Here is a 57,194-nt window from a genome sequence, read left to right as displayed (position 1 = left end):
CTGGCCGCCCTGATGAAGCTGCCCGTCACCTACGTGTGGACACACGACTCGATCGGCCTCGGCGAGGACGGCCCGACCCACCAGCCGGTCGAGCACCTGTGGGCCCTGCGCGCGATCCCCGGCCTCGACATCGTCCGGCCGGCGGACGCCAACGAGACGGCCGTCGCCTGGCGGACCATCCTCGAGAACCCCCACCGTCCGGCGGGCCTGGCGCTCACGCGGCAGAAGGTTCCGACGTTCGACCGCTCGCAGTTCGGCTCGGCCGAGGGCGCCGCCAAGGGCGCGTACGTCCTGGCCGACGCCTCGAACGGGCAACCGGACGTCATCCTGATCGCCACCGGCAGCGAGGTGCAGATCGCGGTGGAGGCCCGTGAGGTCCTCGAGGGCGAGGGCACGCCGACGCGGGTCGTCTCCATGCCGTCGGTGGAGTGGTTCGAGGCGCAGGACGAGGCCTACAAGCAGCAGGTGCTGCCTCCCGCGGTGCGCGCGCGCGTGTCCGTGGAGGCCGGCGTGGCCCTCGGGTGGCGCACCTACGTCGGCGACGCGGGCGAGAGCGTGAGCCTGGAGCACTTCGGCGCGTCGGCCGACTACAAGACGTTGTTCCAGCAGTTCGGCTTCACGGCCGACCGGGTCGTGGCCGCGGCGCGTGCCAGCCTCGCGAAGGTGAACGCGGCCGGCCATGGCTCGACGACCGGGAACTGAGGAGAGAGATGACTGACATCCTGAAGGCGCTCTCCGATGAGGGCGTGTCCATCTGGCTCGACGACATCAGCCGCGAGCGTCTGCAGAGCGGCAACCTCGCCCAGCTGATCAAGGAGAAGTACGTCGTCGGCGTGACGTCCAACCCGACGATCTTCGCCAAGGCGCTCAGCAAGGGCTCGTCCTATGACGAGCAGGTCCGTGACCTGGCGGTCCGCGGTGTCGATGTCGAGGAGGCCGTCCGGGCCATCACGACGTACGACATCCGGTGGGCGGCCGACGTCCTGCGGCCGGTCTACGACCGCAGTGACGGCGTCGACGGGCGCGTGTCCATCGAGGTCGACCCGCGCCTCGCGAACGAGACCGAGAAGACCGTCGCCGAGGCCAAGGCGCTGTGGTGGCTGGTCGACCGGCCGAACACCTTTATCAAGATCCCCGCGACGCTCGCCGGGCTGCCGGCGATCACCGACACGCTGGCGCAGGGCATCAGCGTGAACGTCACGCTGATCTTCTCGCTGGAGCGGTACGGCCAGGTCATCGACGCCTTCTTCGCGGGGCTGGAGAAGGCTCGGGCGAACGGCCACGACCTGTCCAAGATCGAGTCCGTGGCGTCGTTCTTCGTCAGCCGCGTCGACACCGAGATCGACAAGCGCCTGGACAAGCTCGGCGAGACCGAGCTGAAGGGCAAGGCCGGCATCGCCAACGCCCACCTGGCGTACGCGCTGTTCGAGGAGAAGTTCGGCACCGACCGCTGGACGGCGCTCAAGGACGCGGGCGCACGCCCGCAGCGTCCTCTGTGGGCCTCGACCGGCGTGAAGAACCCCGACTACCCCGACACCATGTACGTCGACGAGCTCGTGGCGCCCCAGGAGGTCAACACGATGCCGGAGGCGACACTGGACGCGACCGCCGACCACGGCCGGATCTCCGGCAACACGATCCAGGGCCGGTACGACGAGGCCCGGCAGCACCTGGCCGCGCTCAAGGAGGCCGGCGTCGACTACGACGACGTCGTCCGCGTCCTCGAGGAGGAGGGCGTGGAGAAGTTCGCGGCCTCCTGGAAGGAGCTCCTCGACACGGTCAAGGGTGAACTGGAGGCCAAGGCAGGGTAAGTCTGGCCGGGAACGGGCAGTACCAGCCCGGGTACGGGGTGAACCGGGAGGCACTGTGAGCGAGAGAACCATCCGGCACGGCGTCTTCGTCACGGGGCCGGCGAAGGAGGCCTCGTGACGCTGCGCGTGACCGGTGGCGACGTGTCGGTGACCGTCCGGGGCGACGCGGTCGGGGAGACCGACGGCGTCCTCGGGCGGCTGGCCGCCGACGGCGTTCCGGCCGCCCTCATGGGCGGCAACGCCAGCCTGTGGGGGCCCGAGGCCACGGAGAAGGCGGCCGGACGGCTCGGGTGGGTACACGCGCCCGATCGCTCGCGCCGGCTGCTCCCCCGCCTCGACGAGCTCACCGAGCGTTTCGCCGGCCTGGATCACGTCGTCCTCGCCGGCACGGGCGGCGCCTGCCTGGCCGCCGAGGTGATCGCCCGCGCCCAGGGCCGGAGCCTGACCCTGCTCGACACGGTCGACCCGCACCAGGTCCGGCGCGCGACCCGGGGTCCGCTCGACCGTACGCTGCTGGTCCTGTCCGGCGCGGAGACGGTCGAGACCGACGGGGTCCGGCGCGTGTTCGAACGCGCGTTCCGCGACGCGGGCGTCGACCCGGCCGGACGCATCGTGGCCGTGGGGCCGCCGGGTTCGCCCCTGGAGACCTCCGGCCACACGTTCGTCGCCGCCGACCCGGAGGTGGACGGCTGCTTCGGCGCGCTGAGCGCCTACGGCCTGGTGCCGGCGGCGCTGTGCGGGGCCGACGTACGCCGGCTGCTGGACGAGGCCGAGGCCCTCATCCCCTCGCTGCTGCTCACCTACGACAATCCCGGCCTGGTGCTGGGCGCGACGCTGGGGACCGCGACGGCGAACGGGCGGGACCGGCTGCTGATCGCCGATGACGGCTCGGGCCCGGCGGGCCTGGACCGCTGGGTCGAGCAACTGGTCGCCGAGTCGACCGGCAAGAACGGCAGGGGCGTCGTGCCGGTCGTCGTGGAGGGCCCGGCCGCGCCGGGCTTCGGCACCACCCGTGGCGTGCGGCGGCTGGTGCTCGGCGAGCCCGCCGAAGGCGCCGACCTGGCCGTGTCCGGGCCGCTGGGCGCGCTGTTCCTGCTGTGGGAGTACGCCGCCGCGGTGGCCTGCCGGGTGATCGGCGTCAGCCCGTTCGACCGGCCGGCGGTCCACGAGTCCGAGGAGGCCCTGGCGGGCCTGCTGCGCGGCGCGGAGGACGGCACGCGCCCGGTCGTGATCGGGTGTGAGCCGGTCCTGGTGGACGGCGAGGTGGAGGTGCACGCCACCGGCGACATGCTGGAGGGCGCCAAGGACCTGCGCGACGTGCTCGACGCGTTCACCCACGCCGCCCCGTCCGGCGGTTACATCGCGGTGATGGCCTATCTCGACACGGCCGACGACACGGCCGGGATACGGCCGCCGTTCGCCCGCCGGGCCGCCCACGACCGCGACGCCCAGGTGGCGTTCGGCCTGGCGCCGCGGCTGCTGCACTCGACCGGCCAGGCGTACAAGGACGGGCCGCGTACGGGCCTGTTCCTGCAGATCACCGGGGCGGTCACCACCGACGTCGACGTACCGGGCCGGCCGTACTCCCTCGGCACGCTGCAGCTCGCTCAGGCCTTCGCCGATCTGCGGGCGCTGCGGTCGCGAGAACACACGGTCGTGCGCCTGCACCTGCGGGACCGGGCGGCCGGGCTGGCGAGACTGGAGGCCGCGCTCAACGGTTGAAGCGAGCGCTGCGGGCTCATGCGACATGATCCAGTTTTCCCGGTGTTTACGCCACGTTCGGCCCCACGGACCCCTATCAACTGAAACGATCGGAGAGGACATGCCATGTCGGGTGATATGGCGTGTGCCAGAAAATGGAACAATGCGGAGGGCCGGCGCCCACGGCGGCGTACATTCCTCCGACGGGGGAAGATCGCGCACGACGTGATGGTTCGGGATAGTGGTCATCGGCTCGCCGATGACCGGAGACACACGATCGCCGCGCGGCGAGGCCCGCGGCCAGAGCGCCTGGTCCGCCGGGCGCGTCACTGCCCAGGGAGGACGGGGATGTCGGGCATCAGTCGGCCCACCGGAACAGCAACGCAGGACGGAGATGGCAGATGACGCGGATCGAGAACATCCTCAACCCGCTCCGCGATCCCCGCGACAAGCGTCTGCCACGCGTGGCCGGGCCATGTGTGCTCGTGCTGTTCGGGGTCACCGGGGACCTGGCGCGCAAGAAGCTGCTGCCGGCGATCTACGACCTGGCCAACCGCGGCCTGCTGCCGCCGGGTTTCGCCGTGGTCGGTTTCGCCCGCCGCGACTGGGAGCACCAGGACTTCCGCCAGCTCGCGCACGACGCGGTCAAGGAACACGCGCGAACGCCCTTCCGCGAGGAGGTCTGGAACCAGCTCAGCGAGGGCATCCACTTCGTGCCGGGCACCTTCGACGACGACGCGGCGTTCGAACAGCTGGCGACGGCGGTCAAGGAGCTGGACGTCAAGCGGGGCACAGGCGGCAACTACGCGTTCTACCTGTCGATCCCGCCGAAGTTCTTCCAGGACGTCGTCAAGCAGCTCCAGCGCAGTGGGCTGTCCAAGCCGTCGGAGGGCTCCTGGCGGCGCGTCGTCATCGAGAAGCCGTTCGGCCACGACCTGGCCAGCGCGCGTGAGCTCAACGAGATCCTGCACGAGGTCTTCCCCGAGGAGTCGATCTTCCGCATCGACCACTACCTCGGCAAGGAGACGGTCCAGAACATCCTGGCGCTGCGCTTCGCCAACACGCTCTACGAGCCGATCTGGAACCGCTCCTACGTCGACCACGTGCAGATCACGATGGCCGAGGACATCGGCATCGGCGGCCGGGCCGGCTACTTCGACGGCATCGGCGCCGCCCGCGACGTGATCCAGAACCACCTGCTCCAGCTCCTCGCGCTGACCGCGATGGAGGAACCGGTCTCCTTCGAGGCCGAGTCCGTACGCGCGGAGAAGGCCAAGATCCTGTCCGCGGTACGCCTGCCGGCCGACCTGGACACCTACTCCGTACGCGGCCAGTACGCCGCGGGCTGGCAGGGCGGCGTGAAGGTGCCCGGCTTCCGCGAGGAGGAGGGCATCTCGCCGGGCTCGCGCACCGACACGTACGCCGCGATGCGTCTCGACATCGACACACGCCGCTGGGCGGGCGTGCCGTTCTACCTGCGCACCGGCAAGCGCCTGGCCCGGCGCGCCACCGAGGTGGCGCTGATGTTCCAGCGCGCGCCGCACCTGCCGTTCGCGCAGACCGACACCGAGGAGCTGGGACAGAACGCCCTGGTCATCAGGGTCCAGCCGGACGAGGGCGTGACGCTGCGGTTCGGCTCGAAGGTGCCGGGCACCTCGATGGAGGTCCGCGACGTCAACATGGACTTCGACTACGGCGAGTCCTTCACCGAGTCCTCCCCCGAGGCGTACGAACGGCTGCTGCTGGACGTGCTGATCGGCGATCCGCCGCTGTTCCCCCGCCAGGAGGAGGTCGAGCTGTCGTGGCGGATCCTCGACCCGGTCGAGGAGTACTGGGACAAGCACGGCGCTCCGGAGTCCTACCCCTCGGGTAGCTGGGGGCCCAAGGCGGCCGACGAGATGATGGCCCGCGACGGCCGAGCGTGGAGGCGACTCTAAGGATGATCATCGATCTGGCGAACACCAGCACTCGTAAGATCCAGGACGCGCTGACCGCGACCCGCCACCGGATGGGCGGCCCGGCCACCGGCAAGGTACTGACGTTGATCGTCGTGACCGACGAGGCGGCCCAGTACGACGCGATCCGCGCCGCGACGGAGGTGGCGCGCGAGCATCCCTGCCGCATCCTCGGGGTGATCGCCCGTGGCCGGGAGGCCGAGTCCCGCGTCGACGCCGAGGTCCGCGTCGGTGAGAGCGGTCCGGGCGAGACCGTGCTGCTGCGGATGTACGGGCAGCTCGCCGAGCACGCCGACTCCGTCGTGCTGCCGCTGCTGGTGCCCGACACGCCCGTGGTCACCTGGTGGCCGGGCGAGGCGCCGGTCAAGCCGGGCGCCGAGGCCCTCGGCGCGCTCGCCCAGCGCCGCGTGACCGACTCGACGCGCGGCACCGACCCGCTCGGCACGCTCAAGCGACTGGCCGGCGGCTACCTGCCCGGCGACACCGACTTCGCGTGGGCACGCGTCACGCCGTGGCGTTCACTGCTCGCCGCGGCTCTTGACCAGCCGCACGATGACGTCACGGGGGCCCGCATCGAGGCCGACTCCGGCAGCCCGAGCGCGGCGCTGCTCGGCGGCTGGCTGTCGGTTCGCCTCGGCATCTCGGCGGAGATCTCCGAGTCGCGCGGGCCGGGCATCACGGCGGTGCGCCTCTCCACCAAGAACGGCGAGATCGCGGTCACCCGCCCGGACGGCCGGGTCGCGACGCTCTCGCGGTCCGACCAGCCCGACCGTCAGGTCGCGCTGCACCGGCGCTCGACCTCCGAGCTGCTCGCCGAGGAACTGCGGCGTCTCGACCCCGACGAGGTCTATCACGAGGCGGTCCAGCGGTTCGCCAAGGGCCTGGAGGCGGCGTCCGCGCAGCCCGCTCCTGCGGCCCCCGCCGCCAAGAGCGCCGCGAAGCCGAAGGCGAAGAAGTCGTGACCGTGCCGTCCGTCATCGTCCATCGGGACCAGGACCTGCTCGCCAAGGCCGCCGCCGCGCGGCTGGTGACGCGGCTCGTGGACGTGCAGTCCGCGGGCGGCGGTGCCCACGTCGTCCTCACCGGAGGCGGCGTGGGCACCGCCGTCCTGGCCGCGGTGGCCGCCGCTCCGGCCCGCGACGCCGTCGACTGGCGCAACCTGGACATCTGGTGGGGCGACGAGCGTTACCTGCCCTCGGGGCACGAGGAGCGGAACGAGACCGGGGCGCGCGCGGCCCTGCTCGACCACGTCGACGTGGACGAGCGCCGCGTGCACCCGATGCCCGCCTCCGACTCGGGGCTCAGCCCGGAGGAGGCCGCCGAGCGGTACGCCGAGGAACTGCGCAGGGCGGCGGGGCACGGCGAGGTGCCGTCCTTCGACGTCCTCATGCTCGGCCTGGGCCCCGACGCGCATGTGGCGTCGCTGTTCCCGGCCATGCCCGCGCTGCGGGAGAGCGGCGCGGTCGTGGCCGTTCATGGGGCGCCGAAGCCACCGCCCACCCGTTTGAGCCTGTCTCTCCCGGCACTCCGCACCGCCCAGGAGGTGTGGATCCTCGCCGCAGGCGAGTCGAAGGCCGATGCCGCGCGGCTGGCCCTGTCCGACGCCGACCCGGCTCAGGTGCCGGCCGCCGGCGCCCGGGGCCGCGCCCGGACGCTGTTCGTGTTCGACCGGGCCGCCGCCGGGAAGCTGCGCTAGGGTCCGTTGTGAACGTGCTGGTCACAGCCGTTCGTTGCGGACTGCGACCAGCACGGTTGGCGCTTGAGGCGGTTGCCGCCCCGGGCGCTCGATCGGGATCAGTGGCGAGTTTCGATCGTCAGGTCACCTGCGGTCACATTGCGGATGTGGTCACTGGCGAGCATGTCGTGCGGGAACCCGAGTTCGATCGCGCTGGCCTCGTCGAGGCGGGCCAGTTGCGCGGCGGTGAAGTCGACCTCCAGGGCGCCCAGATTGTCCTCCAGCTGCGCGGGGGTGCGGGCGCCGATGATCGGTGCCGTCACGCCCGGGTTCCGCAGGGTCCAGGCCAGCCCGACCTGGGCGGGTGTGCGGCCCATCTCCGTGGCGACCTCCTTCACGACATCGGCAATGGCCAGATTGCGTTCGGTGACCATGCCCAGAGCGAGGTTGAAGCTCTTGCGGTTGCTGTCGCCGGACACGACGTTCGTCGCGGTCAGGTCATCGCGGCCGTACTTGCCGGTGAGCAGCCCACCGGCCAACGGTGAGTACGGGACCACGCCCAGCCCCATCTCGCGTGCCATGGGGATCAGGTCGCGTTCCCCGGTGCGCTCGATCAGGTTGTACTCGATCTGCAGGGCGACCAGCGGCGACCAGCCGCGCAGGTCGGCGATCGCCTGCATGCGCGACACCTGCCAGGCCGGGGCGTTGCAGATCGCCACGTACAGGAGCTTGCCCTGCCGGACCAGATCGTCCATGCCGCGCAGGATCTCCTCGACCGGTGTCGTGAAATCCCACACGTGCAGATAGAGCAGATCGATGTAGTCCGTATTGAGCTGTCGCAGACTCGCTTCTACCGAGGCGAACAGGCTCTTGCGGTGGCCGCCCCCGGAGTTCGGGTCGCCGGGCCGGCGCAGCGTCGTGTATTTCGTGGCCAGCACCAGGCTTTCGCGCTCGCGGCGGGCGAATTCGCCCAGCAGGCGCTCGGAGCTGCCATTCGTGTAGGTGTTGGCGGTGTCGATGAAGTTTCCGCCTCGCTCGACGTAGGCGTCGAACAGCTTGCGTGCCTCGTCCTGCTCGGCGCCCCAGCCCCAATCGGTGCCGAAGGTCGCCGCGCCCAGCGCCAGCGGCGAGACTCGCAGCCCGGAGCGGCCCAGCAGCCGGTAGGTGTCGAGGGTGAGCGACATCGTGTCCTCCTGTGCCCGTGATCCGTTGTCGAGAACAAGGCTGTGACCGCCACGAGCCGGGGGTAAGGGAAGGAAATTCCTGGGAACACCAGTCCTACCCCGGCTGTTGAGACGCGTGATGACCCACGTCGTGGACACAACACAGGAGCTGGCCGCGTTTCTGCGGACCCGGCGCGAACGGCTCGACCCGCGCGAGCTCGGTCTGCCATCACGTCGGCAGGCCCGGCGGACCCCGGGACTGCGCCGCGAAGAGGTCGCCGAACTGGCCGGGGTCAGCACCGACTACATCGTGCGGCTCGAACAGGGGCGCGGGCTGCGGCCCTCAGCGGACGTGGTCGAGGCGCTGGCCCGGGCGCTGCGCCTGGCCCCCGTCGAACGCGCCTACCTCTTCAACCTGGCCCAGCAGCGCCCCCGCAATGCCGACGAGCCCGCCACCACCGCAGCGCCGGCGCTGGCCCGGCTGGTCGCCGACCTGTCGCCGCTGCCGGCCATGCTGATGAACCACCGCTTCGACATCCTGGCCTGGAACCACGAGATGACGAGGCTGCTACTGGATTTCGACACCCTGCCTCCGTCGCGGCGCAATGCGATGTGGCTGTGCCTGATACATCCGGAGATACGCGATTTCTACGTCGACCGGGAACGCGTCCTGCGGGAGGGGATCGCCCACCTGCGCACCGCGTGGGCCGCGCATCCGGAGGATCGCGCGTTGACCGACCTCATCGCCGAATTCATCACTCGTGACGAGGAATTCGCGCGGCTGTGGGCCGAGCGGGACATCAAGGTCAACGGCCGCGGGCACAAGGTGATGCGGCATCCTGACGTCGGTGAGATCGCGGTGCAGTTCGAAGTGCTTGCGCCGCTTCAAGATCCGGATCAGCGCATGGTGATCTTCCGCGCCGCGGATGACGAGAGCCAGTCGGCACTGGACCGGTTGTGCGCACGGTAATGCAGCCGTCCATCCGGCGGATCGTGGTCGGTCCACGGCTCCCACAGGGCACTTTCGCGACCGGCCCTAGCGGCGCAGGAGAGTGATCATGCGCCAGGCGTCCGGGGAGTCCAGCGACACCCCGGCGTCGAAGTCGCCGTACTGGGCCACGACGGTGAGGCCGCCCGCGAGGCGGATGGCGGCCTGGAGCTCGGTCGCGGTCCAGAAGCGGTAGGGCACGACGCCCTGGATCACCTCACCGCCGTCGATCGCGATGGTCACCCGGTCATTGACGACCTGGGTGATCGGATCCAGCTCGTCGCCGGGCTCGCCCCAGCGAATGTGCGCGCTCACGCCGTCCTTGCCGACCGTCCAGGCGTTGGACACGCGCGGGGTCTCACTGAGCCGGTCGGCCGGGTGGCTCATCTCGATGACCGCCAGCCCGTCGTCGGCCAGGTGCTCGCGGACGTGGGACAGGTACGCCACGAAGGCGTCCAGCGTCATGAGGTGCGCGGTCGAGTCGAGCATGGTGACGACCAGGTCGAACCGGCGGCCGAGCCGGAACCCGGTCATGTCGGCCTCCACCACCTCCAGCGGCAGGCCCTCTCCCCGCGAGCGCGCGTACGCGCACATCGCCGGGCTCAGGTCCAGGGCGGTGGCCGCGACGCCCCGGCGGGCGAACTCCCGCGCGTGCTCGGCCGGGCCCGCGGCCAGCTCCAGCACCGTACGCACCGGACCCGCCCACGCGAGCAGGGCGTCCACCTCGGCACCGACGTCACGGAAGGAACACGCCAGCTCGTACGCCTGGGGATGGTCGTAGATCACGCCTCAATCGTCCCAGAATTGACCGGCCGGGCCGTAACCGGCAGGCTCGGGCGGTGATGAAGCACCGGCCAGAACTCACGGCGGCGCTCGCCGACGTGGCGCGGATCGGTCCGTTCTTCGCCCTCGACACCGACCCCGGCATCGCCGGGCATCCGCTCTGGCGGCCGTTCACCGAGCTGGCGGGGCGCGCCCTGCCGGACCAGATCGCCGCCGCACGCGCGCGGCTGGGCACCGGCGAGGAGCGCGTCGCGGCCTCGCTGCTGTTCCAGGGGATCGCGGGGCGGCTGTGGTCGCCGGTGCTGGCGACGGCGGTGGAGCACGGCGTGGTCCCCGACCTGGACCCGGCCCGCACGTACTGGCGCGCGGCCTCGCCGGGCCCGGTGCTGCTGGCGGCGCCCGAGGTGGCCGGGCTCGCCGCGGACGCCTCCGCCGTGCACCGGGTCGTGATCGACCGCCACCTGGGCCCGCTGGTGGCCGCGCTCCGCGCGGTGACCCCGGTCGCGGAGGGCCTGCTGTGGGGCAACGCCGCGTCGGCGCTGGCGGGAGCGCTCACCGTGCTGGCCGGCGCGCGTCCGGGGAGTTCGGCACCGGGCGCCGGGCTCGTACGGGAACTGCTGGAGACACCGCCGCTGCGCGGCACGGGTGACCTCGGGTCCCAGGGCTTCCGGCGGCGGAGCTGCTGCCTGTACTACCGCGTCCCCGGCGGTGGCCTGTGCGGCGACTGCGCCCTGCTGAAGTCGTGACCTCCTCGTGCCGCTTCGGCCGTGATCAGGGGCGATGGCCGGCGATCGCCTGGATGAGGCCGTACTCCCGCGCCTGCTCGGCGGTGAACATGCGGCCCTCCCGCGCGTCGTCGCGGATCTCGTCCACCTCACGGCCGGTGACCTCGGCGAGCCGGATGTAGTACGCGTCGACCTTCCGCCGGTACTCCTCCTCGTGGATCGCGACGTCGGAGGCCGCGCCGCCGGTCTCGGTGCCCGGCTCGGTCAGCAGGAGGGTCGCGTGCGGCGTCATCTCGCGGCTGCGGCCGGCGGCCAGGATCAGCAGGGCGGGCCCGCCCGCCTGGCCGATCACCACGACGTTCACCGGGCAGGACAGGACGCCCATCGTGTCGGCCACCGCGAACGCGGCCTCCAGGTCGGCGTCCGGGGCGCGCAGGTGCAGGGCGATCGGCCCGTCGCCACTGCCGTCGAGCATGATCAACCGCGCGGACAGGTCGGTCGCGAGGTCACCGTCGATCCGGCCGTTCGCCAGCACGATGCGCCGGTCGAACAGCAGGTCGGCGGCGCTCGGCCCGGTCTGCGGACCTCGCTGGGGCAGGTCGAGGGGATCGCGCCGGGGCTCCGGTCGCGACGGCTCCCAGGGGAACTCGGGCGGAAACGACGGCACTGTCATGGTGACCATCCCTCTCATCCGGCCGGAAGGTTCCGCCCTCGACGATAGTCCGGCCCCCGCCTCCCCCGTCACTGCGCCGTACGCGGATCGGCCGTGCCGCGCCACGATACGGTGCTGTCCGTGATCGACGAGCCGCGCCTTCCCTCCCTGCATCCGGACGATCTGAGCGACGAGCAGCGCGACGTCTACCAGGCGATCGTCGGCGGCCCCCGGCCGGCGAACGTGTTCTCGTTCGTCGACGAGGAGGGGCGGCTGCTCGGCCCGTTCAACGCCATGCTCTACAGCCCGGCCGTCGGCGACCCGCTCCAGGAGCTGGGCGCCGCGCTGCGGTTCCGTACGAGCTTCACCAAGCGCGAACGGGAGATCGCGACGCTCGTCGTCGCGGCGCGGCTCCGCTCGGACTACGAGTGGTACGCACACGAGCGCATCGGCCGCCGGGCGGGACTAACCGAGGACGAGCTGACCGCCCTGCGGACCGGCGCGGACCCGGTCCTGGCCGACGCGCGGGAGCGGATCGTCCACGAGACGGCCCGCGCGCTCGCCGCCGACGGCGACCTGTCCGCCCCGATGTTCGCCGAGGCGACGGCGTCGCTCGGCCGGGCCGCCGTGGTGGAGCTCGTCACCCTCGTCGGCTACTACTCCGCGCTCGCCTTGCAGCTGCGCGTGTTCCGCGTCGGCGTCCCGGACGGCGAGGCGCCGCCCTCCTGGGACCCCGGCCCGGCCTCCTAGGGCGCCGCGGCGATCCCCCCCTGACGCGTCATCGGGCTTCTGGCGGAGCGGCGATGGACCCGTCGGTGTCGAGCCCGTAGCGCGCGAGCCGCCGCGCCTCCTCGTGCCGCCCGCGCCGGACCAGCAGCTCCGGCAGCCACTGGGCGGCGCGCCGGTTGCCGAGGGAGACCTGTTCCAGCAGGATCCGCTGGGCCTCGGCGAGGCGTTCTCGCTGGACGAGCAGCTCGGCCAGGCACTGGGCGGCCAGGTGTTCGCCCGGGTCCCGCGCGACGCGGGCACGCAGTTCGTCGATGTCACCACGGTCGGCGAGGACCTCGGCGAGGACCTCCTGCGCGTACGGGTCGCCGGCGGTGGCGCGGGCACGCAGCCGGTCGATCTCACCGCGGTCAGCCAGGAGCCCGGCCAGCCGATCCCGCAACAGGTAGCCGCCGCCGTCGACGAGCGCCTCCAGCTCGTCGATCTCGCCGCGGTCGGCGAGGACCTTGGCCAGCCGCTCCGCCGCGCGGAGGTCGCGTCCGGCCTCCGCGCGTAGCCGGTCGATGTCGCCGCGAGCGGCGGCCATCCTGCTCAGGCGCTCTCCCGCCATGGCGTCTCCGGCCTCCGCGCGACGGCGCAGCGCGTCCAGGTCACGGCGGTTGACCAGGCATTCGAAGAGCCGCCGGGCCGCCACCGGATCGCCGTCGTCGGCGCGGGCGGCGAGTTCGTCGGTCCGGCCTCGGTGGACCAGGACGTCGGCGAGCCGCTCGGCGGCGTACCGATGGCCTCCGTCGGCCAGGGAACGCAATCCGTCGAGTTCGTCGCGGTCGACGAGGGCGTCGGCGAGGTGGCGGGAGGCGGTCTCGTCGCCGCCGTCGGCACGGTCTCTCAGCCGGTCGAACTCTCCGCGCCGCACCAGGGCGGTCGCCAGCCGGCCGGCGGCCTCGTCGTCGCCGTCGTCGGCCTCGGCGGTGAGCCGGTCGAGGTCGACGGCCAGGTCTTCCCGGGTGATCCGCGCGTCGTACGTGTCGCCGTGGTCCCGCAGAAGGCGCAGCGCCCGGTCGACGTCACCGCGGTCGGCGAACGCGTACGCCAGCCGGCGGGCGGCCGTGGTGTCGCCGGCACGAGCCCTGGACTCCAGTTCGTCGAAGGCACCGCGATGGAGCAGGAAGTCGTGCAGCCGGGGCTCCCCCAGCTCGTCGATGTCCCCGTCGGCGAGCGCGCGGAGCCCGGCCAGGTCACCACGGCATCCGAGCACGGTCGAGAGCGCGAAGACACCCCATACGCTCTCGGCCGCGTACTCCGCGAGCGCGGCCGACTCACCGCGGTCGGCGAGGATGTCGGGCAGCCAGCCCGGGCCGTTCTCGTCGTACGCGGAGAAGGCCCGGAGCTCGTCGATGACGCCGCGGTCCCGCAGCACCATCGCCAGTCCGAGGAGAAACGACCCCGACGCGTTCGCGGCCAGCGACAGCAACCCTTCGCCGTCGTCCCGATGAGCGAGCACCTCGGCCAGTTCCTCCGCGAACCGGCCGCCGTGCTCATCGCAGAGACGCCGCATCCCGGGCACATCACCGCGGGCGCGGAGCACCTTGAACAGCCGCGCGGCGGCGAGCCCATCCGCTCTTCTCGCCACCTCCCCGAGCTCGCCACGGCGTATCAGGTACTCCGTCAGCCGCTCGCGCGCGGCCGTCTGGCGACCATACGACGCCGCGACGGGGTGGACGACGCCGGTCTCGATCCGGGCACGCGCACGCAGCTCGCCGGGGTCGCGCCGCCGGGCGAGGAGGTTCGCGAGCCACCGGGCGGCGGAGTCATCGCCCCGGTCCGCGAGCGCCCGGAGCTCGTCGACGGCGCCGCGGTCGGCCAGCATCTGAGCGAACCGCTCGCCCAGCTCCCAGCCGTGGCCGGATCCCGCGGCCCGGCGGTGCAGCGCACGGAGCCGATCCGGCCTGCCGAGCCGTATGAACGCCTCCGCTAGGTCTGAGGCGGGCCCGGCGGCTCGCCGGAAGTCGTCGAAGGGCGCCTCCTCCGTGTCGACGCGGGCCCGCAGGCGGGCCAGCCCGGCGGGATCGCCGGTGTGGACGGCCCATGCCTCCGCGGCTCGAAGATCACCGGCGTCGGCCGCACGCCGGTACAGGGGTATCGCGTACCGGTACAGCATCCGCGCGCTCGCGCTCCGCGCCACCCGGAACACGTCGCCGGGGTTCTCCAGGTGGGCCAGGGCGGCGTCCCAGACGCCGGCCGGGACGCGCCGCGCGCCGCGTGTCGGCCCCACGTTCTCCCACAGGTAGTCAGCGATCTTGTATCCGGCCGTGTGCCCCATCTCCGGGCCGCCGACGGGCGACAGCGCGGCGGCGGCACCGCCCAGCTCCCGGGTCGCGTACGCGAGGCCGCGTTCGAACCAGTCGGCGGGGGCCTCGGCCCGCTGCCGTTCCGTGCAGTAGCCCGGAGCGGCATCGCGCAGCAGCGCTTCCGGCAGGGGAGACTCCGCTCCCAGCGTCCGTAGGTCGACGGCGGCCGAGAGTATCGCCCAGGCGTACGGGTGCGCCGCCCTGGCGATCTCCCATTGCCGGACGAGCCGCGGCGCCGCCACGAGGTTCTGCGTGACCCCGTGGCCGTCGGTGTAGAGAGCCGTGGCGAGAAGCAGGTCGGTGCCGGCGACGGCCTCGGCACGGCTCCGCTCGGCCGCACTGAACTCGTCTCCGACGTGGACGACCTCGGCCAGGCCGAGAACGTCGCGCTCGTGAGCGTGGCGATCGGAGCCGCCGGCGGCCGGCGGCCTGGTGAACTCCAGGTAGGAGTCCGCCCGGATCGTCCCGATGATCACGACCGGCGACGGCGCGTCCAGCAGCCCGCGTACGACGGCACCCGTCAGCCCCTGCTCGCCGAGGTAGCGCTGGATCTCATCCAGCCACACAACCGTGCGGCGAGGCGGACGGGCGGCCGGCCCGGCGGCCTCCGCCGGGCCGGACGGATGGACCAGGTACCAGTCCGGGCACACGGCGCGGACGGCTTCGTAGGCGCAGCGGGTCTTGCCGGCCGAGGAACCCCCGGCGAGCAGCACGAATCCGCCCTGGCCGGCCGCCTTGGTCACCAGCGCACGGACGCCCTTCTCGCCGTCGTCGACATCGCGCGGGACATAGGACGGCAGGTCGCCGCCGTCGACGCGGATCGAGGCGTGCACGCCGAGCCGCCGCGGGTCGGCCTCGGCCACCAGGACGGCGGCCGGTTCCGCCTCCCGGCCGCCGGCGGCGCCCCGGCCGATCCGGGTGCCGAGGTCGCGGAGGAGCAGACGGCGGTCGACCGTCGCGGCGGCCTGGGCGTAGCCCGCCGACAGCTCGAGAAGCTGCCGCCACAAGGTCGGTGGCCGACGTGGCGTCGCCGGTGACGCGTATGAGGTCGGTGACGACGCGGGAGCGGTCGGCGGGATCGTCGCCTTCGAGGGACAGGTGGATGATCCGGAGTGCGCGGAGCAGCGGCCAGGTCAGCTCTCCGGGGCCTCGGGCGTGGATCCCGGCCTCGGTGGCCGCCGCCGCGACCGCCGCGTCGAGGCCGCGCAGCCGCTGCCGGACCTTGCCCGTCGTCGCACGCGGCGCGGCCACGGCCGCACGGAACCGCTCGTCGGAACGCTGCCGGCGGGCGATCCACGCCAGCGTCGCCACCTCCGCCGACGCGGGGTGCGGTGCGGCGACGGCGAGGCCCAGCCGCCAGCGGTCGGCGTCGATGTCGTCGTACCGGCGCACGAGCAGGCGCAGGTAGTCGGCCAGCAGGCCGACGAACGCGGAGCTGCCGGCGCCGACCGTCGGGGCGCGGCGGACCCCGATCGAAAGCCGTCTGGTCCCGGTGGGGCACTCCCCGACCACGAGAAGGTCGTCGACCGCGTGGTCGGCCCCCTGCTGGAACTCCACGGCGACCGGGGTGACGTCGTCGCCGAGGCCGCGTACCGGACTCCGCTGGAGCAACGCGGCGAGCAGGAGCGCACCGTAGGCGTGCTCCAGCACCGTCCCGCCACCGCCGGTCGCGTACGGACTCGCGTGTCCCTTCGCCGGGGAGGGTGCGGTACGGGCGTCATGTCGGGACACGCCGACATCATCCGTCATCCACCCAGGGACGCGCGGGGTCTTGCCTCATACGGCCTTGAGAGCCCCGGCCGTTCGCGCGGGCGGGACCCGCCGGGCCCGCCCGCGCCGGCGTCGCCGTGTCAGCGGGCGGGCGCCCATCCTGGCATCGGGAAGCCGTTCAGCAGGTCCTGGACCTCGCCCGCGATCTTCTCGAGCGCGGGTCCGTCCTCCGCCGCCGTGACCGCGCGGTCGATCCACTCGGCGACGGAGGTCATGTGCTCCTCGGTGAGGCCACGGGTGGTGATCGCCGCCGTGCCGAGGCGGATGCCCGACGGGCTCCACGGCTTGCGCGGGTCGAAGGGCACCGTGTTGAAGTTGAGCTCGATGCCGGCGAGGTCGAGCGCCTTGGCCGCCGGCTTGCCGGCGATGTTCTTGGCGGTCAGGTCGATGAGGATCAGGTGGTTGTCGGTGCCGCCGGAGACGAGGTCGAAGCCGCGGGCCGTCAGCGCGGCCGCGAGGGCCTTGGCGTTCGCGACGACCTGCTGGGCGTAGGTGCGGAACTCCGGCCGGGCGGCCTCGCCCAGCGCCACGGCGATCGCCGCGGTCGTGTGGTTGTGCGGGCCGCCCTGCAGCCCGGGGAAGATCGCCTTGTCGATCGCGGTGGCGTGCTCCTCGGTCGTCATGATCATCGCGCCGCGCGGGCCGCGCAGGGTCTTGTGGGTCGTCGTGGTGATCACGTCGGCGTGGCCGGCCGGGGACGGGTGCGCTCCCCCGGCGACCAGACCCGCGATGTGCGCGATGTCGGCGACGAGAACGGCTCCGGTCTCCCGGGCGATCTCGGCGAACGCGGGGAAGTCGATCGTGCGCGGGATCGCCGTGCCGCCACAGAAGATGACCTTCGGGCGTTCCTTGCGCGCGAGGTCGCGTACCTCGTCCATGTCGACCCGCCCGGTGGTGCGGCCGACCCCGTAGTGCACGGGACGCAGCCACTTGCCGGAGATCGACACCGGCGACCCGTGGGTCAGGTGACCGCCGTGGGCGAGCTCCAGCGACAGGAAGGTGTCGCCGGGCTCCATGAACGCCAGGTGCACCGCGAGGTTGGCGGGCGAGCCGGAGTACGGCTGGACGTTGGCGTGCGGGACGCCGAACAGCACACGGGCGCGCTCCTGGGCCAGCTCCTCCACCGGGTCGATGACCTGCTGGCCCTCGTAGTAGCGCTTGCCCGGATAGCCCTCGGAGTACTTGTTGGTCAGGACCGAGCCGGTGGCCTCCAGCACGGCGGGCGAGACGTAGTTCTCCGACGCGATCAGCCGGATCTTGTCGTGCTGGCGCGTCGCCTCGGCCTCGATGAGCTCGGCGACGGCCGGATCGGCGTCGGTGAGATGGGACAGACGTGGCTGGTGCATGAAGCCTCCTTGCGGCTCCAGACACCCAGGCGCGCGGTGCCGGACTGCTTCGCTCCCCGGTGGTGAACTCCACCTCGACGCGCCAGTCGCGAGGCCACCCATGGTAGCCGCCCGCGGATCAGTCAGTGGCGGCGTCGAAGGACTCGCCGAGCCAGGCACAGACCTGGTCGTCGACGTCGGCGGGGTCCAGCAACTTCAGGACGTGCATCGTACGGTCGCCGGAGACGGGCAGGCGGCGCGCGATCCGCGGGTGCTCGACCGGGCGCGGCAGGAACAGCCAGAGGTTGAGCGACCGGGCCTTGGGGCGTACCTCGGCGAGCTTGCGGTCGCTCTTGAGGAAGACCCCGACCCCGACCGCGTCGGCGTGGACGGGTCCCAGCGTGGCAAGGTGATCGACCACCCGGTCGTAGATCTCCCGGTAGCTCTCGGGCCACGGGGCGAAGCACTCATCGACCGTGCAGCCGGGCACGCACACGTGCGACTGCCCGGCACGCCCGAACTCGCGGTCGCACTCCGGACAGGTCCACCGGCTCACGCCCCCACACTAGAGGCCGGCGCGGTGCCTGGCGGTGGGACAGGCATCAACGGCGACGGCCCGGTGGACGCACGAGGCGTGCACCGGGCCGTCGCGGCCATGCCTAGTTGCGGGCGCGCTCCATGGCGGCCTGGATGGCGGCCCGCTCGTTGCGGAGCTTGGTGAGGGCCTCCTCGAGGATGGCCTCACCGTCGGCGTCGCTGCGCCGCTCCTTCACGTACGCGAGGTGCGTCTTGTACGGCTCGTTGCGCGGGGGCGCAGGGGGGTTCTGGGGGTCCTTGCCGGCGGGGAAACCGCAGCGGGGGCAGTCCCACTGGTCCGGTACGGCGACGTCGGTCGCGAAGCTCGGCCGGGATTCGTGCCGGTTCGCGCAGTAGAACGTCACCCACACCCGGGGTGCCGCTTCACCGCGCTCGGCCTCTCCCATCGGGCCGGCACCGACGCGGCTGCCCCGAATGGCGTTGCCACTACCCACGGAGTACTCCTCGTTATTCCTGCCGTCGCGACGAGGACGCGACGGCCGTCAACACTGCCTGGCCGGTATGCCTGTGCCGCGGATCAGCCGTGGTGGCCGTGTGCGAACAGCAGGCCCAGGGCGATGATCGACAGGAACCAGATGATGCCCGTGCCGATCGTGAGCCGGTCGAGGTTGCGCTCGACCACGGACGACCCGCCCAGCGATGAGCTGATACCGCCACCGAACAGATCCGACAGGCCACCGCCCTTGCCCTTGTGGAGGAGGACGAGCAACACCATCAGCGCGCTCGTGATGATGAGGACGATGGAAGTTCCGATGATCACAGCAGTTCAGCGCTTTCGTGATTAACCCCGCCGGGCGCGGGGAATAGTCGCGTATTCAGGTCATCCGTTCCGAGGGTACGTCACTACCCCCGCCTGTCTCAGCAGAAACGCCCAGTCCGGTGACGAAGATCAGGCGAGCCGCTCACGGAACCGGCAGATCTTGATGAACTCACCGGCATCGAGGCTCGCGCCTCCGACGAGTGCTCCGTCGATGTCGGACTGCGCCATGATGCCGGCGATGTTGTCACCCTTGACGGAACCGCCGTAGAGGATGCGCACCTGATCGGCGAGATCTCCACTGTACAACTCGGCGAGGCGTGTACGGATCGCGCCGCACACCTCCTGCGCGTCGTCGGGAGTGGCGACCTCACCGGTACCGATGGCCCAGACCGGCTCGTAGGCGATGACAATCTGCCGGGCCTGGTCCGCGGGCACCTTCTCCAACGCGCCGTCGAGCTGGCCGAGCGTGTGCGACAGGTGCTCGGCCGCCTGGCGGATCTCCAGACCCTCCCCGACGCACAGGATCGGCGTCAGCTCGTGCTTGAACGCCGCCTTCACCTTCGCGTTGACGAGCGCGTCGTCCTCGCGGTGGTACTCACGGCGCTCGGAGTGCCCGGCGAGCACATAGGTGCAGCCGAGCTTGGCGAGCATCGCGCCCGACACCTCGCCGGTGTAGGCGCCCTTCTCGTGCGCCGAGATGTCCTGGGCGCCGTACTTGAGCACCAGCCGGTCGGCGTCCACCAGCGTCTGCACGCTGCGGATGTCGGTGAACGGCGGGAGCACCGCGACGTCGGCCGCCTCGTAGTCGGCCTCCTTGAGGCCGAACGCCAGCTTCTGGACGTGCGCGATCGCCTCGAGGTGGTTGAGGTTCATCTTCCAGTTGCCGGCGATGAGGGGCTTGCGGCCCCCCTCGCCGACGGCACTCTTCGGCGCCACGGTCAGTCCTCCAGAGCGGCCAGGCCGGGCAGCGTCTTGCCTTCGAGGTACTCGAGGCTCGCGCCGCCGCCGGTCGAGATGTGCGAGAACCCGTCTTCGGGCAGACCCAGCTTGCGTACGGCCGCCGCCGAGTCGCCGCCGCCGACGACGGTGAACGCGCCCGCGGCGATCAGGGCCTCGGCCACCGCCCGGGTGCCGCCGGAGAAGGCGTCGAACTCGAACACGCCCATCGGGCCGTTCCAGAACACCGTCGCCGCGTCGGCGAGCTTGCTCGCGAACAGCTCGCGCGTGCGGGGGCCGATGTCGAGGCCCTCACGGTCGGCCGGGATCGCGGTCGCGTCGACGGCCTCGTGCGGCGCGTCGGCGGCGAACTCGGTCGCGGCCAGCACGTCGACCGGCAGCACGAGCTCGACACCACGCTGCTCGGCCTCCTTGAGGAAGCCGCTGACCTGGTCGAGCTGGTCCTCCTGCAGGAGGGAGTTGCCGACCTCGTGGCCCTGGGCCTTCAGGAAGGTGTAGGCCATGCCACCGCCGATGAGGAGGCGGTCGACCTTGCCGAGCAGGTTGGCGATCACGCCGAGCTTGTCGGAGACCTTCGCGCCGCCGAGGACCACGGCGTACGGGCGCTTGGGGTCCTCGGTGAGCTGCTTGAGCACCTCGACCTCGGCGGCGACCAGCCCGCCGGCCGCGTGCGGGAGCCGCTGCGGCACGTCGTAGACGCTGGCGTGCTTGCGGTGCACCGCGCCGAAGCCGTCGCCGACGTACAGCTCGGCGAGACCGGCCAGGGCGTCGGCGAACGCGCCGCGCTCGGCGTCGTCCTTGCTGGTCTCCCCCGCGTTGAAGCGGAGGTTCTCCAGCAGGGCGACCTCGCCGTCGGCGAGCGCCTCGGCCGTGGCCTTGGCGGACTCACCCACCGTGTCGTCGGCGAAGCGGACCTCGCGGCCGAGCAGCTCGCCCAGGCGGGCCGCGACCGGCTTCAGCGAGAACTCCGGCTGCGGCTTTCCCTTCGGTCGCCCGAGATGGGCGCACACGATGACGCGTGCGCCCTTCTCCGCGAGCTCGTTGATGGTGGGCACGCTGGCGCGGATGCGGCCGTCGTCGCCGATCACGCCGTCGGCGAGCGGGACGTTCAGGTCCGAGCGGACCAGGACCCGCTTGCCGCGGACGTCACCGAGCTCATCGATCGTTCGCATCGGGGTCAGAGCCTCGCACCCACGAGCTTGACGAGGTCGACGAGGCGGTTGGAGTAGCCCCACTCGTTGTCGTACCAGCCGACGACCTTGATCTGGTCGCCGATCACCTTGGTCAGGCCCGCGTCGAAGATGCAGGACGCCGGGTCGGTGACGATGTCGCTGGAGACGATCGGGTCCTCGGTGTAGGTGAGGATGCCGCGCAGCGGGCCCTCGGCGGCGGCGCGGAGCGCGTTGTTGACCTCCTCGACCGTGGTCTCGCGCGACAGCGTGGCGGTCAGGTCGGTGGCCGAGCCGGTCGGGACCGGGACGCGCAGGGCGTAGCCGTCGAGCTTGCCCTTGAGCTCGGGCAGCACCAGGCCGATCGCCTTGGCGGCGCCGGTGCTGGTCGGCACGACGTTGAGCGCGGCGGCGCGGGCGCGGCGCAGGTCCTTGTGCGGGCCGTCCTGGAGGTTCTGGTCCTGGGTGTAGGCGTGGATCGTGGTCATCAGGCCACGCTCGATGCCGAACGTGTCGTTGATCACCTTGGCCATCGGGCCCAGGCAGTTGGTGGTGCAGGAGGCGTTCGAGATGATCGTGTGCTGGGCGGGGTCGTACGCGTCGTCGTTCACGCCCAGGACGATCGTGACGTCCTCGTTCTTGGCCGGCGCGGAGATGATGACCTTCTTCGCGCCGTTGTCGGCGTGCACCTTGGCCTTGGTGGCGTCGGTGAACAGGCCGGTCGACTCGACGACGATGTCCACGCCGAGGTCGCCCCACGGCAGCTTGGCCGGGTCGCGCTCCGCGAAGGCCTTGATGGTGTGGCCGCCCACGGTGATCTCGTCGGCGCCCGCCTTCACGTCCTCCGGCAGCCGGCCGAGGATGCTGTCGTACTTGAGCAGGTGAGCGAGCGTGGCGTTGTCGGTGAGGTCGTTGACCGCCACGACCTCGACATCGCCGCCGGCCGCGTTGAGAGCGCGCCAGAAGTTACGGCCGATACGACCGAAGCCGTTCACGCCAACCCGGATGGTCACGGCACCAATCTCCTTCGTCCCCCGGCGTCGTCTACCGGGGCAGTGACTTGATGTTTTTCAGAACCGACCTTATCGAACCCGGGCGGGGAACTCGTCACCGCGGCGCCGGGGCGATCGGTCCGCCGCCCGGCCGGGAGCCAACATCCATGGCGGGCGGCGAACCAGAGGCAGCCTAATTGGTCTAGACCATGTTGGTCCAGTCGTGGTCTAGACCAAATTGCCCGGAACCATCCGCATCATCCGTCCATCAAACCCAGCACGTATCAAGGGTGGGGCGCTGATTCACCAGGTGAATGCCTGCCTGCGCCCACAGAACGGCAAGGTAGGTGTCATGCACGAATCGTCGGCGCGCCCGAGTGGGGGCAACGGCAAAGCCATCGTCCTGGGTTTCCTCGCGATGATCCTCGGTGCCGCCCTCTGGGCGGTCATCACCGTGGTCACCGCGCACGAGTTCAGCCTCGTGGCGATCGGGGTGGGAGCCCTGGTCGGCCTGACCATGTTCGCGGCCCGGCCGTCGAGCACGGGCATCGCCCTGGTGGCGGCCCTGTTCACGATCATCGGCTGCGCGCTCGGGGAGTTCCTCGCGATCCCCGCGTACGTGGCTCACGAGAGTCACCACGGCTTCTCCGAGGTGCTCAGCGTCGAGGTGCACCACCCGAAGGTGTACTTCGACTCGCTCGACGGGAAGACGTACCTGTTCTGGGCGATCGGCGCCGTCGCGGCGTTCAGCATGACGTTCCGGCGCATCCAGGCCGCCCGGGCGATGGCGGCCGCGCCCGCGCCGTACGCGGCGGCTCCCCAGCAGCCGTACGCGCCGCAGCAGCCGGCCGGCCCGGCGTACCCGGGCCCGCAGCAGCCGTACGGCCAGAACCCGCAGCCGTACGGGCCGGGGCAGCAACCCTACGGCGGGCAGCAGTACGGAGGACAGCCCGGCCAGGGACAGCAGTACCCGCCGCGCTGAGAGTCCGCCCGGGACTCATGCCCCGCCGCGCGGCGTCCAAGGCGCCGCTCGCGACCGGCGAGGTTCCGGGCAGCCTCCGAGAGCCCGTGGGGACCCCCTGCCCTGCCGCCTGGGACGAGGGTTTCCCCCAACGGTCTCTGAGAGTTCCGGAAGGCGAGGAGGGCCCGGCACGCCTGGCGTGCCGGGCCCTCCTCGCGTTCGCCGCGATCAGGGGGCGAGCATGTCGGCGGTGACGTTGGCCTCGGTGCCGGCGATGCCCTGGTCCATGGCGCGCTTGTCGGCCATGGCCAGCAGCCGCCGGATCCGGCCGGCGATGGCGTCCTTGGTCAGCGGCGGGTCGGCGAGCTGGCCGAGCTCCTCCAGCGAGGCCTGCTTGTGCTCCAGGCGCAGGCGGCCGGCCGCCACGAGGTGCTCGGGCGCGTCGTCGGCGAGGATCTCCAGCGCGCGGGCGACCCGGGCGCCGGCGGCGACCGCGGCACGGGCCGAGCGGCGGAGGTTCGCGTCGTCGAAGTTGGCCAGGCGGTTGGCCGTCGCGCGCACCTCGCGGCGCATGCGGCGCTCCTCCCACGCGAGCACCGAGTCGTGGGCGCCCAGCCGGGTCAGCAGCGCCGAGATCGCGTCGCCGTCGCGGACGACCACGCGGTCGACGCCGCGGACCTCGCGGGCCTTGGCGTGGATCCGCAGCCTCCGGGCCGAACCGACGAGCGCCAGCGCGGCCTCCGGGCCGGGGCAGGTCACCTCCAGCGACATCGAGCGGCCCGGCTCGGTCAGCGACCCGTGGGCCAGGAACGCCCCCCGCCACGCGGACTCGGCGTCGCAGGCGGCGCCCGCCACCACGTGCCGCGGCAGGCCGCGCACCGGACGGCCGTTGTTGTCGATCAGCCCGGTCTGGCGGGCCAGCGACTCACCGTCGCGGAAGACCCGTACGACGTAGCGGTTGCCCTTGCGCAGCCCGCTCGGGGCGAGCACCACGACGTCGGAGGTGTGACCGAAGACCTCGGCGAGGTCCTTGCGCAGACGTCGCGCCGCGGCTCCGGTGTCGAGCTCGGCCTCTATCACGATCCGGCCGCTCACAATGTGCAGTCCACCGGCGAAGCGCAGCAGCGTCGACACCTCGGACTTGCGGCAGCACGGCTTCATGACGGACAGCCTGCTCAGCTCGTCCTTCACCACGCCGGTCATCGCCATTGATGTGATCCTCCCCCTGTAGAACTCCGTCAGGGCAGTCTCGCCGAATCTCGCCGCGTCACGTGGCCGCTGACGAAGATCTGTGCGAACGCTTGGGCCAACCGTGCCGGATCATGCCGTGGAGATCCATCTTCCGCGGCCACGTCGGCGAGGGCCAGCCTGCCTCCGAGGGTACGGACGGCCTTTTCCAGAACATCGGGCTCATCGACGAGATTCCGGTCGGCGAGCACCACATCGATCTTCAGCTCGGGCGCGTGGGCGCGCAGGACCTCCAGATGCGTCTGGGGCGAGAAGTCGTCGGTCTCCCCCGGCTGCGGCGCGAGGTTGAGCGCGACCAGCCGTTTCGCGCGGGTGCGGTGCAGCGCGTCGGCCAGCTCGGGCACCTTCAGGTGCGGCAGCACGCTGGTGAACCAGGAGCCCGGCCCGAAGATCACCCAGTCGGCCTCCTCGACCGCGCGCAGGGCCTCCGGGCAGGCCGGCGGGTCTTCGGGCACGAGCGAGACGCTCAGCACCTTACCGGGCGTCTTGGCGCAGGCCACCTGGCCGCGAACGCGTGAGATCTCCTCCGGCGCCGCCGGGTCGGCCCCCCGGACCTCGGCGACGATGTCGAGCGGCACCGAGGCCATCGGCAGCACCCGGCCTTCGGCGCGCAGCAGCCGGCCCATCCAGTCGAGACCGGCCACCGGGTCGTCGAGCAGCTCCCACAGGGCGACGATCAGCAGGTTGCCGACCGCGTGCCCGTGCAGCTCGCCCTGGCTCAGAAAGCGATGCTGGACGACCTCGCTCCAGGTGCTCCCCCAGTCGTCGTCGCCGCACAGCGCGGCGAGCGCCATGCGCAGGTCGCCCGGCGGCAGGACGCCGAGCTCGCGGCGCAGGCGCCCGCTCGACCCCCCGTCGTCGGCGACCGTGACGACGGCCGTCAGGTGGTCGGTCACGCGTCGCAGCGCGGACAGGGAGGCGAACAGCCCGTGCCCGCCGCCGAGGGCGACGACCTTGGGGGAGTCCACGTCGTGTCATTCCCGTCCGAGATCCCGGTGGACGACCTGGAGGTCCAGGCCCTCGTCGCGGAGCCGGCCCCCGAGCTGTTCGGCCATCGCGACGCTGCGGTGCTTGCCGCCGGTGCAGCCGACCGCGAGCGTCACATAGTGCTTGCCCTCGCGTTCGTATCCCCGCACCAGGAGGCGCAGCACCTCGGTGTAGGCGTCGAGGAACTCCTTGGCGCCCGGCTGGGACAGGACGTAGTCGCGGACGGGGGCGTCGCGCCCGGTGTGGGGGCGCAGCTCGGGGATCCAGTGCGGGTTGGGCAGGAACCGGCAGTCGACCACGAGGTCGGCGTCGACCGGCAGGCCGTACTTGTAGCCGAAGGACACCACGGTGGCGCGCAGGCTCGACTCGTTGCCCTCGCCGCCGAAGAAGCTCACGATCTTGCCGCGCAGCTCGTGGACGTTGAGCGCGCTGGTGTCGATGACCAGGTCGGCCTCGGCGCGCACCTCGCGCAGGAGCTCGCGCTCGCGGGCGATGCCGTCGACGATGCGCCCGTCGGCCTGGAGCGGGTGCGGGCGGCGCACGCTCTCGAACCGGCGGACCAGCACCTCGTCGGAGGCCTCCAGGAACACCACGCGGGGATGCGCGCCGCGCGCCTCCAGCTCGTCGAACGCCGACTGCAGGTCGGTGGTGAAGGCCCGGCTGCGCACGTCGACGACGACCGCGATGCGGGGCACCGCGCCCTGCCCGCGCTCGGCGAGGTCGGCCATGGTGGCGAGCAGGCCGGGCGGCAGGTTGTCGACGACGAACCAGTCGAGGTCCTCCAGGGACTTGGCCGCCGTGCTGCGGCCAGCGCCGGACATGCCGGTGACGATCACGATGTCGGGCACCTGCGGGGTGCCGCCGATGTTGGCCGCCGCGGTGTTCACGCCCCACCGCCCGACGGCGCCGTGCTGTGTCTCATGTGCCTGTTCCCCCGTCCTGCGCGTGCAGTGCCGCCACAATGCTCTCAGCGGTGCGGCGTCCGATGCCCGGAACCTCGGCGATCTGCTCGGGTCCGGCCTCCTTGAGCATCTTCACCGACCCGAAGTGCTTGATCAGGGCGGTGCGCCGGCTCGGCCCCAGTCCCGGCACGGCGTCGAGCTCACTTACGATCATGCCCTTCGAACGCTTGGTGCGGTGGAACCGGATGGCGAAGTCGTGGGCCTCGTCGCGCGCCCGCTGCAGGAGGTACATACCCTCGCTGTTGCGCGGCAGGATGACCGGGTCCTCCTCGCCGGGCAGCCAGATCTCCTCCAGGCGCTTGGCGATGCCGCACAGGCTGACGTCGTCGATGCCGAGCTCGTCCAGTGCCCGCTGGGCGGCGGCCACCTGCGGCGCTCCGCCGTCGACGACCACGAGGTTGGGCGGGTAGGCGAACTTACGCGGCTTTCCGGTCTCGGGGTCGATCGGCCCGCCCTCCTCGCGTTCACCGAGGACGTCGAGCTCGCCGGTGCGTTCGGTCTCCTCCAGGTAGCGCCGGAACCGGCGGGTGATCACCTCGTTGATGGAGCGGACGTCGTCCTGACCCTCGACGGTCTTGATGGAGAACCGCCGGTATTCGCTCTTGCGGGGCAGGCCGTCCTCGAACACCACCATCGAGGCGACCACGTGGGTGCCCTGGAGGTTGGACACGTCGAAACACTCGATGCGCAGCGGCGCCTGGTCGAGCTCGAGGGCGTCCTGGATCTCCTGGAGCCCCTTGCTGCGGCTGGTCAGGTCGGCGGCCCGGCGCGTCTTGTGCTGCTTGAACGCCTCTTTGGCGTTGCGCTCGACGGTCTCCAGAAGCGTCTTCTTGTCGCCCCGGCGCGGCACCCGCAGGTCGACCCGGCCGCCGCGGTGCTCGGCGAGGAGCTCGACCACGGCGTCCGGCTCGGGCGGCAGCGCCGGCACGAGGATCTCGCGCGGCACCGCGTCGCCGGCCACGTCGCCGTACATCTGGAGGACGAACTGCTCGACCAGGTCGCCGGTGGAGATGTCCTCGACCTTGTCGACGACCCAGCCGCGCTGACCACGGATGCGCCCGCCCCGGACGTAGAACACCTGGACGGCGGCCTCGAGCTGGTCGTCGGCCAGCGCGATGACGTCGCAGTCGGTGTTGTCGCCGAGGACCACCGACTGCTTTTCCAGGGCGCGCTGCAGGGCACGGATGTCGTCGCGCAGGCGCGCCGCGCGCTCGTACTCCTGCTCCCCCGCCGCGGCGCGCATGTCCTTTTCCAGCGCCTTGATGAACCGCGCGGTGTCGCCGGCCATGAAGTCGCAGAAGTCCTCGGCGATCTCCCGGTGCGCCTCCTCGGTGACGCGGCCGACGCAGGGGGCCGAGCACTTGCCGATGTCGCCGAGCAGGCAGGGCCGGCCCATCTGCCGCTGCCGCCGGAACACCCCGGCCGAGCACGTGCGGACCGGGAAGACCCGCAGCAGCAGGTCGACGGTCTCCCGGATCGCCCACGCGTGGGAGTACGGGCCGAAGTAGCGGACGCCCTTCTTCTTCGCGCCGCGCATCACCTGCACCCGCGGGACGTCCTCGTTCATCGTCACCGCGAGGTAGGGATAGGACTTGTCGTCGCGGTACTTGACGTTGAAGCGGGGGTCGAACTCCTTGATCCAGGAGTACTCCAGCTGCAGGGCCTCGACCTCGGTGCCGACCACGGTCCACTCGACCCCGGCCGCGGTCTGCAGCATCGTCTGGGTGCGCGGATGCAGGCCGGCGAAGTCCGCGAAGTAGGAGTTGAGCCGGGCACGCAGGTTCTTCGCCTTGCCCACGTAGATGACCCTGCCGCCCGGGTCACGGAACCGGTACACCCCGGGCGATTCGGGGATGGTCCCAGGCGCGGGCCGGTACGTCGCCGGATCTGCCACGTCCGTCAGCCTAGTGCCGCGCGGGGACGACGGAGGCCGCGTCGGCCGCTCCGGTGCCGGCCCGTACGGCCCTCCGCCACGGTGATCGTCGTCATCTCAGTATCCCGTGACACCGTCGGCGCGTTCACGCAGGAGGTCGGCGTGGCCGTTGTGCCGGGCGTACTCCGCGATCATGTCGACGAGGAGCCAGCGGAGCGAGAACGGCTCTCCGGTCCGCTGCCGTACACCGGTCACGTCGAGCGAGGCGGCCCGGTCGACGATCGCGCGTGACCTTCGGCACTCGGCCTCCCAGAGGGCGAACGCCTCCCCGGCGTCGCCGTCGAGAGAGTCGAAGTCCTGGTCGGGATCGTCGTCGGAGTAGTAGAGCATCGGCAGGTCCTCGCCGGCGAACTGGATGGCGAACCACCACCGCTCGACCGCGGCCAGGTGCCGGAGCAGCCCGTGCAGGCTGAGCCCGGACGGCGGCACGCCTCGGTCCGACAGGCGCATCGCCGGGACACCGGCGCACTTGAGCGCGAACGTCCGGCGGTGCCAGTCGAGGAACGCGGTGAGCGTCTCTCGCTCCCCGGCCGTGGGCGGCGGCGGGACGCGCGGATCACCGCTCAGCGGACGCGCGTGGTTCTCCTCGGGTACGTCGGTCATGCCGCGAAGCATGCCAGCCACCACCGACAGACCTCCGCCCGCACCTCGCAGGCATGAGCGCAGGCCGCAGCTCAGGACGCGCGACCGGGCGCCGGGCCGTGCGGCTCGGCGCCCGGGTGGGACGGGCCTTGGCCGTCCGACGTGGCGTGGGTCAGGCGAGCTTCAGCTCGCCGTTCTGGACGGTGACGTTCTTGGACGGAAGGGGCTTGTCGGCAGGACCGTTGGCGACGGAGCCGTCGGTCACGTTGAAGGCGCTGCCGTGGCACGGGCAGTGGATCTGTCCGCCCGAGACGGAGCCCACGGAGCAGCCGCGGTGGGTGCAGATGGCGCTGAAGGCCTTGAACTCGCCCTGCTTGGGCTGGGTCACCACGACCTTCTCGTCTTTGAAGATCTTGCCGCCGCCGACCGGGATGTCGGAGGTCTTGCCCAGGCTGCCACCGCTCTGGCCCCCGCCGCTCTGGCTCCCGCTGCCCTGGGAGGCGTCGGCCGACGAGTCGTCCTTCGAGCCTCCGCAGGCGGTCAGTGTGCCGGCGAGGCCGACGAGACCGACTCCCACCAGCATCCCCCGGCGGGTGGACTCCGGTCCGGGCGTGGACGGATCGAACGGCATGAGACTCCTCCTTGGCTTTGGGGACGTTCCCCCTTTGCACGGAGGAATCGGCGGTTCGGTTCAACGGCAGTGCGAAAGTTTCCCTCTCGCACCACCAGCACCATGAGCACCAGGCGACGACTCCGGTCAGCCGAGGATCTTGGCGAGGAACTGGCCGGTGTGGCTCTCCTCCACCTTGGCGACGTCCTCTGGCGTCCCCGTGGCGACGACGGTGCCGCCGCGGGAGCCGCCTTCCGGACCCATGTCGATGATCCAGTCGGCGGTCTTGATGACGTCGAGGTTGTGCTCGATCACGATGACCGTGTTGCCCCCGTCGACGAGACGGCCGAGCACGCCGAGGAGCTTGCGGATGTCCTCGAAGTGCAGGCCGGTCGTCGGCTCGTCGAGCACGTAGATGGTACGCCCGGTCGAGCGTCGCTGGAGCTCGGATGCGAGTTTCACGCGCTGCGCCTCACCGCCGGACAGGGTCGGGGCGGGCTGGCCGAGCCGGACGTAACCGAGACCGACGTCGTTGAGCGTCTGCAGGTGGCGCCGGATCGCCGGGATCGCCTCGAAGAACTCCAGGCCCTCCTCGATCGGCATGTCGAGCACCTCGGCGATGGTCTTGCCCTTGTAGTGCACGTCGAGGGTCTCGCGGTTGTAGCGCGCCCCGTGGCACACCTCGCACGGCACGTAGACGTCGGGCAGGAACTGCATCTCGATCTTGATGGTGCCGTCGCCGGAGCAGGCCTCGCACCGGCCGCCCTTGACGTTGAAGGAGAACCGGCCCGGCTGGTAGCCGCGGACCTTCGCCTCGGCGGTCGCGGCGAACAGCTTGCGCACGTGGTCGAACACGCCGGTGTAGGTGGCCGGGTTCGAGCGCGGGGTGCGGCCGATCGGCGACTGGTCGACGTGGACCACCTTGTCGACCTGGTCGAGCCCGTTGATGCGCTTGTGCCGGCCCGGGACGGTGCGGGCGCCGTGCAGCTGCTTGGCGAGCGAGAGATAGAGGATGTCGTTGACCAGCGTCGACTTGCCGGATCCCGACACGCCGGTGACCGCGGTGAACACGCCGAGCGGGAACGCCACGTCGACGCCGCGCAGGTTGTGCTCGCGCGCGCCCTTGACGACCAGCTCGCGGCCCCGCTGCCGCTTGCGCCGGGTGGCCGGCACCGGGATCTCGTTGCGGCCGGACAGGTAGGCGCCGGTCATCGAGCTCTCGGAGGACAGCAGCTCCTCGACCGTGCCGGACACGACGACCTGGCCGCCGTGCTCGCCCGCGCCCGGGCCGATGTCGACGACCCAGTCGGCGGCCTTGATGGTGTCCTCGTCGTGCTCCACGACGATGAGCGTGTTGCCGATGTCGCGCAGCCGGATCAGGGTCTCCAGCAGGCGGTGGTTGTCGCGCTGGTGCAGCCCGATGGAGGGCTCGTCCAGGACGTACAGCACGCCGACGAGGCCCGAGCCGATCTGGGTGGCGAGCCGGATGCGCTGCGCCTCGCCGCCGGCGAGCGTGGCCGACGCGCGGTCGAGGGTGAGGTAGTCGAGGCCGACGTCGAGCAGGAAGCCCAGCCGGGCGTTGATCTCTTTGAGGACCCGCTCGGCGATGTGCTTCTCGCGGTCGCTGAGCTCCATCGCCAGCAGGAACTTGGCGCACTCGCCGATCGGCATCGCGGCCACGTCGGCGATGGACCGGTCGTTGACCGTGACGCTCAGCACGACCGGCTTGAGGCGGCGGCCCTCGCACGACGGGCACGGGATCTCCCGCATGTAGCCCTCGAACCGCTCGCGGCTCGAGTCGCTCTCGGCCTCGGAGTGGCGGCGCTGGACGTAGGGGATCACGCCCTCGTAGGTCGTGTAGTAGGAGCGCCGCCGGCCGTAGCGGTTGCGGTAGCTCACGTGGACCTGCGTGTCGTGGCCCTTGAGGATGGCCTTGCGCGCGGAGGCCGGGAGGCGCTCCCACGGCGTGTCCAGGTCGAAGCCCATCGCCTCGCCCAGCGCGGTGAGCAGCCGGAGGAAGTAGTCGCTCACGTGCCCGCCGGACCACGGGGAGATCGCGCCCTCGCCGAGGGTCTTCTCCACGTCGGGCACGATCAGCTCGGGGTCGACCTCCATGCGGGTGCCCAGGCCGGTGCAGTCGGGGCAGGCGCCGTACGGGGAGTTGAACGAGAAGGACCGGGGCTCGAGCTCGTCGAAGGACAGGTCGTCGTAGGGGCAGTAGAGGTGCTCGGAGTACATCCGCTCGCGTTGCTCGTCGTCCTCGGGCAGGTCGACGAAGTCGAGGATGATCGTGCCGCCGGTCAGCCCGAGCGCGGTCTCCACCGAGTCGGCCAGGCGCCGCCGCGAGCTCTCCTTGACGCTGAGCCGGTCGACGATCACCTCGATGTCGTGCTTCTCGTACTTCTTGAGCTTCGGCGCCTCGTCCAGGCGCACGGTCGCGCCGTCGACCCGGGCACGGGAGAAGCCCTTGGTCTGCATGTCGCGGAAGAGCTCGGCGTACTCGCCCTTGCGCCCGCGCACGACCGGCGCGAGCACCTGGAAGCGCGTGCCCTCCTCGAACTCCATCAGCCGGTCGACGATCTGCTGCGGCGTCTGCTTGGTGATCGTGCGGCCGCAGGCGGGGCAGTGCGGGTGCCCGATGCGGGCCCACAGCAGGCGCAGGTAGTCGTAGACCTCGGTGATGGTGCCCACGGTGGACCGGGGGTTCTTCGAGGTGGACTTCTGGTCGATCGACACCGCCGGCGACAGGCCCTCGATGAAGTCGACGTCCGGTTTGTCCATCTGGCCGAGGAACTGCCGCGCGTACGCCGACAGAGACTCGACATAACGTCGCTGGCCCTCGGCGAAGATCGTGTCGAACGCGAGGCTCGACTTGCCGGATCCGGACAGCCCGGTGAAGACGATCAGCGCGTCGCGCGGCAGATCCAGCGAGACGTCCTTCAAATTGTGTTCACGTGCTCCGCGCACGATGAGGCGGTCGGCCACGGCGTATTCGCAATCCCCTTGAGAGCCTGGTCGAGACAGGTCAGCTTCAGGCTAACGAGTGGGTGCGACGGTTTCTTCCAGACGACCTCATCCACCCCGCTCGTCGCAGCTGAACCGTACACGTGTTCGAATGAAGGTCGCCACCGGAACACACCTACTCGGGGCCGTCGTCGAGCGCGTGCTCCAGGTAGCGCTCCGCCGACCGGCGTACGGCCTCGACGCCGTCGGCGTGGACGATCCGCCGCCACCACGCGCCGTACACCCGCTCGAAGGGGTAGGGCTCCAGCAGCCGCAGCGCGCGCCGGATGACGCGGGGGCGCTCGGGAATGTGGTTGGGGTAGCTGTACATGAAGCTGACGTAGCGCCGGTCCTGGACGACGGTGAGGATGTCGCCGGACATCAGCGCGCCGCGTCCCTCCTCGCCGTCGCGCCAGTGCAGCACCTGGCCGCCCGCGAAGTGCACCCCGGCGTTGACCAGCGTGAGCCCGTCGCCGAGTGAGTGCGTCTCCCCCGGCCAGAAGACCACCGAGTCGTCGGGCCGGGCCACCCACTCGCGGTCGGCCTCGTGGATGTAGACCGGCGCGTCGAAGGCGTGCGCCCACTCGATCATCGAGCCGTAGAAGTGGGGATGGCTGATCGCGATGGCCGAGATACCGCCCAGCTCGCGCACCCGGGCGACCATGTCGTCGTCGATGTAGGTGATCATGTCCCACAGGACGTTGCCCGACGGCGTGCGGACCAGCAGGGCACGCTGACCGATCGCGGTCGGCGGCGCGGCGCCGACACCGACGATCCCCGGCCCCTCCTCCTCGATCCTCCCCCGGTGCCCGGCCTCGCGCAGCTCGGCGAGGGTCGTCCACTGCTGGCCGTCCCAGCCGACGTACTGACGTTCGTCCTCGCAGATCGGGCAGTCGGCGCGCGGCGCGCCGTACTGGGCCCCACAGGTGCGGCAGATGGGCAGATCGTCTCGCATACGGGCAGCGTAACCGCGGACGTCCGAGCGACGCAGGTCTCGGGGAACCTCGCCGTGACAGGATGGAAGGTCCCGGAAAGCCGTGCCCGATCGGAGGACAGCGTGACCTACACAGGCGACGTCGAGGTCGGTGGCGCCCCCGACGTACGAGAGCTCCCCGCCTTGACGATCACCAAGCTGGCCGTCGGACCGTACGAGAACAACGCCTATCTGCTGCGCTGCACGGCGACGGGCGAACAGGTCCTCATCGACGCCGCGGCCGAGCCCGACCGGTTGTTCGAGATCATCGGCGACGGGCCGCTCTCCCGCGTCGTCACCACGCACCGCCACCAGGACCACTGGAACGCCCTGACCGCCGTGATCGACGCGACCCACGCGCGGCTGGTCGCCCACCCCGACGACGCCGAGGCCCTGCCGCTGCCGGTCACCGAGCCGGTCGAGCACGGCGGCACCGTACGGGTGGGGCAGGCCACGCTGTCGGTCATCCACCTGCGCGGGCACACGCCCGGCTCGATCGCGCTGCGCTACGACGGCGAGACGCCCCACCTGTTCACCGGCGACAGCCTGTTCCCCGGCGGCCCGGGCAACACCTGGGGCGACGCGAAGCTCTTCCACCGGCTCATGGAAGACCTGGAGGAGCGCGTGTTCGGCGTGCTGCCGGACGAGACGTGGATCTACCCCGGGCACGGCAAGGACACGACCCTCGGGCGGGAGCGCCCGCACCTCGCCGAGTGGCGCGAGCGCGGCTGGTGAGAGCCGGCCGGACGGCGCCGTCCGGCCGTTCGGAACGCTCCTTCCACGGATCGCCGGGCCGTACTGCTGCGAGCCAGGTGTCCATGCACCAAGATGGGGGAATGGGCATGCTCAGTACGCCCGGGACGCGTGATCGTGAGGCGGCGGGTAAGGAATGATGACGGGCGTGACCGACCAGGCACCCGATGCGGAAGACCTGACGAATGTCGAGCTCGCGGCGCGGCTGCGGATGACCCTCGGCCGGCTCAACCGCCGTGTGCGCCAGCACGGCCCGCAGGTCCTCTCCTCGAGCCAGGCGTCCACGCTGGCGAGCGTCGAGGCGCTCGGCCCCGTGCGCCTGGGCGACCTGGCCGCGCACGAGGGCGTCACCGCGCCGACGCAGAGCCGGCTGGTCGGCTCGCTCGAACAGCAGGGGCTGCTGCGCCGCATGCCCGACAGCGAGGACCGGCGCGCCACCCTGCTGGCGATCACGGCGCAGGGCCGCCGGCAGCTCGAACAGCTGCGCGGCGAACGCTCGGCCTTCCTCGTCCGGCAGATCGCCACGCTGACGTCCGAACAGCGCGAGGCGCTCGTGGAGGCGCTGGGCGCCCTGGAGGCGCTCGCGGAGTCCCCCTACGACTGACCGAGCGCGCCCCGTAGCGCACCGACCACCTGGGCGACGAGGGGTTCGCGTTCGGCCTGCCGGCAGCCGCGCTCGACCCAGCTGAGGCAGGCGGCGTCGAGAAAGCCCAGATAACCGTGGAGCGCGTGGTCGAGCGCCGGGTCGGCCGGCAGCGCGAGCAGGTCGCGCAGCAACGCCAGGTATCGGTCGCGGTTCCGCCTGCGCAGCTCGGCCGCCTCAGGCACGTCGCCGGCCGGCGACCTCAGGGGCGCGGCCCAGCCGGCCGGCGCCTCGCCAACGAAGTCGAGGTAGACGCGCACGGCCGCGGCCAGCCGGTCGTACGGCGCCGCCGCGGGGTCGTCGGCGACGCGCTGCCGCCGCAGCAACTCCTCGATCGCGGCGCGCACGACGTCGCGGTAGAGGCCGCTCTTGCTGCCGAAGTAGCGGTGGACGAGCGCCTCGGAGGCGTCGGCGGCGGCCGCCACCCGGGCGACGGAGACCTTGTCGTACGGCTCCGCGGCGAACGCGCTCGCCGCGGCGCGCAGGATGTCGGCGCGCCGGGTCTCGACATCGAGACGCCGCCGGGGACGCCGGTCCTTGCGCACGAGGTCCCCCCTTACTGAGCTACCCTCAACAGTACTACTGAGTCTCCCTCAAAAGGACCTCGATGACCTCGTGGATCGACCACACGATCTGGTGGCACGTCTACCCGCTCGGCTTCACCGGCGCGCTGGAGGCCGGGCCCGGACACCGCCTGGGCCGGCTGGAGCCCTGGCTGGACTACGCCGTCGAGCTGGGCTGCAACGGCGTGGCACTGGGCCCGGTCTTCGCTTCGGAGACTCACGGCTATGACACCGTCGACCACCTGCGCCTGGACCCGCGGCTCGGGGACGACGCCGACTTCGACCGCCTCGTCACGGCCGCCCGCCGCCGCGGGGTGCGCATCCTGCTCGACGGCGTGTTCAACCACGTCGGCCGCGGATTCCCGCGGTTCGCCGCGGCGCTGCGGGACGGCCCGGACTCACCGGACGCCCGCTGGTTCCGCCCGCGCGGGGACGACTACGACTGCTTCGAGGGCCACCGTTCGCTCGTCGCCCTCAACCACGGCGAACCGGCCGTCGCCGAGTACGTCGCGAAGGTCATGCGGCACTGGCTCGACCGCGGCGCGGACGGCTGGCGTCTCGACGCGGCCTACGCCGTGCCGCCGGAATTCTGGCGGGCGGTCCTCCCGCAGGTCCGGGCGGCGCACCCGGACGCGTGGTTCACCGGCGAGATGATCCACGGCGACTACGCGGCCTACGTCGCGGGGTCCGGGCTGGACTCGGTCACCCAGTACGAGCTGTGGAAGGCGATCTGGAGCTCGCTGAACGACCGCAACCTGTTCGAGCTGGCCTGGGCTCTGGACCGCCACGACCGGTTCACCGAGGCGTTCACGCCCTCGACGTTCGTCGGCAACCACGACGTGACGCGGATCGCGACCCGCCTGGAGGAGCCCCGCCACCTGGAGCACGCGCTCGTCGTGCTGTTCACCGTCGCCGGCGTGCCGGCCGTCTACTACGGCGACGAGCAGGCCTTTCGCGGCCTGAAGGAGGACCGGCCGGGCGGCGACGACGCCGTGCGCCCCGCCTTCCCCGGCTCGCCGGCCGGGCTCGCTCCCTGGGGCCGGCCGGTCTACCGGCTGCACCAACGGCTCATCGGCCTGCGCCGGCGCCATCCCTGGCTGGTACGGGCGCGCACGAGCGTCGAGCACCTCACGAGCGAGGCGGCCGCGTTGCGCAGCCGTCCCGTCGAGGGCGGCCCGGGCATCACCGTCCTGCTGAACACCGGCGCGGACCCGTACCGCTTCCCGCTTCCGCTCGACGGCCTGCGCGTCCTGGACTCCGCCGAGGAGAAGGAGCCGGACGATCCCGCGCAGGTGCCCGGGTACGGGTGGGCGATCCTGGGCTAGGGCCGTTCTCCGGCTCCCCGGACCCCGACCGGACGATGACGACCGCCGCGAGACCGACGACCAGGCCGAGGGCGGTCTGTGAGCCGAACGGCTCACCGAACATGAGAGCGCCCCAGACCGCCGTGACGGGAGCCATGAGGAACATCAGCGTGTTCACCTTGGTGACCCCGGACCGCCGCAGGATGACCCAGTACAGCCCGTAGCCACCGAATGTGGACAGGACCACGAGCCACGTGATCGCGATCCAGAACGGGAGTTCGGCCGGCGGCTTCGCCACTCCGGCGCTCATGGCGAGCGCCGTGAAGACGACGGCGCTGGTGACGCAGTGCGCGGTCATCGCCACCACGGGCTCGACCCGCGCGTGGGAGCGGCTGTCGAGGAACGTCGCCGCCACCAGCGAGAGCATGCCGAGGAACGGGATGAGATAGGCCCACCAGGCCACACCCGCGGCAGCCGCGGCGTCGGCCCGGGTGACGACGATGACGCCGCCCAGCCCCAGGCACAGGCCGAGCCACTGCCGACGCGAGACGTACTGCCGCAGGAGCGGTCCGGCGAGCGCTCCGGCGACGAGGGGCTGGACGCCGTCGATCAGGGCGGTGGTGCCGCTGGAGACGCCGAGTTGGATCGCGTAATAGACGGTGAGCAGATAGCCGCTCTGCGAGAGGACGCCGATCAGGACCTGCCGGACGACGTCCCGGACCACGAGGCCCCGCCACCACGTCCGGACGAGGGCGATGCCGATCAGAACCACGGCCAACGGCAGGAACCGCCACATCAGGATGGTGACGGCGGACGCGCTGCCGGCGCCGAGCCGGGCTCCGATGAACCCCGAACTCCAGCAGATCACGAAGGCCGCCGAGAGGAGAAAGTCCACGTCCCGCCCTTCGCTATACAGATCGGTATACCCGCGCCACTATACAGATCGGTATACTCTCGGGGCATGGACACCACGGAGCTTCGGCGGATCACGATGACGCCCGCCGCCCTGCGCGTCCTGGAGGCCGCTGCGAGGCTGTTCTACGAGCGCGGCATCCATGCCGTCGGCGTCGACCTCATCGCCGCCGAGGCCGGGGTGACGAAGAAGACCCTGTACGACCGGTTCGGCTCCAAGGAGCAGATCGTCGTGGAGTACCTGGCGGATCGCGACGAACGCTGGCGGGCCTTCCTCGCCCGGCATCTCGACGCCGCACCGCCGGAGCCGCCGGCGCGCGTCCTCGCGGTCTTCGACGCCTCAGGCGCGTGGTCGCGGGCGAACGGCGCCAAGGGGTGCAGCATGGTCAACGCGCACGCCGAGATCAGTGACGCGTCCCATCCCGCATATCCGCTCATCATCGGGCAGAAGAAGTGGATGCTCGCGCTGTTCACCCGCCTCGCCCGGGACATCGCTCCGGACGAGGCCGACCGTCTCGGCCGGACACTCACGCTGCTGAACGAGGGAGCGCTCGTCGCCCACGGCCTGAACGTCTTCCCCGACCCCTTCGGCCACGCTCGCGAGCAGGCCCGGGCTCTCCTGACCGCGGCCGAGAACGCCGCGGCCTAGGACCTGGCGAACATCTGGTTCGTGCCGACGAACAGCAGCTTGCGCCGGGACAGCAGGCGCACCTGCCAGTACGAGCCGCCGTGCCCGTCGATGTCGGTCAGGTCGAAGGTCTTCGCGTCACGCGGGGTGGCCTTGCCGCTCCACAGCTTCTGCCCGAAGGCGACCCACTCGCCGCTGCCGTCGGCGTGGAAGCGGAAGTAGGTGTTCTTGACGTCGCGCGTCCAGGTGCCGGTCAGGCCGCGGAGCCAGACCTTGGCCTGCCGGGCCGAGACCGTGGGCGGGGCGCCGGGCGAGGCGACGCTGCCCGGCAGCGTCGAGACGGGGACGGGCGTGACCGGGTGCGTGGCCACCGGCCGAGGCGACCGGCTCCCGCTCTGGGCGTCGACGACGGCGGTGAACACCAGCACGCCGACGGCGGCGAGCGCCGTCCCGGCCGCGGCGGCCCTCGTCACCGCGGGCGCGAACGTGCGCATTCCCACCTCCGAACCGACGACTTCTGCGGCTCACCGTACAAGGTTCGCGTGGCGTCGTCGGACGTCCTCCTCAGGTGTCAGCGACAGATCACCCCCACGGCGGAGGCGAGCGCCCCGAACGAGGCGTACAAAGGGGGGCATGAGCACATCCGAGCTGCCGCGCGACGACCTGGCGGCCTCGCTCGCCGCGCGGCGCGAACTGGGGCCCGACTACGACGCGGCGTTCGCCGACGCGATCGCGGCGCGGATCGAGCAGTCCGCCGCGCTGCGCGACGCGACCGCCGCCGCGAACGAGAAGGCCGAACGCGCGGTGGCCCTCACGGTCCTGTGCGTCACGCTCGGGGTCTCGATCCCGACCTCGGCCATCGCCGCGTCCTATGCCGGGCTGTCCGGCCTCGTCGTCGTGTGGGCGGCGCTGGTCGCCATCAACGTGGCGTTCGCCCTGCGTCCCCGACGCCGGTAGGCACCGGCTCGCCGGCCTCGCGCGCCGCGTCGTGGCGCGCCTTGAGCAGGCTCACCACCGTCGTGATGAGCATCGCCACGCCGATCACGACCAGCGAGAGCCAGATCGGCACCTGCGGTACCTGCTCGAACCCGGTCGCGTGCAGGGCCTCGAGGATGAGCTTGACGCCGATGAAGGCGAGGATGAACGACAGGCCCTTGCTCAGGTAGATGAGCCGGTCGAGCAGGCCGCCCAGCAGGAAGTAGAGCTGGCGCAGGCCCATCAGGGCGAAGGCGTTCGCGGTGAACACCAGGTAGGACTGCTTGGTCAGGCCGAAGATGGCCGGGATGGAGTCGAGCGCGAAGAGCAGGTCGGTCGAGCCGATCGCGACCATGACGATGAGCATCGGGGTGACGAGCCGTCGGCCCTCGACGCGCACGGTCAGCCGGTCGCGGTGGTACTCCCCGGTGGCCGGGATGACGCGCTGCACCCAGCGCAGCAGGATGTTCTCCTTGAACTCCTCATCGCCGCTGTCGCGCAGCAGGCCCAGCGCGGTCCAGATGAGGAACAGCCCGAACACGTAGAACAGCCACTCGAAGCGGGCGAGCGCGGCACCGCCGACGAGGATGAACGCGCCCCGCATGAACAGCGCGATCAGGATGCCGACGAGCAGCACCTTGTGCTGGTTGACGCGCGGCACGGCGAACCGCGCCATGATGACGTAGAAGATGAACAGGTTGTCGATGCTCAGGCTGTACTCGGTGAGATACCCCGCGTAGAACTGCGCGGTGTACTGCCCGCCGGCCACGAACAACAGGCAGACGCCGAACGCCACGGCGAGCACGACGTAGAACGTCACCCACGCGCCGGCCTGCCGGAGGGTGAACTCCTTCGGCGACCCACGGTCGACGATCCACAGATCGACCAGGATGACGGCGAGGATGCCGGCCAGAGTGAGCGACCAGCCCAAAAGCGTGACATTCACGAGACAGCATCCTCCGGCGGCAGACAAAAGCCCCGGAGGTCTCTCCCGTCCGCGCTCATGGGCGCGAACCGACAGTACCGGGCCGCATGCGACTCCAGCCGTGGTGACGACACTGCCGCGAAAGGGATACTCCCCTCCTGCACCTTGACTATATCCAAGACCGAACCTGTCCCGAACAGTGGGCCGCGTTAGGAAGTCGTACCGGTCGCCCGGGCATAGACCTGGGTGAGCTGATCGAGCGCGTCCTCGTCGGTGGGCAGCCGGAGTGCCTGGCGGGACGCTGACGACGCAAGCCGTTCGGCGAATTCCGGATTGTCCAAAATTCGAGTTACTGCCGCCTCCAGCGCCGCCTCGTCACCGGACGGGACCAGGACCGCCGCGTCGCCGACCATGCCGGGGATGCCGCCGACCCGGGTGGCGACCAGGGGCCGTCCGGCACGCAGCACCTCCTGGACGATGAGCGGCTGTCCCTCCCAGACGCTGGACACGACGGCGACGTCGGCGGCGGCGAGCAGCTCGGGCACGTCGGAGCGGCGGCCGAGCAGCCGTACGGGCAGGGTCTCGGCCTCGATCCGCGCCCGCAGCGGTGCCTCCAGCGGCCCGTCTCCGGCGACCGCCACGAGGGGCGCCGGCGTGCGCCGGGCCCACCCGGCCGAGGCGTCGAGCAGCGTGGGCAGGCCCTTCTGCTCGGCGAGCCGCGCCACGACCGCGATGAGCGGACGCTCGACGGCGCCGAGTTCGGCGCGGAGCTTGGCCTGCGCCGCGGTGTCCTCCGAGCGCCGGCGCGGCGGGGCGGGCACCAGCGCCCGGCCGACCGCCTGCGCGCCGAGGGAGCGCATCCGCTCCTCCAGGTCCGGTGAGACGGCGAGGATCTCGGCGGCACCGCGGGCCACGATGCGTTCGAGCGTGGCGTAGGCGGCGCCGATCACGCCCCCGGCGATGACGGCGTTGTGGAGCGTCACGATCAGCGGCGGCGTCGTCGTCCGGAGCGCCGCGGGGACCGCGCGGGTGAGCGCGAGGGCGGTGAGCCCGCCGGCGCGCAGGCCGTGGGCGTGCACGACGTCCGCGCCGCGGGTCAGGCGGCGGATCCGGGCGACGGCGCGCGCGTCGGCGGCCGGATGCGGCCGATCGGCGATCTGGATCGCGACGAACCGCGCACCGGCCGCGGTGAAGCCGAACAGCTCTTCGGTCGACGACGGGCCGAGCACGACCACGCGGGCCCCGCGGGCGGTGAGACCCGCCACCACCGAGCGCACGTGGCCGCCCACTCCCCCGGCGCTCGTCGCCAGCACGATGGCGACCTTCAAACCGCTCAACGCATCCTCCGCCTGATCACGGCCTTGAGGTCCCGGCCGTCCAACGTGTAGGTGACCAGCGCGAACACCGCGCAGGCCGTGAGCCCCGCGGCGACCGCCGCGCCGATGCTCGTGAGCTGTCCGCTCGCGTCGATCGCCGCCGCCACCGCGTAGCCGGCGCCGCCGCCCGCGACCGCTCCCGCCGCGCCCGCGGCCGTCGCCCGTCCGAGGCCGGCGAGCACTCCTCGCCCGCGGACCCGGACGAGCGCGGCGAGCAGCAGGGCGCCGGCCACGGTCATTCCGGCGGTGTTGCCGAGCGCCAGCCCGGCCACCGTCCAGTCGCGCGGCAGCGTGAACACCAGCGCGAGGTCGGCGACGATCACGACCAGCCAGCCGGCGACCGTCGCACCGGCCGAGTCGCGGCCCCGGTGGCAGGCGAACAGCACCCGGCCCAGGTGCGCGACGAAGCCGTAGCCGAGCAGGCCGGGCGCGAACAGCAGGACCGCGCGCGCGAGCACGGTGGGTACCGCGTCATGATCGAGGAAGGTCGCGACCGGCACCGCGACCGCGGCCAGACCGGCGGCCCCGGCGCAGGAGACGAGCACGATCGCCCGGGTGGTCGAGGCGGTGATCCGGTCGAACTCCTCCGTCTCACCCGCGCTGACGCGCGCCGACAGCATCGGGAAGGCACTCGTGGCCACCGGCACCGCCAGCACCGCCCACGGCAGCAGGAACAGGGCCCAGGCGTACTGGTAGTCGGCCAGCGCGCCGACGGTGCCGTGCCCGCTCAGCACCACGACGGCGATCGCGGACAGCTGCTGGGCGGCGACCGTGGCCAGGCCGGCGATGGCCAGCCGGCGCACCCGGACCGCCGTGCCCGCCGGGAACCGCAGCGTGGGCCGGATCCGCAGCCGCAGGCGTACGGCGGCCACTCCGGCGGTGACGACCAGGACCACGACCCCGGCGGTCGTGCCGAGCGAGAGCATCAGCTCGGCGGTGCGCGGCAGCGTCGAGAGGTCCTGCTGGTGGCCGCGGCCGAGCGGCACGTACGCGAGGTAGGCGCCCATGACGACGAGGCTCGACACGAGCGGCGCCAGGGCGGGCGCGACGAAACGCCGGTGGGCCTGGAGCACGCCGTACAGCACGACGGTGAAGCCGTACAGCATGATCTGCGGCGCGAAGACGGCGAGCATGTGGGTGCCGACGGTCACGACGCCCGCGCGGGAGCACTGGTCCAGGTTGCCGCGGACGAGCGCGCCCATGATCGGGTGCGCGAGCACCACCCCGAGGGCGGACAGCGGGACCAGCGCGACCGCCATCCAGGTGAGCAACGCGGACGTGGTGCGGCTCACATGCTCGCGGTCGCCGCGTTCGGCCGGGCCGGCCAGGACCGGGACGACCAGGCCGGCCAGCGCGCCGCCCGCGACGATCTCGAAGACGATGTTGGGGACCTGGTTGGCGGTGTAGTACGCCTGGCCGAGGCACGACGTCTTCACCGTCTGGGAGAACACGACGATCCGCCCGAACCCGGCGATGCGGGCGAGGATGGTGATGACGCCGATGAGAACGGCGGCCCCGGCGAGCCCCTGGGCGGCGCGGCCGGCCGTGGACTCCTCCGTCACCTCCGAAGCCGTCACTCCGTACCCGTCGGACGTGCCTCCGGCACGACGGGACGACGGCCGAGCTGGTCGATCCGCCGCAGTGCCGGCGTCGCCTGGATCACCTTGGTGAAGCTGACGAACTCGCTGGCGGCGTTCAGCGCCACCACGCCGGTGAGGATGCCGAGGCGTACGGGGCGGGGCAGATGGGCGGCGGACAGGCCCAGCAGGGCGCCGAGCGCGTTGGCTCCGGCGTCGCCGAGCATGGCGCGCTCGCCGAGGTCCTCGGGCAGCAGCGCGAGGGCGGCACCGAACGGAGCGGCGGTGACGGCCGAACCGCTCAGCGTGCCGGGCAGCGCGGCGAGCGCGCCGACCTTGATCGCGCGGCCGGGGCGCAGGTCGAACAGGTTGAGCAGGTTGGCGCCGCCCGCGACGAGCGCACCGTTGATCAGCAGGTCGGCGCGCGTGCTCGGGCGGCGGCCGGTCCCCGCGAGGGCGGCGGCGGCCAGACCGGCGGCGCCGATGCCGAGGATCTTCACCGCGCCGGTCGTCACCTCACCGTGCGCCAGCGCGGCCAGGTGCCCCTTGAAACCGCGCGAGTCGCCGGAGCCGGCGAGGTCGTCGTACGCGCCGAGGGCGCCCGCGGCCGTGCCGGCGAACACCGCGGCCACCCGCATGCGGGCCGGGACTCCGGGGGCGACGGCCACCGCCGTCACCGCCCCGGCGACGAACGCCGGGCCCTCCAGCAGCGTCACGGGCTCGCCGCGGTGGTTGGTGCGCAGCCAGAGTTTCTCCTCGCGTGGCGGGCGCCGGGTCAGCAGGGTGTACGCCACCCGCGCGGCCGCCGCACCGAGCACGGTCGCGGCCACTGCCTTACGCATCCTGGTCTCACTTCTTCTCGGGCACCGTGGGTACGGGGGTCGGCATCGGGCCGTCCACGCCCGAACCGATGCCATAGTCGCCGAACTTGCCCTGCCGGGCGAGGTCGAGCGCGAACACCGTCGTCAGACGGCCGGCCGAGACGTCGCCGGTGTCGACCGTCGAGACGTGGTCCTGCGCCTTGCTCTCGTCGCGGATCGCCTTGATCATGCCGCCGTCGGACGCGGCGTCGCTGTTGCCCGCCGCCACCGTGCCGTTGGCGTACTTGGACAGGGCCAGCGGGAGGGCCACGAGGGCCTTGTTCTCGGTGTCGGCGTCCTTGTCCTTGCTCGCCGCGATGGGCGCGATCACGATGGCGAGTGTGGCACGGGTGGCGGGCTGCCCGCTGTAATTCAGGAAACCCGCCGTCTTGAATCCCGACAGGACCTGCCCGGCGGCGGGGTCCTCCTGGCCGGTGCTGGAGGCCTGCCGGGTGGCGAGCACCGAGGCCAGCTCCAGGGCGACGCGGTCGTACGGCGAGGCGTCCGCGGGGAAGTCGACGGTGGCCGGCTTGAGCTGGTCGGTCAGCTCGGTGAGCGTGGTCAGCTGGTTGGCGTCGAGGTACTTCTCCTGGAGCGTGACGTAACCGCTGATCCGCGCGCCCGCCTTGCCGATCAGGTCGGCGGTCTTGGCCCGCGCCTGGTCGTCGGCGCCCGGCGCCTCGATGAAGACGACGCTCTCGCCCTTGAGCCGCCCGGCGACGATCTGCGGCGCGACGTTGTCCATGACCTGGTCGTCGTAGCCGTTCACCTGGTCGGTGGTGCGATTGAGCGTCCGCAGGCTCTGGTTGTCCTTCTCGAACTGCCCCAACCGGTCCTTCAGCTGGTCGACGAGCGGCCCGCGCAGCGCCGAGGCGCCGACCACGAGGCCGAGCGCCAGCGCCAGGAAGATCGCGACGATGGAGACGATGTGGTATCGGAAATCGATCACGTGAACAATCCGGTCAGCCAGTAGACGAACTGATGCCATGCGTCGGCGACGACGGGCGCGAACGCGTCACCGGCGGGCGAGGAGATGATCGCCACGATCATGGCGACCAGCGTCGCCGCCACCAGCAACAGGAGCGAGGATCCCTTGATACGGCTGCGGTACAGCCGGCTCACTCCCTTGGCGTCGACGAGCTTGCTCCCCACCCGCAGGCGGGTCAGGAACGTGCTGGACATGCCCGCACGCCCCTTGTCGAGGAACTCCACGAGCGTCGCGTGGGTTCCCACGGCCACGATGAGCGTGGCGCCCCGGTCGTCGGCGAGCAGCATGGCGATGTCCTCGCTGGTGCCCGCCGCGGGGAAGACGACGGCCTGCCGGTCGAGGTCGTGCACCCGTTTGAGACCGGGCGCACGACCGTCGCGGTAGGCGTGCACGATCAGCTCCGCGCCGCAGGTCAGCGCCTCGTCGGACACGGAGTCCATGTCACCGACGATCATGTCGGGACGGTAGCCGGCCTCGATCAGCGCGTCGGCTCCTCCGTCGACGCCGATCAGCACCGGCCGGTATTCGCGGATGTACGGCCGCAGGGTCGCGATGTCCTCGCGGTAGTGGTAGCCGCGCACGACGATCAGCACGTGCCGGCCGTCGAGGTCGGTCTCGACGTCCGGCACGCCGACGCCGTCGAGGAGCAGGTCACGCTCGCGCTTGAGGAACTCCATCGTGTTGGCGGCGAACGCCTCGAGCTGGGCGGGAAGCTCCGCCTTCGCCTCGGTCATCGCCGCCTCGACCGTCTCCTCGGTCTGCCGGATGCCCTTGGCCACGACCTGGTCGCCGGCGATCAGCGCGCCGCCGTCGACGCGTACGCGGTCGCCCTCACGGACCTTGCTGAACACGTCGGGGCCGACGTCGTCGATCAGCGGGATGCCGGCCTCGACGAGGATCTGGGGACCGAGGTTCGGATAGCGGCCCGAGATGCTGCGCGCCACGTTGATCACTGCCGCCACATCGCAGGCCGCGAGCGCCTCGGCGCTGACGCGGTCGAGATCGACATGGTCGATGATGGCGATGTCACCGGGCTCGAGACGCTTGGTCAGCTTCTTGGTCTTGCCGTCGAGGCGCGCCACGCCGGTCGTGGCCGACTCGGCGTCTCCGCGCTCACGGCGCAGCCCGCGGAACCGCGGCACGTGCAGGCGCGCGGTCGGTTTGATCCTCGGGGAGACGTCATTCATCGTGATGCCATCCTGCCAGAGCGCGGACGGTGACACTTGTAACGACGATCGTAAAGGCGTGTTCGTTCTTTACCGTGCGCGTCGCTCGGTGTCCGGCTCGGTGCTCTGAGCCCGGCCCCCGGGGAGCGGGGCATGGCCGGGCCGGAGGTCGTCCGGGCCCTGTGAGCATACGTGACCCCGGACGGCGCCCCACGCTCACCGCTCGGCGGCGGCGATGGCCAGAAGCTCCTCCGCGTGCGCACGGCCCAGCTCGGAGTCCTCCAGTCCCGCGAGCATGCGGGACAGCTCGCGTACGCGGCCGGCGTCGTCGAGGGCGGTCACACCGCTGCGGACGACACGCCCGTCGTTGGACTTCTCCACCACCAGATGCTGGTCGGCGAAGGCCGCCACCTGCGGAAGGTGGGTCACCACGATCACCTGCGCCGACTTGGCCAGCCGGGCGAGCCGCCGCCCGATCTCCACGGCGGCCTTGCCGCCGACGCCGGCGTCCACCTCGTCGAAGACGAACGTCGGCACGGGGTCGGCGCCCGCGAACACCACCTCGATGGCCAGCATGACCCGGGAGAGCTCACCGCCGGAGGCGCCCTTGTGCAGCGGCAGCGGCGGCGCGCCCGGGTGGGCGGCGAGCCGCAGCTCGACCTCGTCGACACCGTGCGGCCCGAACTCCTCCTGCGGCGTCACCGCGACGACCACCTGCGCATGGGGCATGGCGAGCGCGGTCAGCTCCGCGGTCACCGCCTCCGAGAGTCGCTCGGCCGCCTCCATGCGGGCCTCGGTCAGCTCGGCGGACAGCTCGGTCAGCCGGCCGGTCAGGTCGTCGTGTTCGGCGCGGAGCTCCTCGATGCGGTCGTCGTCGGAGTCGAGCTCGGACAGCCGCGCGACGGAGCGCTCGGCCCACGCGAGCACGGCGTCGACGTCCTCGCCGTACTTGCGGATGAGGCTCGTCAGGGCGGCCCGGCGCTCCTGGACGCTCGCCAGCAGCGCCGGGTCGGCCTCGACCGACTCGGCGTAGCCGGCGAGCTCGGCCGCGACGTCGGAGACCAGGTAGACGGCCTCGGAGAGCCGGTCGGCCTGGCCGGCCAGCGCCTCGTCGTGGGCCCGTACCGCCTCCAGCGCCTGCCGGGCCCCGCTGAGGAGGCTGATCGCGTCGGCGGCGCCGGTGGTGGCGGTCGGATCGCCCTGCAGGGCCTCGTGCGCGCCGGTCGCGGCCGTGCGCAGCGCGTCGGCGTGCGCGAGACGCTCCTCCTCGGCCGCGAGCCGCTCGTCCTCCCCCGGCTTGGGGTCGACCTTCTCGATCTCCTCCAGGCCGAAGCGGAGCATGTCGGCCTCCTGGGCCCGCTCGCGGGCCTGCGTGGTCAGCTCCTCGAGCCGCTGCGTGACCTCACGGTGCCTGCGGTAGGCGGCGATGTAGCCGCGCAGCGGCTTGGCGACCTTGTCTCCGGCGAACCGGTCGAGGGCGGCCCGCTGGCGACCCGCCTGCAGCAGCCGCTGCTGGTCGGACTGGCCGTGCACGGCGACCAGGTCGTCGGCCACGTTGATGAGCATCGCGACGGGGACCTGACGGCCGCCCAGGTGGGCGCGAGAGCGCCCCTCCGACGAGATCGACCGGGTGACGATCAGCGCGCCGTCGTCGAGCTCGCCACCGGCCTCGTCGACGCGCGCGGCGACCTTGCCGCCCTCCTCGACGACGATGCGCCCCTCGACGGTGGCCCGGTCGGCGCCGGGGCGAACGCGCTGCGGGTCGGCACGCCCGCCGAACAGCAGCCCGAGGCTGGTCACCACCATCGTCTTACCGGCGCCGGTCTCACCGGTCACCACGTTGAAGCCGGGGGACAGCTCGAGAACGGCCTCCTCGATCACCCCGAGGTTCTGGATCCGTACTTCCTCGACCATGGGCCGCACCTGTCGAACCCCTCCCGTCGCACTGCACAACCGGCGTCCCGAGGCTACCCCGTCATAGCGACGTATTGCCGTCGGATCGCCGGTTGAGGCGAACATTTGTTCGGCTCAGATTACGGGCGCACACGACATGCCATGCTCCTGCCACGACTCAAGATCACGCCAAGGACGGTCACGAACAGGCGATCTTCCCGGGCCGGCCGCCCCCGGCCTGCGCCGCCCCGCGTGCCCGCCGGGGCCGACGGCCGCGCTGCCGAGCGCCCCGCCCCTGGTGCCCGGCGCTCGCGCCGTCGGGCACCCCGCCGGCGGACAACCGTGCCCGTACGCCCCGCGCCACCGGCCTCCCGGGGGGCCGCGCGGCTCAGTAGCGGACGCGGCCGCGCCAGCCGGCCACGGGAAGGCCGAACTTGGTGACGAGACGGTCGGTGAACGGTGTCTGGTGCAGGCGTGCGAGCCGCACCGGCATCGCGCCCCGGCGTACCTCGATCCGCGCGCCGGGGGGCACCTCGATCTGGCGGCGGCCGTCGCACCACAGCACGCCGCCGGAGGTGTCCGGGAGCAGCTCCAGCGCCACCACGGACCGCGGAGAGACCACCATCGGCCGGGCGAACAGGGCATGCGCGCTGATCGGGACGACGAGCAGCGCCTCCACCTCGGGCCACACGACCGGGCCGCCCGCCGAGAAGGCGTACGCCGTCGACCCGGTCGGTGTGGCGCACACCACACCGTCACAGCCCCAGCGGGACAGGGGCCGGCCGTCGATCTCGGCGATGACCTCGAGCATGCGCTGACGCGAGGCCTTCTCGACGCTCGCTTCGTTCAGTGCCCAGCCCGACTGGGTGACGTCGCCGTTCTCGCGGACGATGACGTCGACGGTCATGCGTTCTTCGACGTCGTACGCCCGCGAGGCCACCTTGTCGACCGTGGCCGCCAGGTCGGCGCGCTCCGCCTCGGCCAGGAAGCCCACATGGCCGAGGTTGACGCCGAGCACCGGCGTGCCGCTGGGCCGGGCGAGCTCGGCGGCGCGCAGCAGCGTGCCGTCACCACCGAGCACGATCACCATCTCCGCGCCCTCGGCCGCCGCGCCGCACACCGGTGTGACGTCGACGCCCGCGCAGTGCAGGTCTTCGGCCTCGCTGTCGAGCACGCGCGCGGAGATGCCGGCCTCGCCCAGCCGGTCGAGCACGAGCTGGGCGCTCCGGACCGCGCCGGGCCGCCCGGTGTGCGCCACGAGGAGGACGGATCGCTTGTCTGTCATGGGGTTTCCTCGGCCACGTCCACCGCGGCACCGGCGAGCGCCCGCTCCTGCACGAGGAACGGGCCGGCCACACCGTGCCACCGGTCGCGTACGGATCGTTCGTCTGTCATCGGAGGCGCCGCGGCGGTCCGGACGGCGTCGCGAGCCCCGGTGAGCGGCGCCCCGGGGCATGCGCTGATCGTCATGCGGGTCCCTCCGCCACGGCTCTGTCCAGGGCGGCGTCGTCGAGCGGCGGCGCGCCGGCCCGCAGCCACAGGAAGTACTCGACGTTGCCCGACGGGCCGGGCAGCGGGCTGGCCGTCACGCCCCGGGCGCCCAGCCCCAGGATCTCCGCGTGGCGCGCCACGTCGCGTACGGCCTCGGCGCGCAGCGCCGGGTCGCGGACGACTCCCCCGGCGCCCACGCGCTCCTTGCCCACCTCGAACTGGGGTTTGACCATCATCACGTAGTCGGCGTCGGGCGCCGTGCAACGCCGGATCGGCTCCAGCACGAGGCGCAGCGAGATGAACGACAGGTCGGCCACGACGAGCGTGGGCGGCTCGCCCACGTGCTCCGGCGTGAGCTCCCTGATGTTGAGGCGCTCGACGACCGTCACCCGCTCGTCGGTGCGCAGCGACCAGGCGATCTGGCCGTAGCCCACGTCGACCGCGACGACGTGCGCGGCTCCGGCGCGCAGCAGGACGTCGGTGAAGCCGCCCGTGGACGCGCCGGCGTCGAGGCAGCGGCGGCCCCGGGGATCGACCTCGTCGAAGGCGGCGAGGGCGCCGGCCAGCTTGTGACCGCCGCGCGAGACGTACTCCGGACCGGTGTCGGTGGTCCGGACGACGATGGGCGCGGAGGTCTCGACCTGGGTGGCGGCCTTGGTGGCGGTGCGCCCGCCGACCGTGACCCGTCCGGCGGTGAGGAACTCGACCGCCTGTTCGCGCGAACGCGCCAGGCCCCGCCGGACCAGCTCGCTGTCCAGACGCCGCCGTGCCGTCATGAGCCCTCCTTCACCGGGTGGGAGAGCGCCGCGCGCCGCCGTCGCGGCCTTCCGGCGACGGCCTCCGGGGCGCCCCGGAGCCGTGCGTCGCCCGTGCGGGCCCGGCCGAGGCTCACGACGGCTCGCCGTCGATGCCCGTCAGGGCGTCCTGGAGGCGGCGGTGGACGTCCTGGAAGATCGCCGGGTGCTCGGCCGGAGGCGTCGCCTCGAGCTCGCCGAGGCGGGCCATCGCGGCGTCGACCCGCTCGTCCCCGGTGGTCTCGCCCTCGGTGCCGTTCACGTTATCGGTCCCCCAATCAGCGCCGCGTTCGCGGCAAGCCGGTCGACCCCGACTCAGGAAGAACGCTACCGTCCGTGGGTGACAACGGTGTCGAGGACGACTACTGGGGGAACGGACCTGACAATGGCCACGCTGGAGGAAGCGCGTGCGGCGCTCGAACGCATCGCCACCCGGCTCACGGATGTGGATCCCGCTGAGCTCGCCAAGCACGTCGTCGAACGCACCGTCAGCTGCCATGTGCCCGATCTGAATCTCGTGTTCCTCACCCGCATCCACGCCGGCGGGATGGACGACTTCGAGGTCGCCGAGAGCCCGAACGGCGCTCAGGTCCGGCTCACGGTCAGCAGCGACGACCTGGTGGCGCTCGCCGCCGACGAACTCGGCGTCGGCAAGGCATGGGCCAGCGGCCGGCTCAAGATCGAAGCCAGCCTCGGCGACCTGCTGCGCCTACGCAAGATCCTTTAGAACAGGCGGTCGAGCGCCCGTTCGCCGCGTTCGAGGTCACCGGAGTCCCAGACCGCGGCGCACAGGGCGCGCAGCCCGTCCATCGGGTCCCCGTCCCCTGACATCTCCAGGTCGCCGGAGACGGTCCAGCCGCCGCACACGTACGCCGGCCCCTCGCGCCGTACGCCGTTGTGCGGGACGAGGAGACCGTTCAGGTCCGCGGAGACGTACGTGGGCCGGTGCCGGGGCGGGGCGGCCAGGAGCGTCCGGGGATCGGTGACCCCGGTGAGCACCAGGAGGCTGTCGGCGCCGCCGTTGTGCGCGCCCTCGATGTCGGTGTCGAGCCGGTCACCGACGATCAGAGGCCGCTCGGCGCCGGTGCGCAGGATGGTCTCGCGGTGCAGCGGCCGTTCGGGCTTGCCGGTGACGATCGGGTCGACGCCGGTGGCGGTCCGGATCACCTGTACGAGAGCGCCGTTCCCGGGCCGGTACCGCCCGCCCTTGCCGGGGATGGTCGTGTCGCCGTTGGACGCCACGAAGATCGCTCCGGCGGCCACCGCCTGAGCGCCCTCGGCCAGCCGGTCGTAGCTGAGGCCGGGCGAGTATCCCTGGGCGACCGCCGCCGGCTCCTCGGCCGCCATGGACACCGGCCGCAGCCCGGCCTCCCGCAGCGCCTGACGCAGCCCCATGCCGCCGACGACCAGGACCTTCGACCCGGCGGGCAGCCGTTCGGCCAGGAGCCGCGCGGCGGCCTGCGCGGAGGTCACGACGTCCTCCGCCGCCGCGGGCACGCCGACGTCGCCGAGCAGCGCGGCCGTGGCGCTGGGAGTCCGCGAGGCGTTGTTCGTCGCGAACGCGAGCCGCATGCCGCTCGCCCGCGCCTTCTCGAGCGCCCCCGCCGCCCCCGGTACGGGGTCGTGGCCGATGTAGACGACACCGTCGAGGTCGAGCACGCCGACGTCGTACGCCTCGGCCGGCGGCCGATCGATCCCCCGCATGGTCACCCTTCCTGTACGTTCCCCGCGCGACGTTCCCCGGAGAGTGCCGATCCACCCGCCCGGGAGGCCCTGGAGGCCCCGGCCCGATCGCGCATACCGGTCATCTTTCCGGATCGCCGTACGCCGCCGCGCACGGACCGCCGTGGACGGGGCGCCTTGGACGGCTCCGTACGTGTGAGGTTCTTCCGGTGACCGCCGCCCGGCGGGCCGGCCTCAGCCGTCGGGGGACCTGCGTGGCCGATGGGTTCCGGCGGGGCGGGTGGGCACCGTCGTCCCCGGTCATCCCTTGCGGGCGCGGGCGTGACGCAGGGCGGTGGCGTAGTGCTTGTTGTCCGGGCACATCGCGCAGGCCAGGGCAAGGTGCTCGACGGCCTCGGCGAGCTGGCCGGTGCGGGTGAGCGCCAGGCCGAGGCCGAACAGGGCGTAGTCCTCCGCCGGGTCCGCCTCGACGATCATGCGGAAGTTCTCCGCGGCTTCGGCGTACCGCTTCGCGCCGTACTGGGCGCGGGCGAGCGCCTCGCGGACGCTCCGGGACGACGGCTCGGCCGCCGCCGCGTGCTCGAGCACCTGGATGGCCGCCGCTGGGCTGCCGCTCTCGAGAAGGTTCAATCCACGCTGATACCAGTCATAGACCTCGCCTCCCGGCGTACCGGGGGAATCCTGGCCGTGGCCCGAACCTTGAACCATTTGTGGCCTCCGTTCGCCGACTCCATTTGAGCCCTAACAAGACCGCGGTATCTACCATGCCCGACGTGACCACTCAGCCCGGCCTCAGCCTCGAACCGTTCCGCGCCGTACGCTACGCCTCCTCCAAGGTGAGCTCGCTGGCCGCGGTGACCTCGCCGCCGTACGACCTCATCGACGAAGAGGCCCTGAAACGGTTCATGGCCGACGAACCGCACAACATCGTCCGATTGATCCTCCCCCAGCAGGACTACGGCGACGCCGCTGAGACGCTGCGGGCGTGGCTCGCCACCGGGGTGATGACGGTCGACACGGAACCGGCGCTGTACGCCTACGAGGAGGCCGGAGAGGGCGTTCTGCAGCGTGGTCTGATCGGGGCCCTGGGAGTGCACGGCCCGGGATCGCGGGTGATCCTGCCGCACGAGGACGTCTACCCGGGGCCGATCCGCGACCGGCTGGCCCTGATGACCGCCACGCGGGCGAACCTCGAACCGATCTTCCTGCTGTACGACGGAGAGGGCGCCTCGGTCACCAGCCGCCTGGTCGACGAGGTGGCCTCGTCTCCTCCGCTGCTGGAGACGAGCACCGGCGACGACGTACGGCACCGGCTGTGGGCGATCACCGACCCCGCCGTCCACGCGTCGATCGCCGCCGACCTGCGGGAACGCCAGGCGCTGATCGCCGACGGTCATCACCGGTATGCGACGTATCAGGCGCTGAAGGAGGCGCACGAGGGGCCGGGACCGTGGGACTACGGTCTGGCGCTGCTCGTCGACTCGAGCGCCTACCCTCCTCGTCTCGGCGCGATCCACCGGGTGATCCCGAACCTCGCGGTGTCCGACGCCGTACGGCTGGCGAAGGCCGCCTTCCGCACGGAACAGGTCGGGCCGGACCTGCCGACGGCGCTCGACCGCCTCGCCGCGCAGGACGGTACGGCGTTCCTCATCGGCGGGGAAGAGGAGGACCTCTTCCTGCTCACCGACCCGGACCAGGCACAGGTCACAAGATCGATGCCGGACGGGACCTCTCCCTGCTGGCGTGGCCTGGACACGGCCGTACTCCACCGACTGCTGATCCCCGAGCTGTGGCACATCACCGACGACGAGTCGAACGTCCGTATCGTCCACCACGACGCGGCGAGCGCTCTGCGAAAGGCCCGCCGCACGAACGGCACCGCGGTGATCCTCAACCCGCTGGAGGTGGCGGACGTACTGGCGGTGGCGGCCGGCGGCGAGAAGGTGCCGCGCAAGTCGACGTCGTTCGGCCCGAAGCCCCGTACCGGCCTGGTGCTGCGAACCTTCGACACCGACCGGCGATAACGCCCTGGACGGTGGCGACGCCCTGACGACGACCTCGTACCCGCGCAGCGGCCCGCGCACGGGGACGGGTGCCTCCGCTGCCGGTGCCGGCCGGGTGGCCTGCCGCTGCTCCCTGCCCGCCCATGGCACCGTGCCGCACGCAACACCGCTCCCCTGCCGGCCACAGCACGGTGTCGCGCGCAGCACGGCGCCCTCCCACCGCGCCGCTCTCTCACTTCACGGCGCGTCCCTTACGACACGGCCTTCTCCTTCCGGGGCGGGCGGAAAAGGAGGGTGGCGCCGGCGGCCTCGACCTCGTACAGGCCTCGAGGGCCGGTCGGGCTCCTCCAGAAGCGGTGCCGTAGCGCCCCCCGTACCTCGATGACGTCGCCGTGGGTCCACGTGCGGACGGTGGTCTGGAGCTTGGCGTCGTAGGTCACGCAGCGGATGGTGTCGATGGCGTCCTGCGGCGACCTCGCGTCGCGGTGTTCGACGATCAGGCGCCAGACGGCCACTTGGTCATCGCCCGGTAACGTCCGCCACTCCGGCTCTCCGGAAAGCCTCCCGACCAGGACGATCTCGTTGACGTGCTCCACCGCCGGCTCCTCTCGTGATCGGCCGCCGTCTCCCTACCACGGCCCTGTATCTACGATGGAGGCTCGCAGCCGACCGCATAAGGCCCCCCGCACATCTGTGGACAACCATCGGAGACGGATATGGAGAACCTCACCGACCTGGGCAACGACGTCTTCGAGATCGACACGCGAATGGCTGGATATACCGGCATAACAGCCGGTTATCTCATCCGTTCGGAGCGGCCGTGTCTCGTCGAGACCGGGGCCGGGAACTCGGCCGAGGTCGTGCGTGACACGCTGTCGGCGGCAGGGATCGGCCCCGGTGACCTGGCGACCGTCGTCGTCACCCACATCCATCTCGACCACGCGGGCGGAGTCGGGGACATCGCCCAGATGTTCCCCAACGCGGAGATCGTCGTCCATGAGAAGGGCGCCCGGCACCTCGCCGACCCCAGCCGGCTGATGGCCAGCGCGCGCATGGTCTGGGGTTCGGCCCTCGACTCCCTGTTCGGCGACCTGAAGCCCACCGACGCGGTACGAATCCGCGCGGTCGAGGACACCGGGGTCGTCGACCTCGGCGGCGGCCGTCGCCTGGAGAGCCACCACTCCCCCGGGCACGCGCGACACCACGTGGGGCTGCTCGACTCCCTCACCGGCGACCTGTACGTCGGCGACGCGGCGGGCGTCTACATTCCCGAGACCGCGGACCTGCGCCCGGCCACGCCACCGCCGGACTTCGATCTCGACAGCGCTCTGGCGTCGCTCGAGCGGTTCCGCGCGCTCCAGCCGACGCGTCTTCTGTTCAGCCACTACGGGCCGGTGGAGCTCGCGGACGAGACTCTCCAGCGCTCGGCCGAAGAGCTACGGCTCTGGGTCGAGATGGTGACCGAGGCGTACGACCAGCGCCTCGACCTCGACCACGCGGTGGCCATGGTCCGCGAGCGCACCGACGAGCGTTACAAGGCCCTCGCTCCGGACGCCGACCCCGCCGTGGCCGAGAAGGTCGAGGTCATCTCCGCGACCCGCAACAACGTCGCCGGGATCATGCACACCCTGGAGAAGGACTCCGCCCGGAGCTGACCACCGCACGACGCGCGCGTGCGGTGGCCGCGTCAGGCGTCGTCCGCATCGTCGTCGATGATCTCCAGTCCCTCGATCTCCGCGTACCGCTCCGCCGCGTCCGTCTCGCCCTCGCGGTCGGCCGCGGCCGACCGCGCGAACCAGTCGGCCGCCTCGTCCTCGCGCCCCGCATCGGCCAAGGCGTCCGCGTACGCGTAGAACAGCCGTGCCGACCAGGGGCGGAGGCGCTCGTCCTTCAGCTCGGGGATCTGTAGCGCCAGTACCGCGGCATCGTACTGCCCGAGGTCGCGCCGGGCGCCGGACTCGACGATCCGCATCTCGATGGCCTCCGCCGGAGCCAGCCGCTTCGCCTCGTCCGAGCGCGCGAGATCGAGCGCGCGCTCGGGCCGGCCCAGGCCCCGCTCGGCGTCGGCCATCACGGACAGGTACGCCTCCTGCCCGGTCAGCCGCCGCGCGGTGCGCAGTTCGGACAGTGCCACGGACCACAGACCTGCGTGGTATGCGGCGAGCCCGCACGCCTCCCGTACGACGCCCACGCGGGCGGCCTTCCGCCGGGCCGCCAGGGTGTGCTGGTACGCCTGTTCGGCGTCCTCGTCGAGCAGCCGACCGGCCATCACGAGGTGCCGGGCGACGGACTTCGCCAGGTCCTTGGGGAGGGTCCTCAACTCGGACTTGGCCGTACGGTCCAGCTCGTCACCCGTCACGTCGTCGGGTACGGGCGGGCCCGGGTCCCTCTTGGGCCGCGTCTCGTTCTCCGGACGGCGTTCGAAGGGCTTCCGGCTTCCCTCAGCGGCCCCGCGGCGGTCGGCCGGGCGGCGCCGGCCTCGGTCGCCGGGACGTCCGTCCTCGCGACGCCGGCCACCCGGCCGGTCGGTGGTCACACGCCCGGATGCGCCACCGCCCGCACGGCGCCCGGGGGCCTGCCCGCGCCGGTCGTTGGAAGCGCCCTCGCGCCGAGGCGCTCCACCGCTCGCGTCGCTCGTCTTCTCGCGGCGCTGGAAGCCGCCCTCGCGGCGCTCTTTGTCGTCGCGGCGACGCGCTGCCGGGTTACGGCGCTCCTGGTTCCCACCCTCGGAGCCGCGCCCGCCGGGCCGTGGCGTACGGCGGGAGTCGTCGCGTTTCCCGTACGAGCCGGAGCCCGCGTCGTCGCGCCGCCGAGGCCGCTCGCGGTACGAGGTCTCGGAGTCGTTGCGGAACGGCCGGGGGCGACGTGGCGCAGCGCGGCCGTCGTCGCGTTCCTTGTCGCGAGGCTTGGCGAAATCACGGCCATTGCCTTTTCCGCCCGCCTTACCGGATGCGGGACGGCCTGCGGAGCCGCCGCGTCGCGGCCCGCCGGCCTGACGACCGCCGGCCGCGTCGCGTCCGCCGTTCTTACGGTCACGGGCCGCGCCCGCGCCGCCGGGTCGGCGGTCCTTTTTGGGACGCGGGCGCCGATCGTCCTCGTCGCCGTCACGCCTGTCGTTTTGCGCGCTCATTACACCAGACCGTTCAGCCGGAGCACCTCAGGGGTCTCCATTGTGCCGTGACAACGCAAAAAGGGCCGCCTGATCAGGCGGCCCTTTTCGTTTTAGTTGATGTCCGGCGGTGTCCTACTCTCCCACACCGTCCCCGGTGCAGTACCATCGGCGCTGGAGGGCTTAACTTCC

At 71.9% G+C, this 57,194-nt stretch carries 53 protein-coding genes, 1 rRNA gene, 1 pseudogene and 1 riboswitch (1 of these 56 running past the window's edge); of the genes and pseudogenes, 18 read left to right on the top strand and 37 right to left on the bottom strand.

Annotated elements, in window-relative coordinates:
- The 6 genes from tkt to pgl form a co-directional block, all read left to right on the top strand.
- Positions 1-702, top strand: the 3' end of a protein-coding gene (gene tkt / locus ABEA10_RS47600) for a transketolase (protein WP_345475315.1). 1,419 nt of this gene lie to the left of the window's left edge; 702 of the gene's 2,121 nt are visible here — the last part of the coding sequence; its start codon lies off the left edge, out of view; its stop codon occupies positions 700-702.
- 8 nt (positions 703-710) lie between these two features.
- Entirely contained in the window at positions 711-1,811 is a 1,101-nt protein-coding gene (gene tal / locus ABEA10_RS47595; protein ID WP_345475314.1) for a transaldolase, read from the top strand.
- Between the two features lie 114 nt (positions 1,812-1,925).
- On the top strand, positions 1,926-3,533 hold the full coding sequence (locus ABEA10_RS47590; RefSeq protein WP_345475313.1) for a glucose-6-phosphate isomerase: 1,608 nt from the start codon (positions 1,926-1,928) through the stop codon (positions 3,531-3,533).
- Positions 3,534-3,913: 380 nt separating this feature from the next.
- Positions 3,914-5,449: a glucose-6-phosphate dehydrogenase gene (zwf, locus tag ABEA10_RS47585; protein ID WP_345475312.1), complete on the top strand. Its 1,536-nt coding sequence runs from the start codon at positions 3,914-3,916 to the stop codon at positions 5,447-5,449.
- A gap of 2 nt (positions 5,450-5,451) precedes the next feature.
- Positions 5,452-6,429, top strand: coding sequence for a glucose-6-phosphate dehydrogenase assembly protein OpcA (locus ABEA10_RS47580; RefSeq protein ID WP_345475311.1), 978 nt, complete (start codon positions 5,452-5,454; stop codon positions 6,427-6,429).
- Entirely contained in the window at positions 6,426-7,163 is a 738-nt protein-coding gene (pgl, locus tag ABEA10_RS47575; RefSeq protein ID WP_345475310.1) for a 6-phosphogluconolactonase, read from the top strand. The genes ABEA10_RS47580 and pgl overlap by 4 nt, the downstream gene beginning before the upstream one ends.
- A 98-nt stretch (positions 7,164-7,261) precedes the next feature.
- Here the strand turns inward: pgl and ABEA10_RS47570 are convergent, their stop codons facing one another.
- Positions 7,262-8,326: an aldo/keto reductase gene (locus tag ABEA10_RS47570; RefSeq protein WP_345475309.1), complete on the bottom strand. Its 1,065-nt coding sequence runs from the start codon at positions 8,324-8,326 to the stop codon at positions 7,262-7,264.
- 118 nt (positions 8,327-8,444) lie between these two features.
- Here ABEA10_RS47570 and ABEA10_RS47565 point away from each other — a divergent pair, with 118 nt between their 5' ends.
- Positions 8,445-9,275: a helix-turn-helix transcriptional regulator gene (locus ABEA10_RS47565; RefSeq protein WP_345475308.1), complete on the top strand. Its 831-nt coding sequence runs from the start codon at positions 8,445-8,447 to the stop codon at positions 9,273-9,275.
- A 66-nt stretch (positions 9,276-9,341) separates the two neighbouring features.
- On the opposite strand, the gene ABEA10_RS47560 is transcribed toward ABEA10_RS47565, so the two are convergent.
- Positions 9,342-10,079, bottom strand: coding sequence for a class I SAM-dependent methyltransferase (locus ABEA10_RS47560; protein WP_345475307.1), 738 nt, complete (start codon positions 10,077-10,079; stop codon positions 9,342-9,344).
- Between the two features lie 56 nt (positions 10,080-10,135).
- Between ABEA10_RS47560 and ABEA10_RS47555 the strand changes: the two genes are divergently transcribed.
- Complete coding sequence (locus ABEA10_RS47555; protein WP_345475306.1) at positions 10,136-10,822, top strand: (2Fe-2S)-binding protein; 687 nt, start codon at positions 10,136-10,138, stop codon at positions 10,820-10,822.
- 25 nt (positions 10,823-10,847) lie between these two features.
- On the opposite strand, the gene ABEA10_RS47550 is transcribed toward ABEA10_RS47555, so the two are convergent.
- Entirely contained in the window at positions 10,848-11,474 is a 627-nt protein-coding gene (locus ABEA10_RS47550; RefSeq protein WP_345475305.1) for an ATP-dependent Clp protease proteolytic subunit, read from the bottom strand.
- A gap of 93 nt (positions 11,475-11,567) precedes the next feature.
- Between ABEA10_RS47550 and ABEA10_RS47545 the strand changes: the two genes are divergently transcribed.
- Entirely contained in the window at positions 11,568-12,203 is a 636-nt protein-coding gene (locus tag ABEA10_RS47545) for a carboxymuconolactone decarboxylase family protein (RefSeq protein WP_345475304.1), read from the top strand.
- A gap of 28 nt (positions 12,204-12,231) precedes the next feature.
- Here ABEA10_RS47545 and ABEA10_RS47540 read toward each other — a convergent pair whose 3' ends face one another.
- From ABEA10_RS47540 to gap, 8 genes are all read right to left on the bottom strand, one after another.
- Positions 12,232-15,537 (bottom strand): hypothetical protein, encoded by a 3,306-nt coding sequence (locus ABEA10_RS47540; protein WP_345475303.1) that lies wholly within the window; start codon positions 15,535-15,537, stop codon positions 12,232-12,234.
- Between the two features lie 843 nt (positions 15,538-16,380).
- Positions 16,381-17,646 carry a serine hydroxymethyltransferase gene (locus ABEA10_RS47535; RefSeq protein WP_345475302.1) on the bottom strand — a complete coding sequence of 422 codons (1,266 nt, stop codon included), beginning with the start codon at positions 17,644-17,646 and terminating at the stop codon, positions 16,381-16,383.
- Between the two features lie 16 nt (positions 17,647-17,662).
- Positions 17,663-17,746: riboswitch (ZMP/ZTP riboswitch) on the bottom strand.
- 18 nt (positions 17,747-17,764) lie between these two features.
- Positions 17,765-18,181, bottom strand: a complete 417-nt coding sequence (locus ABEA10_RS47530) for a DUF5655 domain-containing protein (protein ID WP_345475301.1) — start codon at positions 18,179-18,181, stop codon at positions 17,765-17,767.
- Positions 18,182-18,284: 103 nt separating this feature from the next.
- Complete coding sequence (locus ABEA10_RS47525; protein ID WP_285584093.1) at positions 18,285-18,656, bottom strand: RNA polymerase-binding protein RbpA; 372 nt, start codon at positions 18,654-18,656, stop codon at positions 18,285-18,287.
- 83 nt (positions 18,657-18,739) lie between these two features.
- Positions 18,740-18,982, bottom strand: coding sequence for a preprotein translocase subunit SecG (secG, locus tag ABEA10_RS47520; RefSeq protein ID WP_285584091.1), 243 nt, complete (start codon positions 18,980-18,982; stop codon positions 18,740-18,742).
- Between the two features lie 129 nt (positions 18,983-19,111).
- A complete protein-coding gene (gene tpiA / locus ABEA10_RS47515; RefSeq protein ID WP_345475300.1) occupies positions 19,112-19,918 on the bottom strand; it encodes a triose-phosphate isomerase in 807 nt (268 codons plus the stop codon).
- Between the two features lie 2 nt (positions 19,919-19,920).
- A complete protein-coding gene (locus tag ABEA10_RS47510; protein ID WP_345475299.1) occupies positions 19,921-21,111 on the bottom strand; it encodes a phosphoglycerate kinase in 1,191 nt (396 codons plus the stop codon).
- Positions 21,112-21,116: 5 nt separating this feature from the next.
- Complete coding sequence (gene gap, locus ABEA10_RS47505; RefSeq protein WP_329261975.1) at positions 21,117-22,121, bottom strand: type I glyceraldehyde-3-phosphate dehydrogenase; 1,005 nt, start codon at positions 22,119-22,121, stop codon at positions 21,117-21,119.
- 331 nt (positions 22,122-22,452) lie between these two features.
- Between gap and ABEA10_RS47500 the strand changes: the two genes are divergently transcribed.
- The gene (locus ABEA10_RS47500) at positions 22,453-23,082 is read left to right on the top strand and encodes a hypothetical protein (protein ID WP_345475298.1); all 630 of its coding nucleotides are present in this window, start codon (positions 22,453-22,455) and stop codon (positions 23,080-23,082) included.
- A gap of 207 nt (positions 23,083-23,289) precedes the next feature.
- On the opposite strand, the gene whiA is transcribed toward ABEA10_RS47500, so the two are convergent.
- The 8 genes from whiA to ABEA10_RS47460 all read right to left on the bottom strand — a co-directional run bounded on the left by whiA (position 23,290) and on the right by ABEA10_RS47460 (position 33,341).
- Entirely contained in the window at positions 23,290-24,270 is a 981-nt protein-coding gene (gene whiA / locus ABEA10_RS47495; RefSeq protein WP_285584085.1) for a DNA-binding protein WhiA, read from the bottom strand.
- A gap of 29 nt (positions 24,271-24,299) precedes the next feature.
- On the bottom strand, positions 24,300-25,277 hold the full coding sequence (locus ABEA10_RS47490) for a gluconeogenesis factor YvcK family protein (RefSeq protein WP_329261970.1): 978 nt from the start codon (positions 25,275-25,277) through the stop codon (positions 24,300-24,302).
- A gap of 6 nt (positions 25,278-25,283) precedes the next feature.
- Entirely contained in the window at positions 25,284-26,183 is a 900-nt protein-coding gene (gene rapZ, locus ABEA10_RS47485; RefSeq protein ID WP_345475297.1) for an RNase adapter RapZ, read from the bottom strand.
- Between the two features lie 31 nt (positions 26,184-26,214).
- On the bottom strand, positions 26,215-28,152 hold the full coding sequence (gene uvrC, locus ABEA10_RS47480) for an excinuclease ABC subunit UvrC (protein WP_329261964.1): 1,938 nt from the start codon (positions 28,150-28,152) through the stop codon (positions 26,215-26,217).
- 96 nt (positions 28,153-28,248) lie between these two features.
- Entirely contained in the window at positions 28,249-28,794 is a 546-nt protein-coding gene (locus tag ABEA10_RS47475; protein ID WP_345475296.1) for a DinB family protein, read from the bottom strand.
- Between the two features lie 151 nt (positions 28,795-28,945).
- Positions 28,946-29,404, bottom strand: coding sequence for a Rieske (2Fe-2S) protein (locus tag ABEA10_RS47470; protein ID WP_345475295.1), 459 nt, complete (start codon positions 29,402-29,404; stop codon positions 28,946-28,948).
- 126 nt (positions 29,405-29,530) lie between these two features.
- Positions 29,531-32,368 (bottom strand): excinuclease ABC subunit UvrA, encoded by a 2,838-nt coding sequence (uvrA, locus tag ABEA10_RS47465; RefSeq protein ID WP_345475294.1) that lies wholly within the window; start codon positions 32,366-32,368, stop codon positions 29,531-29,533.
- A gap of 154 nt (positions 32,369-32,522) precedes the next feature.
- A complete protein-coding gene (locus ABEA10_RS47460) occupies positions 32,523-33,341 on the bottom strand; it encodes an MBL fold metallo-hydrolase (RefSeq protein ID WP_345475293.1) in 819 nt (272 codons plus the stop codon).
- A 102-nt stretch (positions 33,342-33,443) separates the two neighbouring features.
- Here ABEA10_RS47460 and ABEA10_RS47455 point away from each other — a divergent pair, with 102 nt between their 5' ends.
- Positions 33,444-34,094: an MBL fold metallo-hydrolase gene (locus ABEA10_RS47455; protein ID WP_329261948.1), complete on the top strand. Its 651-nt coding sequence runs from the start codon at positions 33,444-33,446 to the stop codon at positions 34,092-34,094.
- A 166-nt stretch (positions 34,095-34,260) separates the two neighbouring features.
- Positions 34,261-34,716 carry a MarR family winged helix-turn-helix transcriptional regulator gene (locus tag ABEA10_RS47450; protein WP_329261945.1) on the top strand — a complete coding sequence of 152 codons (456 nt, stop codon included), beginning with the start codon at positions 34,261-34,263 and terminating at the stop codon, positions 34,714-34,716.
- On the opposite strand, the gene ABEA10_RS47445 is transcribed toward ABEA10_RS47450, so the two are convergent.
- Positions 34,707-35,300, bottom strand: coding sequence for a TetR/AcrR family transcriptional regulator (locus ABEA10_RS47445; RefSeq protein WP_345475292.1), 594 nt, complete (start codon positions 35,298-35,300; stop codon positions 34,707-34,709). The genes ABEA10_RS47450 and ABEA10_RS47445 overlap by 10 nt on opposite strands.
- 62 nt (positions 35,301-35,362) lie before the next feature.
- On the opposite strand from ABEA10_RS47445, the gene ABEA10_RS47440 reads away from it, so the two are divergent.
- Positions 35,363-36,643, top strand: a complete 1,281-nt coding sequence (locus tag ABEA10_RS47440) for an alpha-amylase family protein (protein ID WP_345475291.1) — start codon at positions 35,363-35,365, stop codon at positions 36,641-36,643.
- Positions 36,644-36,686: 43 nt separating this feature from the next.
- Here the strand turns inward: ABEA10_RS47440 and ABEA10_RS47435 are convergent.
- Positions 36,687-37,517 (bottom strand): annotated as a pseudogene (locus tag ABEA10_RS47435) (DMT family transporter); the annotation flags it as partial.
- 66 nt (positions 37,518-37,583) lie between these two features.
- On the opposite strand from ABEA10_RS47435, the gene ABEA10_RS47430 reads away from it, so the two are divergent.
- Positions 37,584-38,183, top strand: coding sequence for a TetR/AcrR family transcriptional regulator (locus tag ABEA10_RS47430; RefSeq protein ID WP_345475290.1), 600 nt, complete (start codon positions 37,584-37,586; stop codon positions 38,181-38,183).
- Here the strand turns inward: ABEA10_RS47430 and ABEA10_RS47425 are convergent.
- Positions 38,180-38,656: a hypothetical protein gene (locus ABEA10_RS47425; protein WP_345475289.1), complete on the bottom strand. Its 477-nt coding sequence runs from the start codon at positions 38,654-38,656 to the stop codon at positions 38,180-38,182. The genes ABEA10_RS47430 and ABEA10_RS47425 overlap by 4 nt on opposite strands.
- Before the next feature lie 139 nt (positions 38,657-38,795).
- On the opposite strand from ABEA10_RS47425, the gene ABEA10_RS47420 reads away from it, so the two are divergent.
- Complete coding sequence (locus ABEA10_RS47420; RefSeq protein ID WP_329261931.1) at positions 38,796-39,119, top strand: hypothetical protein; 324 nt, start codon at positions 38,796-38,798, stop codon at positions 39,117-39,119.
- On the opposite strand, the gene ABEA10_RS47415 is transcribed toward ABEA10_RS47420, so the two are convergent.
- The 10 genes from ABEA10_RS47415 to ABEA10_RS47370 form a co-directional block, all read right to left on the bottom strand.
- On the bottom strand, positions 39,082-40,083 hold the full coding sequence (locus ABEA10_RS47415; RefSeq protein WP_345475288.1) for a TerC/Alx family metal homeostasis membrane protein: 1,002 nt from the start codon (positions 40,081-40,083) through the stop codon (positions 39,082-39,084). The genes ABEA10_RS47420 and ABEA10_RS47415 overlap by 38 nt on opposite strands.
- Before the next feature lie 188 nt (positions 40,084-40,271).
- The gene (locus ABEA10_RS47410) at positions 40,272-41,390 is read right to left on the bottom strand and encodes a glycosyltransferase (protein ID WP_425551061.1); all 1,119 of its coding nucleotides are present in this window, start codon (positions 41,388-41,390) and stop codon (positions 40,272-40,274) included.
- Positions 41,391-41,395: 5 nt separating this feature from the next.
- A complete protein-coding gene (gene murJ / locus ABEA10_RS47405) occupies positions 41,396-43,000 on the bottom strand; it encodes a murein biosynthesis integral membrane protein MurJ (protein WP_345475286.1) in 1,605 nt (534 codons plus the stop codon).
- 11 nt (positions 43,001-43,011) lie between these two features.
- Positions 43,012-43,857 (bottom strand): hypothetical protein, encoded by an 846-nt coding sequence (locus ABEA10_RS47400; protein ID WP_345475285.1) that lies wholly within the window; start codon positions 43,855-43,857, stop codon positions 43,012-43,014.
- Between the two features lie 7 nt (positions 43,858-43,864).
- On the bottom strand, positions 43,865-44,824 hold the full coding sequence (locus ABEA10_RS47395; protein WP_329261922.1) for a copper transporter: 960 nt from the start codon (positions 44,822-44,824) through the stop codon (positions 43,865-43,867).
- Positions 44,821-46,050, bottom strand: a complete 1,230-nt coding sequence (gene steA / locus ABEA10_RS47390) for a putative cytokinetic ring protein SteA (RefSeq protein ID WP_329261919.1) — start codon at positions 46,048-46,050, stop codon at positions 44,821-44,823. Before steA ends, ABEA10_RS47395 begins: the two co-directional genes overlap by 4 nt.
- 195 nt (positions 46,051-46,245) lie before the next feature.
- The gene (gene recN / locus ABEA10_RS47385) at positions 46,246-47,943 is read right to left on the bottom strand and encodes a DNA repair protein RecN (RefSeq protein WP_345475284.1); all 1,698 of its coding nucleotides are present in this window, start codon (positions 47,941-47,943) and stop codon (positions 46,246-46,248) included.
- 367 nt (positions 47,944-48,310) lie between these two features.
- A complete protein-coding gene (locus tag ABEA10_RS47380) occupies positions 48,311-49,207 on the bottom strand; it encodes an NAD kinase (RefSeq protein ID WP_345475283.1) in 897 nt (298 codons plus the stop codon).
- A 181-nt stretch (positions 49,208-49,388) separates the two neighbouring features.
- The gene (locus ABEA10_RS47375) at positions 49,389-50,189 is read right to left on the bottom strand and encodes a TlyA family RNA methyltransferase (protein ID WP_345475282.1); all 801 of its coding nucleotides are present in this window, start codon (positions 50,187-50,189) and stop codon (positions 49,389-49,391) included.
- Positions 50,190-50,301: 112 nt separating this feature from the next.
- Positions 50,302-50,469, bottom strand: coding sequence for a hypothetical protein (locus ABEA10_RS47370; protein ID WP_329261907.1), 168 nt, complete (start codon positions 50,467-50,469; stop codon positions 50,302-50,304).
- A 123-nt stretch (positions 50,470-50,592) separates the two neighbouring features.
- Between ABEA10_RS47370 and ABEA10_RS47365 the strand changes: the two genes are divergently transcribed.
- The gene (locus ABEA10_RS47365) at positions 50,593-50,934 is read left to right on the top strand and encodes an SCP2 sterol-binding domain-containing protein (protein WP_345475281.1); all 342 of its coding nucleotides are present in this window, start codon (positions 50,593-50,595) and stop codon (positions 50,932-50,934) included.
- Here ABEA10_RS47365 and ABEA10_RS47360 read toward each other — a convergent pair.
- Entirely contained in the window at positions 50,931-51,911 is a 981-nt protein-coding gene (locus tag ABEA10_RS47360; RefSeq protein ID WP_345475280.1) for an HAD-IIA family hydrolase, read from the bottom strand. The genes ABEA10_RS47365 and ABEA10_RS47360 overlap by 4 nt on opposite strands.
- Positions 51,912-52,190: 279 nt before the next feature.
- Entirely contained in the window at positions 52,191-52,598 is a 408-nt protein-coding gene (locus tag ABEA10_RS47355) for a tetratricopeptide repeat protein (RefSeq protein WP_345475279.1), read from the bottom strand.
- 56 nt (positions 52,599-52,654) lie between these two features.
- Here ABEA10_RS47355 and ABEA10_RS47350 point away from each other — a divergent pair, with 56 nt between their 5' ends.
- On the top strand, positions 52,655-53,914 hold the full coding sequence (locus tag ABEA10_RS47350) for a DUF1015 family protein (protein ID WP_425551059.1): 1,260 nt from the start codon (positions 52,655-52,657) through the stop codon (positions 53,912-53,914).
- Positions 53,915-54,144: 230 nt separating this feature from the next.
- Here the strand turns inward: ABEA10_RS47350 and ABEA10_RS47345 are convergent, their stop codons facing one another.
- On the bottom strand, positions 54,145-54,489 hold the full coding sequence (locus ABEA10_RS47345) for a single-stranded DNA-binding protein (RefSeq protein WP_345475276.1): 345 nt from the start codon (positions 54,487-54,489) through the stop codon (positions 54,145-54,147).
- A gap of 120 nt (positions 54,490-54,609) precedes the next feature.
- Between ABEA10_RS47345 and ABEA10_RS47340 the strand changes: the two genes are divergently transcribed.
- Positions 54,610-55,548 (top strand): MBL fold metallo-hydrolase, encoded by a 939-nt coding sequence (locus ABEA10_RS47340; RefSeq protein ID WP_345475275.1) that lies wholly within the window; start codon positions 54,610-54,612, stop codon positions 55,546-55,548.
- A 32-nt stretch (positions 55,549-55,580) separates the two neighbouring features.
- Here the strand turns inward: ABEA10_RS47340 and ABEA10_RS47335 are convergent, their stop codons facing one another.
- Both ABEA10_RS47335 and rrf read right to left on the bottom strand, forming a co-directional pair.
- Positions 55,581-57,023 (bottom strand): hypothetical protein, encoded by a 1,443-nt coding sequence (locus tag ABEA10_RS47335; RefSeq protein WP_345475274.1) that lies wholly within the window; start codon positions 57,021-57,023, stop codon positions 55,581-55,583.
- A 101-nt stretch (positions 57,024-57,124) separates the two neighbouring features.
- Positions 57,125-57,194: ribosomal RNA gene (gene rrf / locus ABEA10_RS51485) — 5S ribosomal RNA — on the bottom strand; the annotation flags it as partial.

The organism is Actinoallomurus oryzae (genome assembly GCF_039541955.1).
Taxonomy (GTDB): domain Bacteria; phylum Actinomycetota; class Actinomycetes; order Streptosporangiales; family Streptosporangiaceae; genus Actinoallomurus; species Actinoallomurus oryzae.
This window is presented reverse-complemented; position numbering and strand designations above follow the sequence as displayed.

Bases quoted from the DNA above. Each gene is read 5' to 3' on its own strand.
- tal (WP_345475314.1), top strand. From the start codon at position 711: ATGACTGACATCCTGAAGGCGCTCTCCGATGAGGGCGTGTCCATCTGG.
- zwf (WP_345475312.1), top strand. From the start codon at position 3,914: ATGACGCGGATCGAGAACATCCTCAACCCGCTCCGCGATCCCCGCGAC.
- ABEA10_RS47580 (WP_345475311.1), top strand. From the start codon at position 5,452: ATGATCATCGATCTGGCGAACACCAGCACTCGTAAGATCCAGGACGCG.
- ABEA10_RS47570 (WP_345475309.1), bottom strand. From the start codon at position 8,326: ATGTCGCTCACCCTCGACACCTACCGGCTGCTGGGCCGCTCCGGGCTG.
- ABEA10_RS47565 (WP_345475308.1), top strand. From the start codon at position 8,445: ATGACCCACGTCGTGGACACAACACAGGAGCTGGCCGCGTTTCTGCGG.
- ABEA10_RS47555 (WP_345475306.1), top strand. From the start codon at position 10,136: ATGAAGCACCGGCCAGAACTCACGGCGGCGCTCGCCGACGTGGCGCGG.
- ABEA10_RS47550 (WP_345475305.1), bottom strand. From the start codon at position 11,474: ATGACAGTGCCGTCGTTTCCGCCCGAGTTCCCCTGGGAGCCGTCGCGA.
- ABEA10_RS47535 (WP_345475302.1), bottom strand. From the start codon at position 17,646: ATGCACCAGCCACGTCTGTCCCATCTCACCGACGCCGATCCGGCCGTC.
- ABEA10_RS47510 (WP_345475299.1), bottom strand. From the start codon at position 21,111: ATGCGAACGATCGATGAGCTCGGTGACGTCCGCGGCAAGCGGGTCCTG.
- ABEA10_RS47500 (WP_345475298.1), top strand. From the start codon at position 22,453: ATGCACGAATCGTCGGCGCGCCCGAGTGGGGGCAACGGCAAAGCCATC.
- whiA (WP_285584085.1), bottom strand. From the start codon at position 24,270: ATGGCGATGACCGGCGTGGTGAAGGACGAGCTGAGCAGGCTGTCCGTC.
- ABEA10_RS47475 (WP_345475296.1), bottom strand. From the start codon at position 28,794: ATGACCGACGTACCCGAGGAGAACCACGCGCGTCCGCTGAGCGGTGAT.
- ABEA10_RS47470 (WP_345475295.1), bottom strand. From the start codon at position 29,404: ATGCCGTTCGATCCGTCCACGCCCGGACCGGAGTCCACCCGCCGGGGG.
- ABEA10_RS47460 (WP_345475293.1), bottom strand. From the start codon at position 33,341: ATGCGAGACGATCTGCCCATCTGCCGCACCTGTGGGGCCCAGTACGGC.
- ABEA10_RS47440 (WP_345475291.1), top strand. From the start codon at position 35,363: ATGACCTCGTGGATCGACCACACGATCTGGTGGCACGTCTACCCGCTC.
- ABEA10_RS47430 (WP_345475290.1), top strand. From the start codon at position 37,584: ATGGACACCACGGAGCTTCGGCGGATCACGATGACGCCCGCCGCCCTG.
- ABEA10_RS47425 (WP_345475289.1), bottom strand. From the start codon at position 38,656: ATGCGCACGTTCGCGCCCGCGGTGACGAGGGCCGCCGCGGCCGGGACG.
- ABEA10_RS47420 (WP_329261931.1), top strand. From the start codon at position 38,796: ATGAGCACATCCGAGCTGCCGCGCGACGACCTGGCGGCCTCGCTCGCC.
- ABEA10_RS47400 (WP_345475285.1), bottom strand. From the start codon at position 43,857: ATGCGTAAGGCAGTGGCCGCGACCGTGCTCGGTGCGGCGGCCGCGCGG.
- steA (WP_329261919.1), bottom strand. From the start codon at position 46,050: ATGAATGACGTCTCCCCGAGGATCAAACCGACCGCGCGCCTGCACGTG.
- recN (WP_345475284.1), bottom strand. From the start codon at position 47,943: ATGGTCGAGGAAGTACGGATCCAGAACCTCGGGGTGATCGAGGAGGCC.
- ABEA10_RS47380 (WP_345475283.1), bottom strand. From the start codon at position 49,207: ATGACAGACAAGCGATCCGTCCTCCTCGTGGCGCACACCGGGCGGCCC.
- ABEA10_RS47375 (WP_345475282.1), bottom strand. From the start codon at position 50,189: ATGACGGCACGGCGGCGTCTGGACAGCGAGCTGGTCCGGCGGGGCCTG.
- ABEA10_RS47365 (WP_345475281.1), top strand. From the start codon at position 50,593: ATGGCCACGCTGGAGGAAGCGCGTGCGGCGCTCGAACGCATCGCCACC.
- ABEA10_RS47360 (WP_345475280.1), bottom strand. From the start codon at position 51,911: ATGCGGGGGATCGATCGGCCGCCGGCCGAGGCGTACGACGTCGGCGTG.
- ABEA10_RS47355 (WP_345475279.1), bottom strand. From the start codon at position 52,598: ATGGTTCAAGGTTCGGGCCACGGCCAGGATTCCCCCGGTACGCCGGGA.
- ABEA10_RS47350 (WP_425551059.1), top strand. From the start codon at position 52,655: ATGCCCGACGTGACCACTCAGCCCGGCCTCAGCCTCGAACCGTTCCGC.
- ABEA10_RS47340 (WP_345475275.1), top strand. From the start codon at position 54,610: ATGGAGAACCTCACCGACCTGGGCAACGACGTCTTCGAGATCGACACG.
- ABEA10_RS47335 (WP_345475274.1), bottom strand. From the start codon at position 57,023: ATGAGCGCGCAAAACGACAGGCGTGACGGCGACGAGGACGATCGGCGC.